Here is a 56636-nt window from a genome sequence, read left to right as displayed (position 1 = left end):
ACCTTGTCGTCGCCCGTGGCGGACACGACGACGTCGGCCTCCTCCAGCTTCGCCTCCCGCAGGGTGCTGATCTCGCAGGCGTCGCCCACGAGCCAGCGGGCGCCGCGCAGCCCGCTCTTGCCAATCACCTCCGGCTTGGGGTCGATCAGCAGCAGTTCATGGCCGTGGGAGAGCAGTTCGCGGGCAATCGAGCAGCCGACGCTGCCGGCCCCGACGATGACAACAAGCACCTTAGATCTCCTTTTCCGGCGCGGCGGACAGGATGCGGGCCACCTCGGCCGAGTCCGTGCCCTGCACCATCGCATGGACGGTGTCGCCCTGCTGGTAACTGGTGTCCGGCCGCGGCAACATGCCTTCGCCAAAGCGGGTCAGGTAGGCCACCCGCAGCGGCGCGGCGGCCTCAAGGTCCACCACGTGGTGTCCGATCCAGCCCGGGTTCAGGGCCAGTTCGGTCAGGATGAGCCGGCCGGAAGGCTCCCGGAAGTCGCCCTTGATGGCGGTTTCGGGCAGGATGCGCCGCAGCACCTGGTCGGCGCTCCAGCGCACGGCGGCCACCGTGGGGATGCCCAGGCGCTGGTAGATTTCGGCCCGGCCGGGGTCGTAGATGCGCGCCACGACGTGTTCCACATGGAAGGTTTCGCGCGCCACGCGCGTGGCGAGGATGTTGGAGTTGTCGCCGCTGGAGACGGCCGCAAAGGCGTAGGCGTTTTCAATGTCGGCCTGGCGCAGGGTGTCCTGGTCGAAGCCGATGCCGGTGACCTTGCGGCCCCCGAAGCCGGTCCTCAGCCGCCGGAAGGCGCGCTCGTCCTGGTCAATGATGGCGACGGAATGGCCGGAGTCCTCCAGCGTGTGCGCCAGGGTGGCGCCCACGCGGCCGCAGCCCATGATCACAAAATGTGCCATCGTTGCTCCTCTTGGTGATGACCGGCACTGCAACACAGTGCGGGTACCAATCTGGCCTGTCGGGCGCCCGCCGGTCAAGTCGGCAGGGTTCGCCGGCGCCGGCCGGATACTTGGCACCGCGTGGGCGGAGTCTGCCACGGCCGCGTCCCGTCATGACTTTAGCCCCGCGAGCGACTAGCGTTACCCGCGTGCTGAACTTCTTCAACGCGTTCAAGCGGGTCCTTGTCGGGCGGCCCTTCCGCAACGACAAACTCGCCCACACGCTGCTGCCCAAACGCATCGCGCTGCCGATTTTCGCCTCGGATGCGCTGTCCTCGGTGGCCTACGCGCCGGATGAAATCCTGCTCACCCTGGCCCTGGCCGGTGTTGCCTCCGTGGCCCTTGCCCCCTGGGTGGGCCTGGCCGTCATGGTGGTGTTGCTCACGGTGGTGGCCTCCTACCGGCAAAACGTGCACGCCTACCCGTCCGGCGGCGGCGACTATGAAATTGCCAACGTCAACCTGGGCAAGACCGCAGGGCTGACGGTGGCGTCGGCACTCATGGTTGACTACGTGCTCACAGTGGCCGTGTCCATGTCCTCGGCAGCAAACTACCTGGCCACCGCCGTGCCCGGCTGGCACGGCACCCAGGCCGTCGTCGCTGTCATCGGTGTCATTGTCCTGGCCCTGGTGAACCTGCGCGGCATCCGCGAGGCCGGCAGCGTCTTTGCCGTGCCCACCTACATCTTCATGTTCTGCATCTTCGCCATGACGGCCGTTGGCCTCTTTCAGGCGGCAACAGGCACGCTGGGCCGGGCGCCGTCGGCCGGCTTTGAGATCATCCCCGAAGCCGCCTTCAGCCAGGGGCTGACCGGCCTGGCCGGCGGTTTCCTGCTGCTGCGGGCGTTCTCTTCCGGTGCCGCGGCCCTGACCGGCGTGGAGGCCATCAGCAACGGCGTGCCCAACTTCCGCAAGCCCAAGAGCAAGAACGCGGCCACCACCTTGCTGCTGCTCGGCGCCGTTGCCGCCGGCATGATGGCTGGAATCCTGTTCCTGGCCAACGCCACCGGGGTGCACATTGTGGCGGACCCGGCCACCGAGTTCCTGCAAAACGGGCATCTGCTGCCCGCCGGCTACGTGCAGAACCCCTCGATCAGCCAGATTGCCGGCACCATCTTCGGTGCCGGGTCCATCCCGTTCTTCATCGTCGTCGCAGCCACCGGCGTGATCCTGGTCTTTGCCTCCAACACGGCCTTCAACGGCTTCCCCGTGCTCGCCTCGATCCTGGCCCGGGACGGCTACCTGCCCCGCCAGCTGCGCACCCGCGGGGACCGGCTGGCCTTCAGCAACGGCGTGATCCTGCTGGCCGTTGGCGCGTTGGTGCTGATCATCTCCTTCGACGCGGACGTCACCAAGTTGATCCAGCTCTACATTGTGGGCGTGTTCATCTCCTTCACGGCCAGCCAGCTGGGCATGGTGCGGCACTGGACCCGCGAACTGCGCGTGGTGAAGGACAAGCGCATCCGATTCCGCATGGTGCGCTCCCGGACCATCAACTCGCTGGGTTTCCTGATGACATTGACGGTGCTGCTGATTGTGCTGGTGACCAAGTTTGAACAGGGTGCCTGGATTGCGCTGCTGGCCATGGGTGTTCTGTTTGCCATCATGTGGAGCATCCGCGCCCACTACGACAACGTGGCCAAGGAGCTTGCCGTGGAGACGGACTCGGCCACCCGCGCCCTGCCGGCCCGCATCCACGCGGTGATCCTGGTCTCCCACGTACGCAAGCCGGTCATGCGCGCGGTCGCGTTTGCCCGCGCGTCGCGCCCGTCCTCGCTGGAAGCCATCACGGTGGACCTGGACGCCGCGGAGACCGAACAGACGATCGCCGATTGGGACCGGCTGGACATCCCGGTACCGTTGACCGTGTTGGCAAGTCCCTACCGGGAGACGCTGACGCCGCTGATCAACCACATCAAGACCATGCGCCGGGATTCCCCGCGCGACCTGATTGTGGTGTACATCCCGGAATACGTGGTGGGCAAGTGGTGGGAGCAGCTGGTGCACAACCAGACGGCCCTGCGCATCAAGACGCGGCTGCACTTTGAACCCGGCGTGGTGGTGGCCAGCGTGCCGTGGCAGCTGAAATCCTCCACCGAAGCCCAGAAGTACCAAGACTGATGTACCAAGACTAGGAACCACACGCCCATGAGTGAGCCCCGCACCATCCCGTCCCCGTCCGGCGACGCCGCCCGGTTGACCGTCACCGTGGGGCCGGTGGCGCACGGCGGCCACTGCGTTGCCCGGCACGAGGGCCGTGTGATCTTTGTCCGCCACGCCATTCCCGGGGAGGTCGTGGAGATTGCCCTGACCGGGCACGACGACGGAGCCAGGTTTTGGCGCGCGGATGTCACCCGGGTGCTCGAGGCGTCCCCCGACAGGGTGCCCCACTTTTGGCCCGAGGCCGACGCCCTGAAGGCTGCCGGGCGCGGCACGGCCCCGCTGGGCGGGGCCGAGTTTGGCCACGTGTCCCGCACCCGCCAGCTGGCGCTGAAGACGGATGTTGTCCGCGAACAGCTCGAACGCCTCGGCGGGCTGCCCGCCGGGGAGATCGACGCCCTGTTCGGCGCCGGCGTGGAGGACGTTGACGCCGACGGCACGGCGGAACAGCGGGCCGGGCTGGGCTGGCGGACCCGCGTGGCCTTCGCCGTCACGCCCGCCGGCCGGTTGGGCATGCACCCCCACCGCTCCCACGACATCCTGCCCGTCCAGGGCATGCCCCTGGCCGTCCCCGCCGTGGACGCGCTGCGCCTGTGGGAGCTTGACTTCACCGGCATTGCCCGGGTGGACGTTGCCGCGCCGGCCAACGGCTCGCCGGCCCTGGTGCTGCTGGCACCTGACCCCGGGCGGGGGGAGAAGGCCGCCGGCCTGGCGCTCAAGCGCATTGCCCGCGCACTGCAGGACGTGCCGGCCCCACCCTCCGTGGCCCGCTGGGACCCGGAGACGGGCGGCACCACCGTCCTGCACGGCCGCGGCTGGGTCCGGGAAACCACCGCCGACCACGAATTCCGCGTCACGGGGGACGGCTTCTGGCAGATCCACCGGAAGGCGCCCCAGGTCCTGACCGACACGGCGCTGAACTTCCTCAACGACGGCGGGCACCTCAACGACGGCGCCGCCGTCGCCGACCTTTACGCCGGGGCGGGCCTGTTCACGGCACCGCTGGCCGACGCCGTGGGGCCGGACGGCTCCGTGCTGTCCGTGGAAGGGTCGCCCGGCACCAGCCGCGACGCGCGCAAAAACCTCCACGCCGCCGGCCAGGTGGAAATTGTCCAGGGCCGCGTGGAACACGTGCTGGGAGGCCCGGGCCGGCGCGGCAGCCGGGCCAGGGCACCGCGGCGCCGCTTTGACGCCGTCGTGCTTGACCCGCCGCGGGCCGGCGCCGGAAAGGCCGTGGTGCATGCCCTGGCGGCCGCCGCCCCGCAGGCGGTCGCCTATGTTTCCTGTGACCCGGCAGCGTTTGCGCGGGACGTGAAGTATTTTGCCGGGGCCGGGTGGCGGCTGGAGAAGCTGCGGGCCTTTGACCTCTACCCGCACACCCACCATGTGGAGACCGTGGCCCTGCTGGTGCCCGTGGACGCGCCCGGCAGGGGCGCCGTTGGGCGCTAAACCCGCTGCTGTCCAGCGGCGGGACCTGACGCGCGGCAAGCCCCGCGGCACGGTCCTGGCGGAGCGGCGCGACGGGCACCGGCGTGCCGCCCTGGCTGCGGCCCGGGCCGGGCTGGCGCCGGTGGACCCGGAGGTCCTGGAGCGCGACGGCCTGGACCCGGTCCAGGTGCTCGAACGGCGGGGTGCCGGGCTGGACAACGCCGCACCGGGCGGGAGCAGCCGCAGCATCTGGGCCATCGTCCGGGCCAATGTGTTCACGCTGTTCAACGCCGTGCTCGGCAGCGCCCTGGTCCTGGTGCTGCTCGTCGGGGACCCGCGCGACGCCCTGTTCGGGTTCATCGTGGTCGCCAACGCCGCCATCGGCGTCGTGCAGGAATACCGTGCCAAGCAGACCCTGGACCGGCTGGCCGTACTGCACACGCCCAAGGCCCTGGTGCGCCGCGGCGGGGCCGAGCTGGCGGTGGCCGTGGCGGACGTCCTGCACGACGACGTGCTGCTGCTGCGCACGGGGGACCAGGTCCCGGCCGACGCCGTCATCTTCCAGGCCGAATCCCTGGAAGTGGACGAATCCCTGCTCACGGGCGAGGCCGACCCCGTGGCCAAGGTTCCGGGGGACACCGCACTGTCCGGTTCCGCGGTGGTGGCCGGCCACGGCGCCGCGCGCGTGCACCGCGTGGGCGCGGAGTCCTATGCCAGTGCCCTGACAGCCGAAGCCCGGCGGTTTTCGCTGGTCAATTCCGAAATCCGCAATTCCATCAACCGGATCATCCTGTACATCGCCTGGGCGCTGGTCCCCATCATCGTGGTGGTGGTCAACGGCCAGATGAACGCCAACGGCGGCTGGGCCGAATCCCTCGCCACCGGCCGCTGGCGCACCGCCGTCATCAGCGCCGTGGCCAGCATCGTGGCCATGATTCCCGAGGGCCTGGTGCTGCTGACCAGCATCTCCTTCGGCATGGCCGCCATCAAGCTGGCACGCCGGCAGGTGCTGGTCCAGGAACTGCCGGCCGTGGAAGGCCTGGCCCGCGTGGACATGGTGTGCCTGGACAAGACCGGCACGCTCACCGAGGGCCGGATGGAACTGGCCGGCACCACCGTCTTCGGACCGGTTCCCGGCTGGGAGGCGGTCCTGGCCTGGTGCGCGGCGCACCCCAACGCCAATGCGACGGCGGCCGCACTCGCGACCGGCTTCACCCGGCCGCCGGCGGCGGCGCCCGACGCGGTGGTCCCGTTCAGCAGCGCCCGCAAATACAGTGCAGTCAGCTTCAGTGCCGGGCCTGTTGCCGGGCCCGGCACGGGGGACGGGGCGGCAGCGGGGCAGCCCTGCGGCAGCTGGGTCCTGGGCGCCCCCGACGTCGTGCTGGCGGCCAGCGGGGGAGCGGAGGTGGAGGCGGCGCTGGCGGCGTCCCACGAGGCGGCGGGGCAGGGGCTGCGCGCCGTCGTACTGGCGCACCGCCCGGCGCCGGGCCTTCCCGCACCGGCACCCGGGGCCGGGCAGGCTGCGGACGGCCTCGACCTGGCCGGGCTCCGGCCCGTTGTCCTGTTGGTGTTCCGGGAAATGGTGCGGCCCGACGCCGCCGCCACGTTGGCGTACTTCCGCGACCAGGGGGTGGCACTGAAGGTCATCTCGGGCGACAACCCGCGCACCGTGGCCGCCGTGGCCCGCAGCGTGGGCATGGAGTTCGACGGCGACGGCTACGACGCCCGCGGGCTGCCGGAGGAGACCGGCGAGCTGGCAGCGGTGCTGGCACGCGAAAGCGTGCTGGGCCGGGTGGCGCCGGAACAAAAGAAGGCCATTGTGCTGGCCCTGCAGGGCGCCGGCCACGTGGTGGCCATGACGGGGGACGGCGTCAATGACGCCCTGGCCCTCAAACACGCCGACATGGGCATCGCCATGGGCAGCGGCGCTGCCGCGACCAAGGCCGTCTCGCGCCTGGTGCTGCTGGACGGGCAGTTTTCCCACCTGCCCTCGGTGGTCGCAGAGGGCCGGCGCGTCATCGCCAACGTGGAGCGCGTGGCCAACCTGTTCCTGAGCAAGACCGCCTACGCCGTCATCATTTCCATCGCCATCGGCATCCTGCTGTGGCGGTACCCGTTCCTGCCGCGGCAGCTTTCCATTGTCAGTTCCATGACGATCGGCATCCCCGCCTTTTTCCTGGCGCTGCTGCCCAACGCCCGGCGGTACCAGCCCGGCTTCCTGCGCCGGGCACTGATGTTTTCCATTCCCGCAGGCACGGTCGTGGCGGCGTGCATCATGGCCGTGTATTCCTTTGCCCGGGCTTTCCCGGACCCCGCGCTGGAGCCGGCCCAGGCCGTCACGTCGGCGCAGACGGCGGCGACCATGACGGTGCTCGTCGTGGCGCTGTGGGTGCTCGGCGCCTTGGCCAGGCCCTTCGACTTTTGGCGCTCACTGCTCGTGGCCGCCCTGGTGGCCGGGCTGGCACTGGTCATGGTGGTGCCCTTCGCCCGGAACTTCTTTGCCCTGGACATCCCCTCCGGGCCGTTGTTGGCGGTTACGATTGGCGTAACGGCAGGCGGGTGCCTTGGCATCGAACTGCTGTACCGCTTCCTGAAGAAGCGCGGAGCGGTTTCCGAACGTGAGTAAGGTCAGCCTAACTGGCATGCGGTCCCTTGCGTGACCAAGATAAAAGCAGTGGCGAGAGGAGTCCATCCATGACTAATGTGGACAGTTTCGGTGCCAAAGGCGTACTTGATGTAGCCGGCACCGAATACGAGATTTTCCGGCTGAACTCGGTTGAAGGCGCGAAGAGCCTTCCGTTCAGCCTCAAGGTATTGCTGGAGAACCTCCTGCGCACCGAAGATGGTGCAAATATTACGGCCGACCACGTGCGGGCCCTGGCCGGTTGGGACCCCAACGCGGAGCCCGACACCGAAATCCAGTTCACCCCCGCGCGCGTCATCATGCAGGACTTCACCGGCGTACCCTGCATTGTTGACCTGGCGACCATGCGTGAAGCGGTCAAGGAACTGGGCGGGGACCCCACCAGGGTCAACCCCCTGGCCCCCGCCGAGATGGTCATTGACCACTCCGTGCAGATTGACGTTTTCGGCAACTCCGGCGCGATCGAGCGCAACATGGAGATTGAGTACCAGCGCAACGGGGAGCGTTACCAGTTCCTGCGCTGGGGCCAGGGCGCCTTTGAGGACTTCAAGGTCGTCCCCCCGGGAATGGGCATTGTCCACCAGGTCAACATCGAATACCTGGCCCGTACCGTCATGACCCGCGAGGTTGACGGCGTGCTGCGCGCCTACCCGGACACCCTCGTCGGCACCGACTCCCACACCACCATGGTCAACGGCCTGGGCGTGCTGGGCTGGGGCGTGGGCGGCATCGAAGCCGAGGCGGCCATGCTGGGCCAGCCCGTCTCCATGCTGATTCCCCGCGTTGTCGGCTTCAAGCTGACCGGCTCCATCCCGGCCGGCGCCACCGCCACCGACGTGGTGCTGACCATCACCGAGAAGCTGCGCAAACACGGCGTGGTGGGCAAGTTCGTCGAATTCTACGGTGAAGGCGTGGCCGCCGTGCCGCTGGCGAACCGTGCCACGATCGGCAACATGAGCCCCGAGTTCGGCTCCACGGCCGCGATCTTCCCGATCGACGACGTCACGCTGGACTACCTGCGCCTGACCGGCCGCTCGGACGAGCAGCTTGCCCTCGTGGAGGCATACGCCAAGGAGCAGGGCCTGTGGCACGACCCCTCCGTGGAGATCAAGTTCTCCGAGTACCTCGAACTGGACCTCTCCACCGTGGTGCCGTCCATCTCCGGACCGAAGCGCCCGCAGGACCGCATCGAGCTGAGCAACTCCAAGGCCCAGTTCCGCTCGGACCTGAAGAACTACGTCTCCGAGGACGGCTTTGCCGAAGGGAACTCCGTCGACGAGTCGCTGGAAGAGTCCTTCCCGGCCTCCGACGCCCCGTCCTTCACGCACCCGGACACGCACCAGCACGACATCATCCGCCAGGTGGTCTCCGCCGCAGCCGGTGCGGACGGCCGCCCGTCCGCACCGATCCACGTGAAGAACGAATCCGGCGTCGAGTTTGAGCTTGACCACGGTGCCGTCTCGATCGCCTCGATCACCTCCTGCACCAACACGTCCAACCCGTCCGTGATGCTGGCCGCCGCCGTACTGGCCCGCAACGCGGTCAACAAGGGCCTGGTCTCCAAGCCCTGGGTCAAGACCTCCGTGGCCCCCGGCTCCAAGGTTGTCACCGACTACTACGAGAAGTCCGGCCTCGTGCCCTACCTGGAGAAGCTCGGCTTCTACACCGTGGGCTACGGCTGCGCCACCTGCATCGGCAACTCCGGCCCGCTGGATTCCGAGATCTCCCAGGCGATCGCGGACAACGACCTCTCGGTCACGGCCGTTCTCTCGGGCAACCGCAACTTCGAGGGCCGCATCAACCCGGACGTGAAGATGAATTACCTGGCCTCCCCGCCGCTGGTCATCGCCTATGCACTGGCCGGTTCCATGGACTTCGACTTTGTCGCCGACGCCCTGGGCAAGGACGCCGACGGCAACGACGTGTTCCTCAAGGACATCTGGCCGAACCCGGTGGAGGTCCAGGAAGTCATGGACGCCTCGATCGACCGCGAGATGTTCACGAACTCCTACGCCACCATCTTCGACGGCGACGACCGCTGGAAGTCGCTGGAAACCCCCGAGGGCAACATCTTCGAATGGGACCCGAAGTCGACCTACGTGCGCAAGCCCCCGTACTTTGACGGCATGAAGGCGGAAGCCGAGCCGGTCAAGGACATCGCCGGTGCGCGCGTGCTGCTCAAGCTGGGCGACTCCGTCACCACCGACCACATCAGCCCCGCAGGGTCCTTCAAGTCGGACACCCCGGCCGGACAGTACCTGCTGGCCAACGGCGTGGAGCGCAAGGACTTCAACTCCTACGGCTCGCGCCGCGGCAACCACGAGGTCATGATCCGCGGCACGTTCGCGAACATCCGCATCCGCAACCAGCTGCTGGACAACGTCGAAGGCGGCTTCACCCGCGACTTCACCGTTGAGGGCGGCCCGCAGGCCTACGTCTACGACGCTTCCGTCAACTACCAGGCGGCCGGCACGCCGCTGGTGGTCCTGGCCGGCAAGGAGTACGGTTCGGGTTCATCCCGCGACTGGGCCGCCAAGGGCACCGCACTGCTGGGCGTCCAGGCCGTCATCGCCGAAAGCTACGAGCGCATCCACCGCTCCAACCTCATCGGCATGGGCGTGCTCCCGCTGCAGTACCCGGCGGGCCAGAACGCCGAGTCGCTGGGCCTGACCGGCACCGAGACGTTCTCCGTGGAGGGTGTGACCGGGCTGAACAACGGCACCACGCCCAAGACGCTGAAGGTCACGGCCACGGCCGGGGACGGCAAGTCCGTCAGCTTCGACGCCGTGCTGCGCATCGACACGCCAGGCGAGGCGGACTACTACCGCAACGGCGGCATCCTGCAGTACGTGCTGCGCCAGATCTCCGCGAACTAGCGCACCGTTCGTCCCACGCAGGGGCGGGCACCCGGACCCCGGGCGCCCGCCCCTGCGGCGTTAAGGCCGCCCGTGTCGGGCCGGGCGTTCATGACGCGATATTGTTAGACGTTGAGAGTTGACCCAGGGAGGTACCAGTGGGACTTTTGGAAACCATCACGCATCCGCGGGATCTGAGCAAGCTCAGCGACACCCAAATGGTGGCGCTGGCACAGGAAATCAGGGATTTCTTGATCAGCAACGTTTCCCAGACCGGCGGACACCTGGGCCCCAACCTGGGCGTGGTGGAACTCACCCTGGCCGTGCACCGCGTCTTTGACTCGCCCCGGGACTCCATCGTCTTTGACACCGGCCACCAGTCCTATGTGCACAAGCTGGTCACCGGACGGCAGGACTTTTCCACGCTCCGCCAGCAGGGCGGCATGTCCGGCTACCCCTCCCGCGCCGAGTCCGGGCACGACATCGTCGAATCCTCCCACGCCTCATCCTCCCTGTCCTGGGCCGACGGGATTTCCCGTGCCCGCAAGCTCAACGGCGAAGGCGACAGGTACGTCGTCGCTGTGGTCGGTGACGGCGCCCTGACCGGTGGCATGACTTGGGAGGCGCTGAACAACATCGCCGCGGACAAGGACCGCCGCGTCGTGATCGTGGTCAACGACAACGGCCGCTCCTATGCACCCACGGTGGGCGGGCTGGCCGACTACCTGGCCTCGCTGCGCCCCGCCATCGACCATGTGCGCACGCACCGCAAGTACGAGGCCGCCATGGACTGGGGCAAGCAGCGGCTGCAGGACGGCAATGCGGCCGGCAAGTTCCTGTACAAGGGGCTGCACGCCGCCAAGAAGGGCCTGAAGGACTGGTGGGCGCCGCAGGGCCTCTTTGACGACCTGGGGCTTAAATATGTGGGTCCCGTGGACGGCCACGATGAAAAGGCCATGGAGGCGGCCCTCACGGCGGCGAAGAACTACGGCGGGCCCGTCATCGTCCACGCGTTCACCGAAAAGGGCCGCGGCTATGCGCCCGCACGCGCCCACGAGGCAGACCAGTTCCATGCCGTGGGTGTCATCGACCCCCAGACCGGCGTGTCCGTGGGGACGCCGGCCGGAAAGTCGTGGACGGGCGTCTTTGGCGACGAGATTGCCGCCATCGCCGATGAACGGGAGGACATCGTCGCCATCACGGGCGCCATGCTGATTCCCGTCGGCCTGGCACAGATGGCGGACAAGCATCCGGCCCGCGTGATTGACGTCGGCATTGCCGAACAGCACGCCCTCACCATGGCGGCGGGCATGGCCTTTGGCGGGCTGCACCCCGTGGTTGCCATGTACGCCACGTTCCTCAACCGCGGCTTTGACCAGCTGCTCATGGACGTGGCGCTGCACAAGGCCGGCGTCACCGTGGTCCTGGACCGGGCCGGCGTGACCGGGCCCGACGGCGCCAGCCACCACGGCATGTGGGACCTGTCCATGCTGCAGATTGTGCCGGGCCTGCACCTGGCCGCGCCGCGGGATGCCGAGCGCCTGCGCGAGGAACTGCGGGAGGCCGTCGCCATCGTGGATGCCCCCACGGTGCTGCGCTATTCCAAGGGCAAGGTGGGTCCCGGGGTCAAGGCGGTTGAACGCCTCTCCGACGGCGTCGACGTGCTGTCCCGGACGGACCACGCCATGCCCGGCAGCGGGGACGACGACGACGACACGGACGTGCTCATTGTCAGCGTCGGCGCCATGAGTGAACTGGCCCTGGACGTTGCCGCCCGCATCAGCGCCCAGGGCATCACCTCCACCGTGGTGGACCCGCGCTGGGTACTGCCGGTCCCGCGCTCCATCCTCAGCCTGGCCTCGCGCCACCGCATCGTCATTGTCATTGAGGACGGCGTGCGCGCCGGCGGCGTGGGCTCGCGCATCCGCCAGGAACTCCGGGCAGCCGGTGTGGACACCGCCCTGAACGAGGTGGGCCTGCCCGTCGAGTTCCTGGACCACGGCACGCGCGCGGAGGTCCTGGAACGCATCGGCCTCACCGCCCAGCGCGTGGCCCAGGACGTTGTTGAGCAGGTGTTGGGCACCAAGGTGCCCTTCGCCCGCCCGCTGCCGGGCCAGCCGGCACCACGCACCGGACAGCTGCCCATCCTGTGACGGCCCTGCAGCCCGGCCCGCAGGCGGACATGCGCCCTGCCGCGGCACCGGCCCCGGGGGACCTCGTGGTGGCCCGCAACCGCAAATACGACGGCACCGCCCACTGGGTGGTGCCCGGGCGCTACCTGGGCAGCGACGTCCACGGCCACTGGATCTTCCAGGGCACGGGGGAGTTCATCTCCCGCCCCGGCGCCGCGCTCTACACGGGCTCCGACGCCGTCCTCCTCGTCCCGCACACGGGGGACTGGGTGGCGACGTTTTACGACGGCGCGCACCCCGACGGCGTCGAACTCTACATCGACCTGGCCTTCGACCTGTCCTGGGAGCGGATCCGGCCCGCCGTGGTGGAATTCCACATGGTGGACATGGACCTGGACGTGGTCCGCACCAGGGACCGCGGGCTGTTCCTGGACGACGAAGACGAATTCGCCGCACACCGCCTTGAGATGCATTACCCGGCCGAACTGTGCACCCGCATGGAATCGGCCGCGGCGGCCCTGATGGACGCCGTTGCGTCCCGCCGGGCGCCCTTCGACGGCCGCGACGCGGCCTGGTTCACCCTGGGAAGGACATTGTCGTGAGCAGCACCGAGGACTTTGTGGAGGCTGCCGCCGACCCCAACATTGTGCGCCTGTACCGGAAGGACGACGGCGGCGCACTCGTTTTCCGTGAAGCCTGGGTTGACGAGGGGGCGACGGGGGAGGACGGTGCCTGGTTCGTCCTCAACCACGGCACCGTGGGGCACCAGAGCGCCACCAGGGAATCCGAAACGGCCACCGCGGAAGAGGCCTTCGGCATGCTTGCCGCGTTCAAGGAACAGTGCCTGGCCGACGGCTACGCGGAATTGGGCCGCGGGGAACAGTTCCTGGTGGTGGCCCAGTTTGCCCTCAAGAACGACCGCGTCACCGACCGGGACAGGTACCTGGAGGAAAAGGCCCGGGAGGCGCTCACCGCGCACCTGGCCTGGCGCGGCAGCGGCATCGTGGAAAAGACCGAGTTCACGGCCGGTCCGCACGGCACCGGCAAGCTGAACATCCACATCCTGGCCCCGGACGCCGCCCGCGCCGTGGCGAACATCAAGGTGTGCATCCGCGAGGAAAAGCTCGACTTCACCAAGCTGTCGATCGGCACGGCCCCCGCCAACGACCCCGGCGCCCTCAAGGCCAGGCATTCCCCGTCCGGCGGCACCGCGTTCACGCTCTGAGTCCATGGGCCGCCGCAGCATTCGCTAGGGTGGATCCATGACTGACTTCCGCCAAGTGGGCGCCTCCGGACTGACCGTTTCCACCGTGGGGCTCGGGTGCAACAACCTGGGCCGCAGCGGCACCGTGACCGAAACGCAGGAGGGGAGCAACGCCGTCGTCCATGCCGCACTGGACGCCGGCATCACCTTTTTTGACGTGGCGGACACCTATGGGAAGGTGCCCGGGCTGAGTGAGACGATCCTCGGCAAGGCGCTGGGCGCCGAGCGGGAAAATGTCATCGTGGCCACGAAGTTCGGCATGGATGCCGCCGGGGCGAACGGCGTGGACTGGGGCTGGCGCGGCTCCAGGAAGTACATCATTGCCGCCGTGGAGGCGTCGCTGCGCCGGCTCGGCACCGACTTCATCGACCTGTACCAGTTCCACACCCCGGACCCGCACACGCCGATTGCGGAGACCCTCAGTGCCCTGGACCGGCTCGTCCAGGACGGGAAGGTGCGCTACATCGGCCACTCCAACATGGCCGGCTGGCAGGTGTCCGAGGCCGAGTTCACGGCCCGCCAGCTGGGCGGGAGCCGTTTCATCTCCAGCCAGAACCACTACAACCTGCTGGACCGCCGCGCCGAACTGGAGGTGGTCCCTGCCGCCGGGGCCTATGGGCTGGGCGTGCTGCCGTACTTCCCGCTGGCCAACGGACTGCTGACGGGCAAGTACAGCTCCGGGAAGGTGCCCGAGGGCAGCCGGCTCTCGCACACGCGCCAAAACATGGTGGCCGACGCCGACTACGGCCAGCTGAAGGCCTTTGGCGCGTTTGCCGCCGGGCGCGGGCTGACCGAGCTGGAGGTGGCCTTTTCCTGGCTGGCGGCGCAGCCTTCCGTGGCCAGTGTCATCGCGGGCGCCACGAAGCCGGAGCAAATCCGCCAAAACGCCGCGGCCGCCGCCTGGCGGCCCACGGCGGCCGACCTGGCTGAACTCGATGAAATCTTCCCGCGGACTCCGAAAGTCGCCCTGTTCTAGGCGGTGTCCCCGTCGGGGGCCGTGCGGCGCATGAGTGCTGCCAGGACGACGGCGCCCAAGGCCATGAGCGTGGCGGCCAGGAACGCCGCCCGCATCCCCGCGACGAGGTCGCCGTGGGCCGACACCAGCGCGTAGATGGAGACCAGCAGGGCGGTCCCGGCGGCACCGGCCACCTGCTGCAGCGTGCTCATGATGGCCGAGCCGTGTGAATACAGGGCCGGCGGCAGCGGGTTGAGCCCCGTTGTGAACGCCGGTGTGAACATGAGCGCCAGGCCCAGGTTGAGTGCCGTCTGGACCGTGATGATCCACCAGAGCGCCGTGTGGTTGTCCAGCTGCGAATACTGCCACAGGCACAGCACCATGAGCACGGCGCCGGATACCGTCAGGGGCAGGGGCCCGATTTTGTCGAACAAGCGCCCGATGAACGGTCCCGAAAGCCCCATGACAAGCCCGCCCGGCAGCAGGATCAGGCCGGTTGTCTGGGCATCGACGTGCAACACGGACTGCAGGTAGATGGGCAGGAGGAGGACACCGCCAAAGAGTGCCATCATCGCCACCACCATGAGCAGCGTGGAAATGGTGAACATGCGGAAGCGGAACGCGCGCAGGTCCAGCAGCGGTGCGCCGGAGCGCTGCAGGCGCAGCTGGCGTGCCACGAACAGGGCCAGGGCGGCCACACCGGCGGCGAGGGCGGCGATGGCCGGGACGTTGGCCCCGCTCCCCGGGGCGGCCGCCCCAATCTCGCTCAGGCCGTATACCAGGCCGCCGAAGGCGGGGACGCTCAGGGCGACCGATCCGGCGTCGAGCCGCTGGCGCCCGGTTTCGCCCACGTTGGTCAGGAACCTGGCACCGACGGCCATGGCAACCAGCGCCACCGGCAGCACAAAGATGAACATGAAGCGCCAGGAAAAATGCTCCAGGATGAAACCGGAGACCGTGGGGCCCAGGGCGGGGGCCACCGAAATGGCGATGGTGACGTTGCCCATGACCATCCCGCGGCGGGCCACGGGCACCAGCGTCAGGATGGTGGTCATCAGCAGCGGGAGCATGATGGCGGTGCCGCAGGCCTGGATGACCCGGGCCAGCAGCAGGACGGGGAAGCCGGGGGCCGCCGCTGCCAGGGCCGTGCCGGCGCTGAAAAAGCCGATCGCCGTCAGGAAGGCCTGCCGGGTGGTGAGCCGTTCGAGGATGAAGCCCGTGGTGGGAATGACCACGGCCATGGTCAGCATGAAGCCGGTGGCCAGCCACTGGACCGTGCTCGAGCTGACGCCCAGGTCCGTCATGAGGCGCGGCAGGGCCACGTTCATGATGGTTTCGTTCAGGATGACGACGAACGTGGCGGCCAGCAGCGTGACGATGACGGTGACGGACTGGCGTGGCAGGCGGTCCGTGGGAGGGGCCACGGCACCGTTGAGTGTTTTGGGGGTGTCCCGGGACATGGCGGGCCTTCGACAACAGGAGTGGGGAGCGGGCAGGGTTCACATCCTAGTGCGTGGCGGTGCCGGCTGTCGAGGCCACGGCTCAGTCGTGCAGCAGCTTCTGGAACAAGGTGTGGTCCTGCCAGGAGCCGTCGATCATGATGTACCGTGGCGCCAGCCCAATTTCCTCGAAGCCGTTGCGCGCCAGGACCTTTTGCGAGCCGGCATTGTGCACCAGCGTCCCGGCCTGCAGCCGGTGCAGCCCCAGGCGGGTGGCAAAGCCAACGACAAACCCCACGGCGGCCGTCGCCAAGCCGCGCCCCTGGAAATCCTGCGCAATCCAATAGCCCACATGCCCGTTCTGGAACGCGCCGTGGACAATGTCGGTGAGGGAAATGCACCCCACCACCTCGGCGCCGTCGAACAGGGCCCAGAAAAAGTTCAGCCCGGCAGCCTGCCCGGCCATCGAGTCGGCCAGGCGCTCCCGCTGGCCCTCCGCCGTGTAAAAGGCGCCAGGCCGGCGGGGCTCCCACGGGTGCAGGTAGGCCCGGTTGCGGGTGTAGGCCCGTGCCAGCGCGGCGGCGTGCGACACCGCCAGGGGGCGGATGGAAACGGAACCTGCCAGCACATCGCTCATGCCTTCCAGCGTACGGGAGCCCGGCGCCCCGGCCCACCGCTATCCGCGCGTGGGCCGCTTCGGCAGCGTGAACGGCTCCGTGACCTGGTGGTAGTAGGGCGCAGCCGCCACCGTCATGCCGCCGTCGACCACCAGGGTCTGCCCGGTCATGTAGGAGGACTTGTCGGAAAGCAGGAACTCCACGGCATTGGCCATGTCGGCCACGGTGCCCGGCCGGCCCAGCGGAATGGTCTCCAGCACCCGCTCCATGGGTGCCATGCCGGGCATGCCGTAAAAGAAGTCCAGGGAGTCGGACTGGATGAGTCCGCCGTTGACGCCGTTGACGTTGATGCCGTAGCCGGCAAACTCCACCGCCATGTACCGGATGAAGGACTCCACCGCCGCCTTGTACGGGCCCAGCGCGGCGTAGCTGGCGAAGCCGTGCGTGCTGCCGTAGCTGGTGATGGCCACGATCCGCCCGCCGTTGTCCATGAGTTTCACGGCTTCCTGGGCACCCAGCACAAAGGGGCGCAGGTTCATGGCGTAGGAGCGGTCCAGGTGGTGGAGCTTCAGGTCCACGATCTTCTTGAAGGCCGCGGCGGCGGCGTTGTTGACAAAGAAGTCCAGCCGGCCGTATTCGGCCGCCACGGCGGTGAACAGCTCCGCGATGCCCTGCGGGTCCTCAACGTCGGCCTTGACCGAGATGGCCCGGCCGCCCAGGCGCCTGGCCTCGGCCACGACGTCGTCGGCCAGGTCAGCGTTCTGGCGGTAGTTGACGACGACGGCCGCCCCCTCCGCGGCGAGCGTCAGCGCCAGGTGTCGGCCGATCCCGCGTGAGGAGCCGGTGATCACGGCAATCTTGCCGTCGTATTTTCCGTTCATGAACCAACCTCTTCCCTTGCTGCCGCCCGGTCAAGGAGGTCCTTCGCAATGACCGTCTTCTGGATCTCGTTGGTGCCTTCCTCGAAGCGCTGCGCCCGCGCATCCCGGTAGACCCGTTCAATGGGCTCGGACTTCCAATAGCCGAGCCCGCCGTGCACCTGCAGGGCCTTGTCCGTGACGCGGGTGAGCATGTCCACCGCGGTCAGCTTGGCCATCGAGGACAGGGCCGGGGCGTCGCCGGCGCCGGCTTCCCACTGGGCTGCGGCGTGCATGACCAGCGCCCTGGCGGCCTGGATGTCGGCCGCGTTTTCGGCCAGCATGAAGGCTATGGCCTGCCGGGAGGCTATGGGCTTGCCGAACGTGACGCGGCGCCGGGCATACGCCACGGCCAGTTCCTGTGCACGCTCGGCGAGCCCCACGCAGCTCATGGCCACGGAAATGCGGCTCGGGGTCAGGAAGCCGCCCAGCGCAATGGCCAGCCCGTCGCCTTCGCGCCCCAGCCGGTTGGCCACGGGCACGGGTGTGTCATGGAAGGACAGCCGGGCGTGGTCGGTGCCGCGCACGCCCATCGTGTTCGAGGTGTCCTCCACGACGGCGCCGGGGGAGTCCCGCGGCACCAGCAGCCCCACGGTCCCGTCCTTGCCGCTGCTGCCTTCCAGCCGGGCGAACAGCAGCCAGTAGTCGCAGTCCACCCCGAAGGTGATCAGGTGCTTGGCGCCGTTGAGCAGGTAGGTGTCCCCCTCCCGGCGCACGGTGGAGGTGATGTCCGCGCCGGTGCCGTTGCCCGGCTCGGTGAGCGTGAACGCCACCGTGATGTCACCGGCCACCGACGGCACCACGAAGCGCCGCCGCTGTTCCTCCGTGGCGTGCGGGTTCATGGAGCGCCACGTGCCGTTGACCACGTGGACAATCATCCGGATCGAGGCGTGCGAGCGTGAAAACACCTCCATCAGCCCCATCCACTGTGTGAAGGAAAGCCCCGCCCCGCCCAGTTCGCGGGGGGCTGCCAGCCCCAGGAAGCCGCGTTCCCGCAGCTCCGTGCGCAGTGTTGCCGGCACGGTGCCGGTGGACTCGATCACGCCGGCCCATTTCTCCCCGGGCCCCTCCACCCAGGCCGTCACCTGTGCGAGCAGCTGGGCGTAGCGTGCGGGGTCGACGGCGGTGCCCCGTCCGTCCAGGCCCTCCAACTGGTCAATGCTCATTGCTGTCCTTTCCTCGTCCTTCAACGTCGTGCGCCGCTGCCCCGCCGGACGGCGTGTGGGGCACGAGCCGGGCGGCACGTTCGCGCAGCATGAATTTTTGCACCTTGCCCACAACGTTGCGCGGGATGGCGTCCACGATCTCCAGCCGTTCGGGCCAGTAGTGCTTGCTGACGCCGTGGGCGTCCAGGAACTCCTGCATCCCGGCGAAGTCAAGGTCCGCGCCGGGGACCAGCGTGGCAAAGAGGCAGGCGCGCTCGCCCAGCCGGGGGTCGGGCATCGCCACGATGGCGGCCTCCCCGATGGCCGGGTGGGTGTGCAGCAACTGCTCGATCTCGTAGACCGGCAGCTTTTCCCCGCCGCGGTTGATGACATCCTTGACGCGCCCGGTGATGCGCAGGTAGCCGTCGTCGTCCAGGGTGGCGACGTCGCCGGTGCGGTACCAGTGGTCCGCGGTGAACGTTTCGGCGGCCAGCTCGGGCCGGTTCAGGTACCCGTCAAAAACGGTGTTGCCAAAGATTTCCAGGTTGCCGTCGGCCCCGGGAGGCAGCGGGCGGCCGTCGTCGTCGATGATGCGCAGCCGCACGCCGGGCAGGGCCCGGCCGTCGGTGCCCCACGCCTTGGCCGGCGGATCGTAGGGGGCCGACAGCGTGGCCAGGCCCGTCTCGGTGGTGCCGAACGCGCCGCAGACCGCCGCACCGAGGACCCGGGTGGCGCGCTCTGCGAGCGCACGGGGGACCGCGGCACCGGTCACCACGAAGGTGTGGAGCCGGGCGGGGGCGGGCGCCCCCTCTTCCACCGCCCGCACCAGGTCGGTCAGGAACGGGGTGGCCGCCTGGACGAAGCTGCCCTCCCAGTCGCGCAGGACGGCCAGGGCCCGTTCCGGATCCCACACGCTTTGGACAATTTGCGGGGCGCCGAGCACAAAGCCCAGCCACATCCCGTACAGGAATCCCGTCTGGTGGGCCAGCGGCGAGGGGATGAACACGGTGTCGGAACCGTCCAGCCCCAGCTGTGCCGCCTGCAGCGCGGCAGCACGGGAGAGCCTGCGGTGGGTGTGGAGCACGCCCTTGGGCGGTCCGGAGGTGCCGGAGGTCAGCAGCAGCTGGGCGTCGTCGTCGGGCCCGGGCGCCCGGGCGTCGATGGCCGCCCGGTCCACGGCCACGGAGGCCCGGGCCTGGTGCCAGGCCCGCCACTGCGCCGGGCCGGGGCCGTCGGTGCCCGGCGGCATTTGCCGTGCCGTGCCCGGGGTGCCGTGGACGACGAACACGTGCTCGACCCTGATCCCCTCCAGGGCCGGATCGCGCCCGGCGGCCACCTCGTCCAGGAGGGCGGCGGTTTCATCCGAGTGCTGGCGCCCGCGGAAGTTGTCGGCCACGATCAGGACCCTGGCCTGGGACTGGCGCAGGGCGTACGCCATTTCGCGTTGGCGGAAGATCGGCATGATGGGGCAGACCACGGCGCCAATCCGCATGGCGGCGGCCGCAATTACCACAAACTGGCGCCAGTTGGGCAGCTGGACGGCAATCCGTTCCCCGTGCCCCACGCCGAGGGAGAGGAACACGGCTGCGGCACGGTCGACGTCGTCGTCCAGGGCCTGCCAGCTCAGGTGCGGGGTCGTGTCCCAGCGGGCGTCGACCACGGCCAGCGCGTGCGGCTTCTCCGCGGCCCACTTGCGGATCCAGTCGGAGGCCGTGAGCGTTCCGGCATCTTCGGCCCGGGCCAGCGAGTCGCTGACGGCGGCCTGCTCGGCCAGGGCGGCGGTGCGGCTTTCGCGCGCCGGCCCCGGTTCCACCTCCATGTCCAGCCCCAGGGTCTGCATGGCATCGAGGAACATGGGGTAGGAGATCCGGTAGGCGTTCGGGTAGGTCAGGAGGGAGCGGCCCTCCGCTGCGGTGGCGGCAATGGCCAGGGACATCAGCACCCGGTGGTCGTTGAAGGAGGACAGGTGGGCGCTGGCCAGCCGCGGCACCCCGCGCACCCGCAGGTCGGTGCCGTCAAAGGTGAGGTCCGCGCCCATGGAGTTCAGCTGCAGCATGGCCACCACCCGGTCGGATTCCTTCAGGCGCACATGCTCCACATGGTGGAACACGCTTTCACCGTCGGCCAGGGCGGCCATCACCGACAGGATGGGCAGCATGTCCGGCACGGTGCGGCAGTCCACCTCCACGGGCTTGAGCCGCACGCCGTTGTGGCGCACCCGCACACAGTCCTCCGCCGCGTCGTAGGCCATGGGCAGGCCCATGGCGGAGACGATGTCCAGGAGCTCGGATTCGGGGTGGTCGGTGCCGGAGGAGCTGGTCTGGCGCAGGCCCTTGAGCAGGATGTCGGCAGGGTGCAGGCCCGCCACGGCCAAACCGAAGGCGGCGGAGCCGATGTCCGGCGGCAGGACCAGGTCCACGGGGCGGGCCTGCTGGTTGGGCGGGATGCGGAAGCGCTGCCAGTCGGGGGCGACGTCCACCTGCAGGCCGAACTGGCGCATCATGCGCACGGTCAGCTCCACATAGGTGCGCTCGTTCAGGGGCCCGTCCACCACCACCGTGGTCTCGTCGACGGCGAACGGGGCGGCCAGGACCAGCCCCGAAACCCACTGGGAAAGCGTGCCGGCAATGTGCACCACGCCGCCGGTGGGCCGGCGGGCCTTGATGTGCAGCGGGGGGCAGTCCGTGGGCGAATGGGCCTCCACGCCCATCTGGCGCAGCCCGGCCAGGAGAGGGCCGACGGGCCGGTGGGCAAAGTATTTTTGGCCCGTGACCGTCACGTCGCGGTCGGCCAGGGCCGCCAGGCCGGCCAGGAAGTACAGGGTGGTGCCGGAGCTGCCGGCCGAGACCGTCCCGGTCCGGGCACGGTACGGCCCGCCGTGGACGATGAAGGTGTCCCCCTCCACCTCGATGCGCGTGCCCAGGGAGCGCAGGGCGGAGACGGTGTACTGCACGTGGCGGGCGTCGCTCAGGCCCTGGATCCGGCTGGTGCCGGGAGCCAGGGACGCGAGGATCAGCGCGCGGTGGGCGTGGTATTTCGAGTTGGGAACAAGCACTGTTCCCCGGACAAGGTCGGTAGTTCCAACGACTGATAAATGCACCATTCGCACCCGATTCCATTGACAAGGTCTCTGTGTCCGCCCTCACAGGGGCTTTGATGCCAGCCTACGCGATGACTGTGGGATTGGGCAGGAATCGGGTGCGGGTGTGCCGTCAGACGCTGACGGTCACCCAGTCGCCATCGATCGCGGCCGCGTAACGGGGCAGCGGTGCCTTGGCCGGGCCGGAAACCACCGTGCCGTCGGCGCCGTTGAACACGGAGCTGTGGCAGGGGCACTTGAAGTCCGTGCCGTCCGGTGCCACGGCGCAGCCGGCATGCGTGCAGACGTCGCTGTAGGCCAGCACCGTGGTGGCGTCAGGCCGGAAAAGGACCACGTTGACGCCGTTGGCCGTCCCCGCGGCCGTAGTGCCGACGGCGAGTTGCGAAAGCTGGCCCACGCGCACCGGCTTGCCCGTCTTGGGGATGGGCAGCGGCACCTTGCCCGCGGACGGGCCGGACGGTGCGGCGGGCACGCACCCAGCCAGGGCCAGGGCACAGGCCCCGCCGGTGACGGCCGTCGTGGCGCGCAAGACGTTGCGGCGGGTCGGTGAAACGGGCGAACCCGCAGCGGGTGCGGGTTCGGCAGGTGCGGTTTCCACGGGGAGGGTCTGAAAGGTCATGGACCCATTGTCCCAGCCCGGCCCGGGCGTTTCCCCCACGGGGCCTGCCAGCAGGCTGGGTGCGGCCCCGCGCCCGACGCCGGCCGCGCACCCGGGTGCGCGGCCGGCGTCGTGCTGGGGGTGTTGGGTGCCGGGGTGGTTCAGGCGGCGTGGAAGGGCCGGCCGTTGACGCGTTGGGAGGCGCCGGTCCGGTCCAGGTACGGGGTGATGCCGCCCAGGTGCATGGGCCAGCCGGCGCCGAGGACCATGCACAGGTCGATGTCCTCCGGCCCGGCCACGACGCCTTCGGCGAGCATGAGCCCGATCTCCTCCGCCAGCGCGTCCTGGGTCCTGCGCAGCACCTCCTCCCCGGTGGAGGGCGTGTTGCCGAACGTGAGCAGCGCGAGGGTGTCGGCCGGGACGGACCGCGAGCCGTCCGCGGCCGTCTCCCACAGCCCCTTTTTGCCGGCGTCGATCAAAGCCTGCAGGTTGGCCGAGACGGCAATGCGGTCGCCAAACGCGGCGTGCATGGATTCGGTCACGTGCTGGGCCACCGGCAGCCCCACCATGGCGAGCAGCGTGAACGGTGTCATGGGAAGGCCCATCGGGCGCAGCGCGGTGTCGGCGGTGTGGGCCTCGGTGCCTTCGTCAAAGGCCCTGGAGACCTCGCCCATGAGCCGCAGCAGGACCCGGTTGACCACAAACGCGGGTGCGTCCTTGACCAGCACGGCCGTCTTGCGCAGCGCCTTGGCGGTGGCGAACGCGGTGGCGAGGACGGCGTCGTCGGTCTTGGGGGCGCGCACAATCTCCAGCAGCGGCATGAGCGCCACGGGGTTGAAGAAGTGGAAGCCCACCAGCCGTTCGGGGTGCTTCAAATCCGCGGCCATGGCGGTCACGGACAGCGAGGAGGTATTCGTGGCCAGGATGCACTCCGGGGAGACCACGGCCTCCACCTCGGCGAAGACCTGCTTTTTGATGTCCAGCTCTTCAAACACGGCCTCGATCACAAAGTCGGCGTCGGCGAAGGCATCCTTGGACACGGACCCGGTGACCAGTGCCTTGGTGCGGTTGGCGGCGTCCGGGCTGATCCTGCCCTTGGCGAGCAGCTTGTCCACCTCGCCGTGGACGTGGGCCACGCCGCGGTCCACGCGCTCCCGGTCGATGTCCGTCAGGACCACCGGGACCTTGAGCTGGCGGGCAAAGAGCAGGGCGAACTGGCCGGCCATGAGGCCCGCGCCCACCACGCCCACCTTGGTGACGGGCCGTGCCAGCGTGGCGTCGGGGGCTCCGGCGGGCCGCTTGCCGCGTTTTTGCACCAGGTCCAGGAACGCGTAGACGGTGTCCCTGAACTGGGGCGTGGTGATCAGCTCCGCCAGGGCGTCGTCCTCCGCGGCGAAGGATTCGGCCTTGGTGAAGTGCTTGCCCTTCTCGAGCAGTTCGATGACGCGGGCCGGGGCCGGTGCGGCGTTGGAGGTCCGTGCCTCCACCACCTCCCGGGCATGGGCGACGGCGGCATCCCAGGCCGCGCTGTCCTCCGCGCTGAGCGGTGCGGCGACGGCGTTGGGCCGGCTGACCGCCTCCGCGCCGGCCAGGACGCGGGCGGCCCAGTCCACCGACTGCTCCACGAAGTCGGCCGGTTCAAAGAGGGCATCGGCGAGGCCGAGCCGGAACGCTGCCGGTCCGCTGAGGGTGCGGTTGTTGGCGAGGGGGTTCTCGATCATGACCTTCACCGCATTGGCGGGGCCGATCAGGCGGGGAAGCAGGTACACGCCGCCCCAGCCGGGCACCAGGCCCAGGAACGCCTCGGGCAGGCCCAGGGCGCCGGCGCCGGAGGACACCGTGCGGTAGGTGGCGTTCAGCGCGAGTTCCAGGCCGCCGCCCAGGGCCATGCCGTTGATGAACACAAAGCTGGGCACGCCCAGGTTGTTCAGCGTGGAATAGACGTCGTGGCCCAGCCGGGCCATGAGGCGGCCGGCGTCCCTGTCCTTGAGGCCCTTGACGGCGGAGAGGTCCGCGCCGGCGGCCAGGAAGAACGGCTTGCCCGTGACGGCGACGCCCGTTATTTCCCCGCGGGCGGCGCGGTCCCGCTGGGCCTCCAGCACGGTGCCCAGCTCCACGAGCGTGTTGGGCCCGAGCGTGGTGGGCCGGCGGTGGTCCAGGCCGTTGTCCAGGGTGATGAGGGCCAGCGTGCCGGCGCCGGGGGCCCCTCCCACGCCGGGCAGCGCGATGTCCTGGACGTAGGAGTGGGTGACCACCTCGTCGGGGAACAGTTCCGTGAGTTGCGTGAAGTCCCGGGCGCTCATGCGGCGCTCCCTTCGGTATTGGGGGCCACGGCCGCAGGGGTCCCCGGGCGGGCTTGCGAGGTTGGGGGGCGGTTGGGGGTGAAGTGCGGGTTTTCCCAAATCACGGTGGCGCCCATGCCCAGGCCGATGCACATGGTGGTCATGCCAAAGCGCACGGACGGGTCCTCGGCGAACTGGCGCGCCAGCTGGGTCATGAGCCTGACGCCGGAGGAGGCCAGGGGGTGGCCGACGGCGATGGCGCCGCCGTAGCGGTTGACGCGCGGGTCGTCGTCGGCGATCCCGAAGTGGTCCAGGAAGGAGAGCACCTGGACGGCGAAGGCCTCGTTGATTTCAATGAGGCCGATGTCATCGATCGTGAGCCCGGCCAGCTTCAACGCCTTTTCGGTGGCGGGGACGGGGCCGATCCCCATGACCGAGGGTTCGACGCCGGCGAAGGCGTACTGCACCAGGCGCATTTTGACCGGCAGGCCAAGCTCCTCCGCGGCCCCGGCAGAGGCCAGCAGTGCCACGGTGGCGCCGTCGTTCAGGCCGGCCGCATTGCCGGCCGTGACCCGGCCGTGGGCGCGGAAGGGGGTGCGCAGGGACGCAAGGTCCGCCAGGGTGGTGCCGGGGCGGGGCGGCTCGTCCACGGTGTTGACGGTCCAGCCGGCACCGGGCCGCAGGGTGGCGACGGGCACCAGGTCCGGCAGGATCCGGCCCCCGGCGCTGGCGGCAGCGAACTTTGCCTGGCTCGCCACGGCGTAGGCGTCCGCGCGGTCCTTCGTGATGGCGGGGAAGCGGTCGTGCAGGTTCTCGGCGGTGTTGCCCATGTTCAGCGCCGCCGGGTCCACGATCCGCTCGCTCAGGAAGCGCGGGTTGGGATCGGCTCCGGCCCCCATGGGGTGGTGGCCCATGTGCTCGACGCCGCCGGCCAGGACCACGTCATAGGAGCCGAAGCCGATGCCGGAGGCCGTGGTGGTGACGGCGGTCATGGCGCCGGCACACATCCGGTCGATGGCGAAGCCGGGGACGGAGTTGGGCAGGCCGGCCAGCAGGGCCGCGGTGCGCCCGATCGTCAGGCCCTGGTCGCCGGTCTGGGTGGTGGCGGCGATGGCCACCTCGTCGATGCGTTCCGGGGGAAGCTGCGGGTTGCGCCGCAGGAGGGCGCGGATGCACTTGACCACGAGGTCGTCGGCCCGCGTCCCGGCGTAAATGCCCTTGTCCCCGGCCCGTCCGAACGGGGTGCGGACGCCGTCGACGAAGACAACGTCCCTGACCTGCCGATTTTGGCTCACCTGTTACTCCTCAGTGCGAAAGACATGCCTGTGCCGCACCCTGCCGAAGGAAGGGCGCGGCTGTGTCACACATCATGTTACTCGTCGGTAACTTAGAGTTCAACACGGTTCGCCGGGGAGAGGGCCGAGGCGGGCGGTGGTTAGTGGTCATCCTTGTTGGCATGCCTGGGGTGCCTGGGCGCCAGCGGCTCCGGGTGGGCCATGGCCTCGGCGAGCAGCGGCGCGGTCTTTTCAATCTGCCACTGCCGGGCGCCGAGTTCGGCCAGGCCGGCCGCCACCGATTCTTCGGTGATGTCCTGCGGCGGACGCCAGCAGATGCGGCGCAGGTGGTCCGGGGTGAGGAGGTTCTCGGCGGGGATGTCCAGCAGTTCGGCCAACGCGGCCAGCCGGGGCCGGACGGTGGCAAGGCGTGCGGCGGCGGCGGCATCGCGTTCGGCCCATACTCGCGGCGGCGGCGGCGCATTGGTGGCAAGCTGCAGTGGCGGCAGGTCCGTGCTGGCCTTGGCGGTCTGCAACGCGTGCAGCCACTTGGGGGCGTCGCGCTTGGCCGTGCGGCCGTGGAACCCGGCCAGGGCCAGCAGTGCCGGCACGGTGGTGGGCATGGCCTTGGCCGCGGCGATGATGGCGGAATCGGGGATCAGCCGGCCGGGGGCGATGTCGCGGTGCTCGGCCAGCTTGTCCCGCGTGTACCAGAGCTCACGGACGGCCGCGAGCTGGACCCGGTTGCGGATGGTGTGCGAGCCCGAGGTGCGCCGCCACGGATCCACGCGCGCGGCCGGGACACCGGCGTCGATGAGGTGCTGGAACTCCTGGGCCGCATAGTCCAGCTTGCCGTCGGCTTCCAGGAGGGCCACCAGTTCCTCCTCCAGCTCGGCCAGGACCTCCACATCCAGGGCCGCATAGCGCAGCCATGGTTCGGGGAGGGGGCGGCGGGACCAATCCGCGGCGGAATGTTCCTTCGCAAGGTGGTAGCCCAGCAGCGATTCGACCACGGCGCCCAGGCCCACGCGGGGCAGCCCGGCCAGGCGGGCGGCGAGTTCCGTGTCAAACAGCTTGTCCGGCCACATGCCCACCTCCGCCAGGCACGGCAGGTCCTGGGCGGCCGCATGCAGGATCCACTCCGTGCCGCGCAGTGCGTCGTTGATGATTTGCAGCCCGTCGAAGGCCTCCGGGTCGATCAGCCAGGTCCCGGCGCCGTCGCGGCGGATCTGGACCAGGAAGGCGCGTTGCCCGTAGCGGAATCCGGAGGCCCGCTCGGTGTCCACTGCCGCCGGGCCGTGGCCGGCGGCCAGGGCGGCCGCGCAGCGCTCGAGCGCCGGTTGGGAGGAGATGACCTCGGGCACGCCCTCGCGCGGCATGTCCAGCTCCACCAGGGCGGGCAGGTCCCCGAGCTCCACGCGCACGCCGTCGATCACGACGGAGGTCAGCGGGGCGGGTGAGGATTCGCCGGGGGCTGGCACCGTGCCGGCTGCAGCTGCCCGGTTGGTGTGGCCCGGGGTGCCTGTTCCGGTGGACTTTTTGATCCGGACGCGGCTGTGTGCTGTGGTGGCAGGTTCACTCATGATGCCTCCAGTCTAACGAACCGCCCCGGCAGCGGCCGGCGGTGGCCCGGCGGCCGCCCTTCAGCCCCGGCGCCGCCGCGGCAGGAGGGTCACGCCGTCGGGCATGGGCGGCAGGCCCGCGAAGGTGCACACCATGGTGGACCAGGCCTCCAGGTGGCCCCCTACGGCTGCGCTGGTGGGGGTCCAGGAGGCACGCAGTTCCAGGTCCACCGCGTCCGGGCGTCCGGCCAGGGTGCCGTAGCTTTCGGAGAGGATGCGGGTGGCAGTGCCCCCGGCGGCACGGTGCCCGGCGCCGTGCTCGTCCAAGGCCTCGGCCAGCCAGGCCCAGGCCACGTTCCCCAGCAGGGCGTCGTTGCCGATGTCCGGTTCCAGTTCGGCCCGGATGTAGGTGACAACGCGGAAGGTGCCCTCCCACAGGGACGAGCCGCTGGGGTCGTACAGCAGGATGAAGCGCCCCGTGGCGATTTCCTCGCCGCCGGACATGACCTCGGCGCCGAGGGCCACCCCGTAGGGGGCCAGCCGGGAAGGGGCGGGTATTTCCGCAAGCTTAAGCTCGGGACGGGTGCCTGCGGCACGCAACGACGCCAGGGCGGCCTGGAAGTCGGCGGGAAGCTGCGGTTCTGCGCTCACGTACGCAGGTTATGGCGTCCCTGCCCCGATTTGCCGGAGGCGCGCCGCACGGCAGCTAGGCGCCAACCTCGCTGCGGATGGCCGCCACGAAGGCGTCGATGTCCTCGGCCGTGGTGTCGAAGGAGCACATCCACCGCACCTCCCGGGCGGCCTCGTTCCAGTCGTAAAAACGGAAACGGGTGCGCAGGCGGTCCGCCACGCCTTCGGGCAGCACGGCGAAGATGCCATTGGACTCGGTGGCCTGGGTCGGCCGGACGCCGGGGATGGCGTCAACGGCGGCACGCAGCCTGGCAGCCATGGCATTGGCGTGCGCGGCGGACTTCAGCCACAGGCCGTCCTCCAGCAGGGCCAGCAGCTGGGCCGAGATGAAGCGCATCTTGGAGGCCAGCTGCATGTTCATCTTGCGCAGGAAGACCAGCCCGTCCGCGGCCTCCGGGTTGAGCGCCACCACGGCCTCGCCGAACATGATGCCGTTCTTGGTGCCGCCAAAGGAGAGGATGTCCACGCCGGCGTCGGAGGTGAACTCGCGCACCGGCACGTCAAGGAAGGCGGCGGCGTTCGCCAGCCGGGCGCCGTCCATGTGGACCTTCATGCCCAGGGAATGGGCGTGGTCGCAGATGGCCCTGACCTCGGCGGGCGTGTAGCAGGTGCCCAGCTCCGTGGTCTGGGTGATGGAGACGGCCAGTGGCTGGGCACGGTGTTCGTCGCCAAAGCCCCACGCCTCCTTGTCGATCAGCTCCGGGGTCAGCTTGCCGTCCGGGGCGGGCACGGCCAGCAGCTTCATGCCGCCCACCCGCTCCGGGGCCCCGTTTTCATCGCAGTTGATGTGGGCGGTGGCGGCGCAGACCACGGCCCCCCACCGCGGCAGCAGGGACTGCAGGGCCGTGACGTTGGCTCCCGTGCCGTTGAACACCGGGAACACCTCCACGGCCGTGCCGAACAATTCCGACATCCGCTCCTGCAGCCGTGCCGTGTACACGTCCTCGCCGTAGGAGACCTGGTGCCCCCCGTTGGCGGCGGCCAGGGCGGCCAGCACCTCCGGGTGGACCCCGGAATAGTTGTCCGAGGCAAAGCTGCGCACGGCCGGGTCGTGGAGGCGGGCCGGGGTGGAAACGGTGTCAGTGGTCACTGGAAGCCTTCTGGTTGAGTACGATGCGGGCGCCGTTGAGCTGCGCCGCAGGGGTGGAAAAGAGTCCCGACACGGCCTGGCCCAGGTCGGCGACGTCGGTGAAGCCGGGGAATTTGCGGTTGGGGGCGGCGGCACGCATGGCGTCGTCCACCAGGGCCTTGACCACCAGCACGACGGCGGCCGGCCCGGCGTCAGGGTCCAGCCCCGCAGCCAGCGCGCGGACCCAGGTTTCGGCCGCGGCCTTGATGGTGGCGTAGTTCGCGTCGCCGGGGGTGGGCGCCGTGACCGCGGTGGAGGAGACGATCGCGATGCGGCCGGCGGGGGAGGCGGCCACGTCGTCATAAAAGGCGCGCGTGGTGTTGCGCAGGGTGGTGAGCACGGAGCGGTGCAGGAAGTCCCAGTCGGCGTCGGTCTGCGCGGCCAGGTCCCTGCCGCCGCGCCAGCCGCCCACCAGGTGGATGAGCCCGCTGACGGCGCCGTGGTCGCGGTGCACCGTCTCCGCCAGGGCGGAGACGGCCGCGGGGTCGGCGAGGTCGCAGACGAGGGGGACGGCACCGCCGGTGCGGGCGGCCGCCGCCCCGATCCGTCCGGCGTCGGAACCCACGGTGACGACCCGGAGGCCGGCGGAGACGAGGGCTGCGGCAACGGCGGTGCCGGCGGCGCTGCTGCCGCCGGCGACGAGGGCCAGGGGGGCGGTGTTGGTAGTCATGCCTCCTACAGTACCCACCTAGGCCTTGCTGGCGCCGGTGATGCCGGAGGTGGATTCGATGGTGGCGCGCATCTTCTTGGAGAGGGCCTCGTAGAACATGGAGAGCGGGAATTCGTCGTCCATGACCTGGTCGGTGACCTCGCGCAGCGGCGCCGTCAGCGGCAGGGCATCCGCTCCCTTGGCCCAGGTGGAGGCCGGGTTCGGCGCCAGCGTGCCGGAGACCAGCTCGTAGGCGGCCAGCCAATGGGCCAGCTTGGGCCGGTCGATCGAGCGCCAGTACAGCTCCTCGATCTCGTGTCCCAGGGCGATCACCGTGTCCGGGACCTCGGCCCAGTCGATGGAAAGCTTCGTGTCGGTCCAGTGCAGCACGTGGTGCTGGTGCAGCCAGGCGAACAACAGCTGCCCGCCCAGCCCGTCGTAGTTGCGCACGCGGGTGCCGGTGATCGCGAAGCGGAAGATCCGGTCAAAGATCACCGCGTACTGGACCAGCCGGGCATGCCGGCGCGCCTCGGGGGAGGCCTGGTCATTGCGCTCCACAGCCACGGACTCGCGGTAGGCGGTCAGGTCGCAGCGCAGTTCCTCCAGCGAATACAGGAAGTACGGCATGCGCTGCTTGATCATGAACGGGTCAAACGGCAGGTCCCCGCGCATGTGCGTGCGGTCGTGGATCAAGTCCCACATCACGAACGTTTCCTGCGTGAGCGCCTGGCTGTCCAAAAGTTCGACGGCGTCCGCCGGGACCTCCAGCCGGGTCACCGCGGCTGCCTCCCGGACCACGCGGCGGAAGCGCGCGGCCTCGCGGTCCTGGAAGATGGCGCCCCAGGTGAAGGTGGGGGTTTCGCGGACGGCCACGCTTTCCGGGAACAGCACGGCCGAGTTGCTGTCGTAGCCGGGGGTGAAGTCGATGAAGCGCAGTGGCACGAACAGCTTGTTGGAGTAGCTGCCCGCTTCCAGCTCGCCGATGAACTCCGGCCAGATGACCTCCACCAGGACGGCCTCGACGAAGCGGGAGGTGGAGCCGTTTTGCGTGTACATGGGGAACACCACCAAGTGGCCCAGGCCGTCGACGCGGTGCTCCTGCGGCTGGAAGGCCAGCAGGGAGTCCAGGAAGTCGGGCACGCCGAGGCCGGCGGCCACCCACTTGTTGAAGTCCTCCACGGCAAGGCGCAGGTACCCGGCGTCGTGCGGGAAGTACGGGGCAAGTGCCTGGATGGAGCCGGTGACGGCGGCGATGAGGTCCCTGGCCCGGGCGTGGTCCTCCGGGTTGGGCACGGAGCCGTCCTTGGCCTGGAGTTCCTGCAGGGAGGTCGCGGCGTGCTTGAGCGCCAGCCACGCGGGATCGGTGGCGGGTGCCTGGGGGTTGGTTCCGGGGGCGGTGCCCCGTGCTTCCGCGGTGATGCTCATGTCCGAACATCCTTTCCTGATCGTGTGGCGTGCCGTCCTGGACGGTTTTTGAAGCCTACCAATGGAACAGAAAAACTTATGTTGGATATTCCTCAGCGACAGCAATAGTAACGCTTAGCGGCACAAAAAAGCGGCGCGGGCCAAGCGTTGGAAATGCTTGGCCCGCGCCGCCGCGGTGGCCCGTGCTACGCCCTCGCCGGCTTCAGCGTCAACGAGACCGAATTGATGCAGAAGCGCTCGTCGGTGGGGGTGTCATAGCCTTCGCCCTTGAACAGGTGGCCCAGGTGCGAATCGCAGGCGGCGCAGCGGACCTCGATCCGTTCCATGCCCAGGGAGTTGTCATGCAGGTACCGCACGGTCCCGTCGGCCAGGGGGGCAAAGAAGGACGGCCAGCCGCAGTGTGAGGAAAACTTTTCACGGGACGTGAACAGTTCCGCGCCGCAAGCCCGGCAGGCATACACCCCTTCCTGGGTGGAGTCCCAGTACTCGCCGGTGAACGGCCGCTCCGTGCCGGCCCGGCGCAGCACGGCAAACTCTTCCGGCGTCAGCTCCTGCTGCCACTGCTCGTCGGACTTGACCACTGTAGGTGCCACAAAATCATTCATACTGTGCTCAACGTTCACGAGTCGCCAATAAATCCCGAACCGGCATACAGATGCAGCACGGGCAGCCCCAGCTTGCGCTGTGCCTGGTGTGCCCAGTCCTGCCGGAAGGTGTCGGCCACGGCGTGCGGGCGGGTCACCACCACGGCCTGGCGGGCGCCGGACTCGGTGACCTGGGCAACCAGGGAGGCCACGGCGTCGCCCTCGGCAACACGCCCGGTGGCCTTGGCGCCGGCGGCCAGCAGCACGGCCAGCGACGTCTGGAGCGTCTCCTCGGCGGTGGCGCGCACGGCCTGTGCATCCGGCTTTTCCCTGAACTCCCGCAACGCGGCCGGCAGGTCCAGCATGGTCAGCTGGTCAATGACGTCCACCAGCAGGTGCCGCTTGGTGTCGGCCGGAACCAGCAGCACCAGTTCCACGTCGTCCCCGGGACTGTACAGGTCGGTGATGTTTGCGGCATCGCCGGGGCCCAGTGGCTCTTCCGTCAGGATAATGATCGCGTCGCTCATGGCACCAGCTTAGGCGGGTGCCGGGGCAAAACCGCGTCCGTGGCCAAAATGTTGCCCGGGAAAGGTCGGCAGGGCCGGTGCGCCGCTCGACGGGCCCGCCGCGGCATGGGCAGAATGGGTTCATGGCATCTTCAACGCAGCAGTCCGGTCCAATGCAGCAGTCCCGGCATTGGGCGAAGTGGGGCATGCTCGCGGCCGGGGCCGCAGGGGCGGCAGGCTTCTCCGTGGTCACCGCCACCTCGGCGCTGGCGGCCTATTTTGCCCGCCGCGTGGTCACGCCGGAAAAGGCCCGGGCGGACGACGTGTCCATCCTGGCCGTGATCGCCAACGGCCCCGAGCAGCAGGTGGTCCTGGGGGCCACCGTGGACACCATCATCGAGGGCCGCTACGCGATTTACTTCGACGGCGGCCGGGCCCATGCCGTGGTGGGCCGGATCATCTCCTATGTGCCACGCGAAGGCAGCGTGACCCGCGAAGTGCTCGAGGTCGTGGGGGGCGACCTGCGCACCGCCACCCGGGGCTGGTGGTCCGGGAGCATTTATGCCCACCCGCAGGAGATGGGGCTGGACAGCGAGGACGTCATGATCGAGCTGCCGGACGGGCCCGCCCCCGCGTGGCTGGTCCGGGCACCCAACGCGTTGCCGACCTGGGCCGTCATGGTCCACGGCCGCGGTGCCACCCGCAGCCAGGGCCTGCCGTCGGTGCCGGCCGCCCACCGGCTGGGCATGAATGCCCTCCTCATCTCCTACCGGAACGACGGCGACGCCCCCTACGCGGCGGACCGGCGGTACGGCCTGGGCGTCACCGAGTGGCGTGACGTCGAGGCGGCCATCGACTACGCCGTGCAGCACGGCGCCAAGGACGTTGTCCTGTTCGGCTATTCCATGGGGGGTGCCATCTGCCTGCAGGCTGCCGATCTGGCGCGCAACCGCCGGCACATCCTGGCCATGGTCCTGGACGGGCCGGTCATCAACTGGGTCAATGTCCTGGCGCACCAGGCACAGCTCAACCGGATCCCCGACTATGTGGGACGCTATGGCCAGCTCATGCTCAGCCACCCCGTGGGCCGGCGCATTACCGGCCTGGCCGCCCCGGTGGACCTCAAGAGCATGGACTGGGTGGCCCGCGCCGTCGAACTGCGCACCCCCGTGCTGGTCCTGCACAGCGTTGACGACGACTTTGTCCCGTATGAGCCCACGGCCGAACTGGCCCGGCGCAACCCCGAAATGGTCACCTTCGAGCCGTTCAGCAAGGCCCGGCACACGAAGGAATGGAACATGGACCCGGAGCGGTGGGAGAACGCCGTCGAAACCTGGCTGCGCCCCCGTCTGGGCCGGTACACGCTGCCCCGGGGCTGAGCCCGGGTGGCTGGCCGGCGGGCTACGCCGGGTGGCCGATCGGGGCGGTCATTGCCTGGGTCAGGGCGATGAGGTCCGCCGGGGCAAGCTCGACGTCGAAGCCGCGGCGGCCGCCGGAGACGTAAATGGTCTCGAAGTGGAGGGCGGAGACGTCCACGACAGTGGGGGAGTGTTGGCGCTGGCCCAGGGGCGAGATGCCGCCCAGGACGTACCCGGTGCGGCGCTGGGCACGGGCCGGGTCCGCCATGGCTGCCCGCTTCAGGCCCAGGGCATGCGCCAGGGCCTTCAGGTCCAGGGTGCCGTTGACCGGCACCACTGCCACCGTGAGGGAGCCGTCGACGTCGGCCATCAGGGTCTTGAACACCCGCGCCGGCGGCACGCCCAGCACGGCGGCGGCTTCCAGCCCATAGCTGGCTGCGGTGGGATCGTGCGTGTAGGCGTGCGCGGTGAAGGGCACCCCTGCCGCAGCCAGGGCGGCTGTGGCAGGGGTGCCTGTGCTTCCGGCACTTTTCTTCCTGGCCATGCCGGTGGCGTCCGGTGCGGCCGTCAGGCTGCCGGGCGCAGTCCGCCGGCAATCTTGCGCTTGACCCGGCCCAGCATGGCGGACATGCCGCGCATGCGCAGCGGCGAAATGGCGCGCGTGAGGCCCAGCTGTTCGGGCATGTCGTCCGGCACGGCCAGGATTTCCTCCGCCGTCAGCCCGTCCAGCCCTTCGAAAAGGACGGAGGCGAAACCACGCGTGGTGGGAGCCTCCGGAGGGGCCTGGAAGAACAGCCGCACCACGTCGCCGTGGTCGGTCTTTTCTGCCTCGACGGTCAGGAACAGCGGCGACTGGCATTCCACCACCTGTTCGAGCAGTTCGGGGTGGGACGTTAGGCGTTCCGGCAGGGCCGGCAGGGACCGGGAGAATTCCAGGAGGAGCGTCAGGCGGTCGCTTTCCTCAAGTTCCTGGAAGTCGTTCACGATCTCGGCCAGCGCCTGCGGGAGGGCTTGTGAAGTAGTCATCAACTAAAGCGTACGTTTCTTTCCGCTGGAAGGGACAACCGGGACGCAGGCTAGTTCGCCGAGGGCAGTTCGCCGCGCTCGGTGCCCTTGGTGATCGGGACACGGACGCTGTTGCCCCACTCGGTCCAGGAGCCGTCGTAGTTGCGGACGGTCTCGAAGCCCAGCAGGTACTTCAGCGCGAACCAGGTGTGGCTGGAACGCTCGCCGATGCGGCAGTAGGCCACCACGTCGTCGCCGGCCTTCAGGCCCGCTTCGCCCAGGTACAGGGCCTCAAGCTCCTCGCGGCTGCGGTAGGTGCCGTCGGTGTCCGCGGCGCGGCCCCAGGGGATGGAGGCGGCGGTGGGGATGTGCCCGCCGCGCAGGGTGCCTTCCTGGGGGTAGGCGGCCATGTGGGTGCGCTCGCCCGAGTACTCCTCGGGGGAGCGGACGTCGATCAGCGGCTTGCCCAGGTGTGCTAGCACGTCTTCCTTGTAGGCACGGATGGGGGCGTCATTGCGCTCCACGACGGGGTAGCCGGCGGCCGGGGTGACGGCCGTGCGCTCGGTGGTCAATTCGCGGCCCTCGGCAATCCACTTGTCACGGCCGCCGTCGAGGAGGCGGACGTCCTGGTGGCCGAACAGGGTGAAGACCCACAGTGCGTAGGCGGCCCACCAGTTGGACTTGTCGCCGTACACCACCACGGTGGTGTCGCGGGAGATGCCCTTGGCCGCGGCCAGCCTGGCAAACGCCGCGCCGTCGATGTAGTCGCGGGCCACGTCGTCGTTCAGGTCGGTGTGCCAGTCGACCTTGACCGAGCCGGGGATGTGGCCGGTCTCGTACAGGAGCACGTCTTCATCGGATTCGACGACGACCAGGCTGCCGTCCTTCGTGGCGCCGTCGGCCAGGGCCTTGGCCAGCCATTCGGTGGAAACCAGGCGCTCCGGGTGGGCGTAGCTGGCAAACTTCTCATTTTTTTCAACTGCAACGGGCATGGTGCCCCTTCCCTAGACGGCCCGCACCGGGCGGTACCGGGAATTTCCGGTGCCATCCATGGGGCGGGGCGGTATTTACCGGCTGCAGCTTCCAAAAAAGCGGCCGGACTTCCTTTTTACAGTAACCACGGGGATCCGGGGATTAGTCCCTGAAGTTAACGTGGCGCAATATCGGAGTGGGTATTCTTGAAGGGGCCCCCGCCGGGGCCCTGAAGCATGCATAGAATTCCTGCGATGAACGGATCAACCCTTGGTACACGTTGAGCAACTTTCCACCCGCCGGCCGGCCGTGTCGGTGGAGGAACTGCTGAAGGGATTTGTTCCCTCGCCACGCTTTGGCGAAGTTTCCTTCGCCAGCTACCGCCCGGATCCGTCGCAGCCCTCACAGGCCGAGGCGGTGCGCGTGCTGGAGGGCTTCGGCTCCCAGGTGGCCGCCAAGCCGGCCGGCGGGCTCCGCAGGCTCTTCGGCGGCAAGTCCAGGAAGGCCGAGTCGCGCGCCGGAATCTACCTCGACGGCGGTTTTGGCGTCGGCAAGACGCACCTGCTCTCCTCCTTGTGGCACCAGGTGGACGGCCCCAAGGCCATCGGCACCTTCGTGGAGTACACCAACCTGGTCGGTGCCCTGTCCTTCCGCAAGACAGTGGAGGCGCTGAGCAGCTACAAGCTGGTGTGCATCGACGAATTTGAACTGGACGATCCCGGTGACACCGTGCTGATGTCCCGGCTTATGCGTGAACTGGCCGACGCCGGTGTCAAGCTGACGGCCACGTCCAACACCCTGCCCGGTTCCCTGGGTGACGGCCGTTTCGCTGCGGTTGACTTCCAGCGCGAGATCCAGGTGCTGGCGGACCAGTTCGAGATCCTGCACATTGACGGTGAGGACTTCCGCCACCGCGGCCTGCCCACCCCGCCGGAGCCGCTGCCCAACAGCGACCTTGACACCACCATGCGCCGGGAGTTTGCCGGCAAGACCGTGGCCGTGGATGACTTCGGCACGCTCGTGGAGCACCTGGCCGGCGTCCACCCGTCCCGTTACCGGCAGCTGATCGACGGGATCGACGCCGTCGTCTGGCGCAATGTGCACACCATTACCGAGCAGTCGGTGGCCCTGCGCTTCGTGGTCCTCGCCGACCGCCTGTATGACAAGGACGTGCCGATCCTGGGCAGCGGAGCACCCCTGGACACCCTGTTCACGCCGGAAATGATGGCCGGCGGCTACCAGAAAAAGTACTTCCGGGCCGTGTCCAGGCTGACCGCCCTTGCCCGCGAGGCCCAGGAGGCGCCGGCTGCCGGCGATGCCGGTACGGCCGGCGCTGCCGACAGCGAATCCGGGGCTGTGCCGCAGCCGGCACGCCAGGGCGCATAGGAGCGGGCGCCCAACGCAGCGGCTCCACGCGCCAGCGAGCAGCCCGCGGCCAAAAAAGCGAAAGGCGCCGGTGCCGTCTCTCGACGGGACCGGCGCCTCCTTTGACGCCAATTCAGGGGCGAAGGGTCGGTGTTACTGACCGTTTTGGGCTTGCCCGTCCACGTAGTCCGAACCCGCCTGCTGCAGGCCGTCAACCTGGTCCTGGAACCTGCCATCGGTCTTTTCGTCGACGAAGTCGCCGGCCTTCTCGATGCCGTCCTTGACCTGGTCGCCATGGCTGCCGATCAGTTCTTCTGCCTTGCCCTTGATGTTGTCAAATACAGACACAAGGCACCTCCCTTCACTCACGGGGCCATTGCCGCCCCAACTTCCTCAAGACTAATGCCGCCGGCCGTGGTGTCAAACACTTTTGCCGTGGCGTTTCCCGGCGGCCCCCGGCCACCAAATACGGGCGCCAAGGTCATAGGAGAGTGCGGGGACCAGCAGCGAACGGACAAGGGTGGTGTCCAGCAGCACGCCAAAGGCGACGATGAAGGCCAGCTGGGCCAGGAACAGCAGCGGAATGACGCCCAGCGCGGCGAAGGTGGCGGCCAGCACCACGCCGGCCGAGGTGATTACGCCGCCGGTCTTGCCGAGCCCGCGCAACACGCCGGCACGGGTTCCGAGGAGCTGGGCCTCCTCCCGGACCCGCGTCATGAGGAAGATGTTGTAGTCAACGCCCAGGGCCACCAGGAACACAAAGCCAAACAGCGGGACGGTGGCGTCGGCCCCGGGAAAACCAAAGATGTGGTTGAAGACCACGGCGGATACGCCCATGGTCGCGGTGTAGGACAGGACCACCGAGCCGATCAGCACCAGCGGGGCCAGGATGGAGCGCAGCAGCACCATGAGGACCACCAGGATGACGGCCAGGACCAGGGGAATGATCGTGGCCAGGTCGTGTTGTGCCGTGACGTTGGTGTCCAGGGCAATGGCGGACACCCCGCCCACCAGCACGCCTGCGTCGACGGCGGGCAGGTCCCGCCGCAGGGCCACCACCACACGTTCGGCGGCATCGGAGTCCGCCTGGTCCTTCAGCGTGGCGTTGACCATCACCCGGCCGTCCCTGGCCACCGGGACGGAATCCGGACCGGGACGCGAATTTCCCGTGTAGACCGCGGCGTCGGCAATGCCCCCCGAGCTTTCGACGGCGGAAACCACCTGGGCCGCCTTGGCCTGGTCCGCAATGACCACCACGGGGCTTCCGCTGCCGGCGTTGAAGTGCTGCGCCAGTGCGGCCTGCCCGTCCACCGCGTTGCTCGGGCCCAGGATGACCTGGGTCTGCGACACACCGTGGGCCTGCAGCTGGAGGATGCCGCCGCTGGCAACCACCAGCAGGGCAAGCGAAAGAACCCACGTCACGCGGGGCCGGCGTGCAATGACGAGGCTGATGCGCCGCCACAGCCCGGTGACTCCGTCAAGGCCCCGGCCCGCAGTGGCGTCGCCCGGACCGGGGACGCCGGGGATGCCCGGCGCAATGCTGTGGGCGGTCGCCGTGTCCAGCCTGGGCCGGAACGGCCAAAAGGCGGCCCGGCCAAAGACGGCCAGCAGGGCGGGCAGGCAGGTCAGGGCGGCCACAAGGGAGAAGAAGATGCCGATCGCGGCGATGGGGCCCAGGCTGCGGTTGGAATTCAGCTCGGAAAACAACAGGCAGAGCAGGGCGAGGATCACGGTGGTGGCGGAGGCGGTGATCGGCTCCCACGCCCCGCGGAGGGCACGGCCCAGGGCAGCCCGGGCCGACTCCACGTGGTGCAGGGCTTCCCGAAAGCGGGCCACCAGCAGCAGCGAATAATCCGTGGCTGCCCCGATGACGAGGATGGACAGGATACCCTGGCTCTGCCCGCTGAGCTTGATCCAACCCCAGCGGGCCATGTAATACACCACCACAATGGCCGCACACAGGGCCGCGACGGAGGTGAAGAGCACCAGGACCGGCAGGACCACGGAGCGGTAGACCAGCAGCAGGATCACAAAGACGACGAGCAGGGCCACCAGCAGAAGCACGCCGTCGATCCCGGCGAACGCGCCCACCAGGTCCGCGCCGAGCCCCGCCGGCCCCGTGACGTAGTAGCTCATGCCGTCCGGGACATTCGCGGCCAGGACCTTGCGCAGCCCGTCCACGACCGTCTTCAGGTCCCCGGCGTCCGCCACCGGGACAATGTATTCGACGGCAAGACCGTCCTGGGACGGGATGGGCCCGGCGATGCCGGTTGTTGCACCCGCTGCGCCCTGGGGGACACCGGCGACGGCGCCCATCGTGCGGGGGAGGGCTGCCAGGACCTCCAGTTCGCCGTCCGTGGGCCTGCTTTTCGCGGTGACCAGCACCACGGCCGGCACGGTGCTGCTGTCCACAAACCGGTGCTGCCATTCCTGGACCGCGGTGGATTCGGCGCTGGCGGGCAGGAAGGCGGCCTGGTCGTTGCTGGACACCTGGGAGATTTTTCCGAACGTCGGCCCACCCACCCCGGCCGCTGCCAGCCACAGCAGGATCAGCAGGGCCGGCAGCGCCGGCCGCACCCATTTCCTTGAAGTCCTCATGAAACTGTTCATGGCCCCCATATTACTTCCACGATGGAGATATTTGTTCATGAAGAGACAAAATTCAGCAAAGTAGTAAGGAAAGGCGGAGTATTGATTCCATGATGTCGACCGACCCCTACGGAGAACTCCTGACTGCAATGCGGGAGTTTTCTCTCGAATCAGACCGCTATGTGGAGCGGGTTGCCGCCCTCTACGGCCTGCACCGCACTGACCTGAATGCGCTGGGGTATCTTGTGCGCCCGGGTGTGGGGGAGAAGCCGCTGACACCGGGGAAGCTCGGGGCGGCCCTTAACCTGAGCTCGCCGGCCACGACGGCACTGGTGGACAGGCTGGAACGCTCGGGCCATGTGACGCGCCAGCGGAGCCGCACGGACCGCCGCCAGGTGGACCTGGCCATGACGGACCATGCCGGGGAGGTGGGGCGCGCCATGTTCGGCCCGCTGGCCGCCGTCATGCGCGGGGCACTGGGGAAGTACACCCCGGGCGAGGTGGAACTGCTGACGCGGTTCCTGCATGAGATGACGGCCGCCACCGAAGCGGCCGGGGACGCTGTGGCTGCACCTGCCGGGGGAGCGGCGCACGGGGCCGGCCGGGACGGTACGGTGCCCTGAAGCCGGTGCCGGTGTGCCACAATGGCAGGGCCATCAGGCACCCGGACGAGGTGCGCCGTACCCGGCCAGCGACAAGACGGCGTTTGGGAGGATTGTGCCATGGCCTGGATTGTCTTGATTGTCTCCGGAACGCTTGAAGCCGTGTGGGCCACTGCCCTGGGCAGGAGCGAGGGTTTCAGCAAGCCGCTGCCGAGCATCATTTTCGTTGCGGCCCTCGCGGCCAGCATGGGGGGCCTGGCCTGGGCCATGCGGACACTGCCCGTCGGCACGTCCTATGCGGTGTGGGTGGGCATTGGCGCGGCCCTGACGGTCGCCTACGCCATGGCGACCGGCACCGAATCGGTGTCGCTGCTGAAGGTCCTGTTGCTTCTGGGACTCGTGTGCTGCATCGTGGGGCTGAAGCTGGCGCACTAGCTTAAACGTACGACGGCGACGCAAGGCTTGCGTCGCCGTCGTACGTTGCTGGTGGTGGGCGATACTGGGATCGAACCAGTGACCTCTTCCGTGTCAGGGAAGCGCGCTACCGCTGCGCCAATCGCCCCAGGGGGCCGGATTGGAAAAACTGCCGGAACCTTTGAGGTTCCGGCAGTTTCTTCTCCGAGTGGTCGACGAGATTCGAACTCGCGACATCCACCTTGGCAAGGTGGTGCTCTACCAACTGAGCTACGACCACATTTACTGCTTGCCGAAGCATTGCTTCAGCCAAATGAACGCGTGACGTTCATTCGTGGGCGATACTGGGATCGAACCAGTGACCTCTTCCGTGTCAGGGAAGCGCGCTACCGCTGCGCCAATCGCCCAATGCATCCCGCTGAACTATACAGCAAAATACCTTGGATCAGCCAAATGGAGGTGGGAACGGGATTCGAACCCGTGTACACGGCTTTGCAGGCCGTTGCCTCGCCTCTCGGCCACCCCACCGTGAGTACGTACGGTGTCCTGCGAGTGGTCGACGAGATTCGAACTCGCGACATCCACCTTGGCAAGGTGGTGCTCTACCAACTGAGCTACGACCACATCAGCGTTTCTTCCTGGCCTGTGGCGTCTCCGCTTCGGCAGTCCGTGTTGCTGCGGTGAAAACATTACCTGAGCTTTTTCCCAAACGCCAAATCGGCGCGCTGCGGCGTTCGGGGCTCGGACGGGTGACGGCCCTGGATCGCAGCAATCGCGCGGAAGTTGCCCGTCCGCCGTGAATTACAGGCGTGTGATTCGGGGGCCCATTTGGGGTGGTTTGACCCGTTTTTGGGAGGCTCGGGCGAAAATACGTGCTGTGTGCGTGGTCACACTGCCTGGCTGGAGGCGGCCCGTGCCGGGGGGTGGCGGACCCGATTATGCACTCGCGCGGGTTTGGGCTATTGTTTTGAACGCACCAAGGAACACCGCGGAAGCGGACAACGGTCCACTCGGTCCGACTTGGGCGATTGGCGCAGTGGTAGCGCGCTTCGTTCACACCGAAGAGGTCACTGGTTCGAACCCAGTATCGCCCACCAACACAAAAGCCCCTCTGACCAGCACAAACACTGGTCAGAGGGGCTTTTTCGTTGCCGTGGCCCTTCCCTGCGCCGACCCGGCGTTATCCGCCGGCCCCGTCTTATCCACAGCCGGGCGTTGGCGGCCTGCAAAGTGTCGGCGGGTAGTGAAATAGTGGAACCATGACGGCACCAGCATTGGCACACACCACCGACCTTGGGCGCATGTACGCCCGTTCCCTGTCGGAACCGCCCAAGGTTCCATCGATCACCACGGTGATCGGCCAGCAGGCGGCGAGCCTGGACGGCTGGATCGGTTACATGGCGGCCAATGCCGTGGCCAGGCACCCCGACCTGGGCGACGCCGTGGGCAATCCGGGCCGCCTGCGCACCGTGGTGCGGGACAGCTCCAACGCCGCCGAACAGTACCGGGATGCTGCCGCCTCCCGCGGGGACCGGGTCCACCACTACTGCGAACAGGTCGCGTTGCGCGCCCTGGGCCGGCCCCACCAAATGCCGGAGGCGCGCGCCGCACTGGCGGACAAGGGTGAGGAAAACTTTGCCGTGCGTTTCGACGCCTGGTGGGATGAGTACAAGGTCCAGCCGCTGGCGCCGGAAATCACCGTATGGAATGAAACGCTTGGCTATGCCGGCACGCTGGACCTGGTGGCCACCATCGGCGGCAAGCTGTGCATCATCGACTACAAGACGAAGGGCACCGACCGCAATGGCCAGGTCAAGGGCCTGGACGCCAAGGTGGTCATGCAGCTCGTGGCGGGCATGAAGGCCGAGGAATCCATAGTGGACGAATCCGCCGGCACCTGGGAGGCCTGGAAATACGGGACGGACCCCGTCCTGCTGGGGGTGGCCATCGGCGAGACCGAGGTCCGCACCCTGCGTGCCAATCCGGCCGTGCTCAAACAGCACTGGTTCAAGTTCGCCTCCCTGCGCCGCGTCTGGCAGACCTCGCTCGAGGCCGCCCAGGCCGGAGCGCCGCTGCTGCCCATCGCAGCTCCTGCCGGCTGAGCCCTGCGGGCAGGGCTCAGCCGGCAGGATCGCGGCCCGGGCACTGCCGGCCTGTCCTGCTGGCGGAATCATGGGTGGCCGGAACGGCCAACTAGACTGGATGCCTGGGCGCTCCCGCGGCCCGAACAGGCACGCACCGACACCAAAGTGAGGTCCCCACCATGGCCATTTTGAGCATTCGCATCATCGGCGACCCCGTCCTGCGCACCCCTGCCGAAGAAGTGACCGAGTTTGGCCCCGAACTGGCCAAGCTGATCGAGGACATGGCCGAGACCATGGCGGACGTCCGCGGCGCCGGGCTCGCCGCGCCCCAGGTCGGCATCAGCAAGCGCATCTTCACGTATTCGGTGGACGGTGCCGAGGGGCATGTCATCAACCCCGTCATTGCCGCCAGCGACGATTTCGCCCCCGACGAGCCCGAAGGCTGCCTGTCGGTTCCGGGCCTGGGCTTCAGCGTCCGACGCCACCGGTGGGTGCGGATCACCGGTGTGGATAAAAACGGCGGGCCGCTGGACATGGAAGCCACCGGCCTGCTGGCCAAGTGCTTCCAGCACGAGACCGACCACCTGGACGGGAAACTCTATGTGGACCGGCTCGAGGGCGAGGACCGCAAAACCGCCCTGCGTGCCATCCGCACGGCGAACTACCACAACGTCACGGCGGAGACACTCACCAAGCGTGCCCGCACGGTCGGCTCCGCGTTCGGCGCAGGCGCCGCCGGATGAGGGTCCTCTTTGCCGGCACCCCCGCCGTCGCCCTGCCGTCGCTGGAGGCGTTGCGTGCCGCCGGGCACCAGGTCGTCGCGGTCCTGACCCGCCCGGACGCGCCGCTGGGACGCAAACGGGTGCTCACGCCGTCGCCCGTCGCCGCCCGCGCCGCCGAACTGGGCCTGCCTGTCATCAAGGCGGACAAGGTCGACGCCGCCGCCCGGGAAGCCATCGCGGCCGCCCGCCCCGACGTGGCCGCCATCGTCGCCTACGGGGCCCTGGTGCCGGAATCGGCCCTGGCCATCCCGGCGCACGGCTGGATCAACCTGCACTTTTCCCTGCTGCCGGCCTGGCGCGGCGCCGCCCCCGTCCAGCACGCCGTCATCCACGGCGATGAGCTCATTGGCGCTTCCACCTTTTTGCTGGAGAAGGGCCTGGACACGGGGGACGTGTACGGGACCATGACCGAACCCATCCGCTCCACGGACACCAGTGCGGCACTGCTGGAGCGCCTCTCGCACAGCGGCGCGGCACTCCTGGCACAGACCATCGACGGGCTGGCTGCCGGGAGGCTGACCGCCGTGCCGCAGCGGGGGGAGGTCTCCCTCGCCCCCAAACTGGGGCTGGAGGACGGCCACGTGAACTGGCACGACCCTGCCCTGGCCATCGACCGCAGGGTCCGCGGCGTCACCGCCGAGCCCGGGGCCTGGACCACGCTGCAGGGCCAGCGCTTCAAGCTCGGCCCCGTCACGCAGCGTCCGGACGTCACGCAGCTGGCCCCGGGGCAGCTGCAGGTGGACGCCAAGGCGGTGCTGGTGGGGACGGGCTCACATGCGGTGGAACTGGCCATGGTGCAGCCGGGCGGCAAGAAGATGATGAAGGCAAATGACTGGGCCCGCGGCCTGGCGAACAAGGAAGACGTGGTGTTTGAATGACCAGCGAACAAGGCGGTCCGGCAGGCCGGTCCGGACACCCCCGGGACCAGGGGCGCCCGGGCGGCCACGCCGGGGTGCGGCGCCGCGACGACGCCGGGCGTGAACGCAACCGGCGCACGGGGCGCAACCGCACGGAATCGGCCCCGTCGCAGCGCACCCGCGCCGCGGACCCCGCCCGGCTGGTCGCCTTCGAGGTGCTCCGGGCCGTCTCCGGCGACGATGCCTACGCCAACCTGGTGCTGCCGGCCCGGATCCGCAACCACCACCTGGACCGCCGCGACGCTGGGTTTGCCACCGAACTCGCCTACGGCGCACTGCGCGCCCAGGGCACCTACGACGCCATCCTGGCCCGCTGCGTGGACCGCCCGCTGGCGGAGCTGGACCCGGCCGTCCTGGACGCGCTGCGCATCGGCGTCCACCAGCTGCTTGCCATGCGGGTCCCGGCGCATGCGGCGCTCGACCAGACCGTCGGCCTGGCACGCGCCGTCATTGGCGCCGGCCCGGCCGGACTGATCAACGCCGTGCTGCGCAAGGTATCCGCCAAGGACCTGCCGGCATGGCTGGCGGATCTGACCGACGGGCTGGGCGACGACGTCAAGGTCGCCGCCGTCGAGCACTCCCACCCCGAATGGATCGTCCGCGCCCTGCGCCAGGCCCTCGTGGCCCACGGCCGCGACGCCGCCGAAATCACGGCACTGCTCGAGGCCGACAACGCCGCCCCCGTCGTCAACCTGGTGGCCCTGCCCGGGATCGGCAGCCTGGCGGAGGCGTTCGACGCCGGGTTCACGCCCGGCCCGCTCGTCACCGGCTCCGCACTGTCCTCCGGCGGCGACCTGGGCCGGCTCTCCAGCGTCCGCGACGGCACCGTCCGCGTCCAGGACGTCGGCTCCCAGCTGGTGGCCCGCGCCCTGGCCGGGGTGGAGCTGAAATCGGAGCTCGACGGCGGCGAGGAACGCTGGCTTGACCTGTGCGCCGGGCCCGGCGGCAAGGCCGCGCTGCTGGCCGCCCTTGCGGCGGAAAAGGGTGCCTGGATCCTGGCCAACGAGCCTGCCCCGCACCGGGCCAAACTGGTGGGCCAGGCCATGGCCGCCATCCCGGAAGACACCTGGACGGTGCGCACCGGCGACGGCCGCGACGTGGGACGGGACCATCCGGCGTCGTTCGACAGGATCCTGGTGGACGCCCCGTGCACCGGGCTGGGCGCCCTGCGCCGCCGGCCCGAATCCCGCTGGCGCCGGAAGCTCTCCGACGTCTCCGAACTTGGCCCGCTGCAACGCGAACTGCTCGGATCGGCGCTGGCCGCCGTCAAGCCCGGGGGAGTGGTGGCCTATGTGACGTGCTCGCCGCACACGGCGGAGACACTTGCCGTGGTCGAGGACGCCCTGCACGGGCGCGCTGACCTTGAGCTGCTCGACGCCGGGGCCGCCCTGGATGCCGCCAGCCTGACCGGGGACCTTGGCGCCGGGAACGCGCGGTCGCCGCTGCCCGTCAGCCGCATGACGGCCCAGCTGTGGCCGCACCTGCACCAGACCGACGCCATGTTCCTCGCCCTCTTCCGCAAGCTCTGACCCCTCCCGAAAGGCAGGCATCATGCCCTCCACCACGCCCCGGTGCTGCATCAACCCCAGCATCCTCTCGGCGGATTTCGTCAACCTCGAGGCCGAGCTGGCCCGCATCGCCAACGCCGACGCCGTGCACGTGGATGTCATGGACAACCACTTCGTGCCGAACCTGACCATCGGGCTGCCGGTGGTGGAACGGATCCAACAGGTCAGCCCGGTCCCGCTGGATGCGCACCTGATGATTTCCGAGGTGGACCGCTGGGCGCCGAAGTTCGCCGACGCCGGGCTCGCGTCCGTGACCTTCCATGTGGAGGCCTCCGACGCGCCGGTGAAGCTTGCCCGGGAACTGCGCGCCCGCGGGGCCAGGGCGGGCATGGCGTTGCGCCCGGCCACCCCGGTGGAGCCGTACCTGGACCTGCTTCCGGAGCTGGACATGCTGCTGGTGATGACGGTGGAGCCGGGCTTCGGCGGGCAGGCGTTCCTGGATGTGATGCTGCCCAAGATCCGGCGTGCCCGGGCCGCCATTGACGGGGCCGGGGTGGATGTTGCCATCCAGGTCGACGGGGGCATCACGGAGGAAACCATCACGCGTGCCGCCGAGGCCGGGGCCAACGTCTTTGTGGCGGGCTCGGCCGTGTACGGCAGGCCGTCGCCCGCGGAGGCCATCGACTCGCTGCGCGCGAAGGGCCGGCTCGCCTTCGGCTAGGCGGGAATTCAGCTAGGCAGAAATTTGGTTGGCCGGGAATTTGGTTGGCTGGGAATGCCGGCGGCCCGGCGTGCGTTGGGACAAATATGGTAACAATGTCCGGCCAATTTGGCGACAGGGGCAAAAGTGCCATAATGAAGTAGGCGCCCGCCACAGCGGGCGCCAAACAGTGCCAAGGGCTTTTAGCAATTGGAACCAAGCATTTAGCATTGCCAAAAACATAGCAACATCAACGTGCTCCGGGGTCGGTGTAATTCCGAACCGGCGGTTATAGTCCGCGACCCGAGCGCAGCAGGCTGGAAACAGCAGGCGGCGCACGGCTGATCTGGTGAAATTCCAGTACCGACAGTTAAAGTCTGGATGGGAGAAGCACGAACACTTTTGGCCTTCGCGCCAGGTGCCGCAGCCCGCGGCAGCCTGTGCCGGACCGAAACTGTACGTTACCCCCGGAGCCATCGCGGTTCGAAAGGGAGGTAACAGTGGACTTTCTGCGATGGCTCTTTGACGCCAAGCTTGAATTCGCCGGCGGCGGATTCCTCCTGTGGCGTGAAGTCATGGGCAATCTTTTCGGGCTCGCCAGCGCCCTCGGCGGCATGCGCCGCAAAACCTGGGCCTGGCCGGTCGGCATCATCGGCAACGCACTCCTCTTCACGGTCTTCATGGGTTCCGTCTTCGGCTCGCCGGTCTACGCGAACCTGCTGGGCCAGGCCGGGCGCCAAATCGTGTTCATCGCCGTCTCCGTGTACGGCTGGCAGCGCTGGCGGGCCACACGGGCGCCGAAGAACGACGACGGCTCCGCCCCGGGTGCCGCCGTCGCCCCCCGCTGGGCCGGGGGCCGGACGCGCTGGTCCCTGGCCGCGGCCATGGTGCTGGGCACCGCCGTCCTGACCCCGGTGTTCCGGGCCCTGGGTTCCTACGAACCCGTGTGGGCTGATGCCTGGATCTTCATGGGCTCCCTGCTGGCCACCTACGGCATGGCCAAGGGGTGGGTGGAATTCTGGCTCATCTGGGTGGCCGTTGACATTGTGGGCGTGCCGCTGCTGTTCAGTGCCGGCTACTATGCCTCGGCCTTCATGTACATCTTCTACGGGGCGTTCACCCTGGCCGGCTTCTTTGTCTGGTGGCGTGTAGGCCGCCGGGCCGGGCACGCCGCCCCCTCCACAACAACAGTCCCGGGCCGCCCCACCGCGGTGGGCGCGGGCATGAGCGCCATGGGCAGAAATGAGGCCGGGAAGTGACTCCCAGGGCAGAGCGCCACCTTGATCCAGAATCCTTCAGCAACCCCGTCGTCGTCGCCATGGAGACGGCCCTGGCCGTGGCACGGCAGGGTGTGCGCGGTGCCAACCCGCTGGTGGGCGCCGTCATCATTGATGCCGACGGCACGGTCCTGGCCATTGGCAGGCACCTGGGCGCCGGCACGCCCCACGCCGAGGCGGACGCCATCAACTCACTGCGCGGCACGCGGCGGGAACTGTCCGCCGCCACCATGGTGGTCACGCTGGAACCCTGCAACCACCAGGGCCGCACGCCGGCCTGTTCCCAGGCCATCATTGACGCCGGCATCGGCAACGTGGTCTATGCCGTGGACGATCCGCACTCCCCGGCCGCAGGCGGCGCGGACAGGCTCCGCCGCGAAGGCATCAACGTCCGCTCCGGCCTCATGGCGGAAGCGGCCCGGGAGCTGAACCGGCAATGGTTCGCAGCGGTGAAGGCCGGGCGGCCCTTTGTCACGGCCCGGCTGGCCCAGACCCTGGACAGCAGGATCGCGGCGGCCGACGGCACCAGCCAGTGGATCACCTCGCCGGAATCCCGGCTGGACTCGCACAAGCTGCGGGCGCGCGTCGATGCCATCGTGGTCGGCACCGAAACCATTTTTGTGGACAACCCGCGCCTGACGGCCCGGGACGCCGACGACGGCGACGCCGGGCACCAGCCGTTGCGCGTCGTCATGGGGATGCGTGAGATCCCCGAAGACGCGGCGGTGCGGCAGCGGAGCGCCCCCGGCTTCCTGCAGCTGCGCACCCACGATCCGGCCGACGTCGTACGCGTCCTGCACGACCGCGGCGTGGACCACCTCATGGTCGAGGGCGGGTCCAAGATCAGCGCCGCGTTCCTGGCTGCCGGGCTGGTGGACGAACTCGTCGTCTACCTGGCGCCCACACTCCTGGGCTCCGGCATCCCGGCGCTGAACGACCTCGGCATCGGCACCCTGGCGCAGGCCCAGCAATGGGAATGGGACGCCACCACCTCCGGCCCGGTCGAGCGGCTCGGCCCGGACCTGAAACTCACACTCATGCCGGCAAGGGTGCCGGAAACCACCACTGAAGAAGGACTGCACTAAATGTTCACCGGAATCATTGAGGGCCGCGGCACCGTGGTCCGACTCGAGAACCACCAGGATTCGGACAGCGCCACTCTGGTCTTGGACACCGGTGCCGCCGGCAACACCGCCGCCGGCCTGCCCCTGGGCGGATCCATCGCGGTCAACGGCGTGTGCCTGACGGCCGTGCGCATCGACGGCGCCACGGTGGAGGTCGACGTCATGGGCGAAACACTGCAGCGCACCACCACCGGTTCCCTGGCCGCGGGCGGCACGGTCAACCTCGAACGCTGCGTGCCGGCCGGCGGACGCCTGGACGGGCACGTGGTCCAGGGCCACGTGGACGGCGTGGGCGCCCTCCTGGAACGCGAAAACCAGGGCAACTGGGACCGGCTGCGCTTCTCGGTGCCCACCGCCCTGTCGCGCTACATCGCCGAAAAGGGCTCCATCGCCGTCGACGGCGTCTCGCTCACCGTGACCGCAGTGAGCCTGCCACAGGAGCCGCAGCAGTGGTTTGAGGTGGGGCTGATCCCGGTCACACTCGCCAACACCGGCCTGGGCGGCAAGGAGGTGGGCGGGCAGGTGAACCTCGAGGTTGACGTGCTGGCCAAATACGCCGAACGTCTGCTCCAGTTCGCGGTCCCCGCCACCGGCACCGCCGCCCATGTGGCCACCGATTCGGACACCGAAGGGGCACGGCAATGAGCGCCCTGACCAACCCGGCCACGCTGCTGGACCCCGTTGCCGCAGCCGTCGAAGCCATCGCCAACGGCCAGGCCGTGCTGGTCGTGGACGACGAGAACCGCGAAAACGAGGGCGACATCATCTTCGCCGCCCAGCACAGCACCCCCGCCCTGATGGGCTGGACCATCAGGCACAGCTCCGGCGTCATCTGCGTCCCCATGGAAGACGTCCGGGCGGACGCCCTGGCGCTGCCGCCCATGGTGGCGCACAACCAGGACGCCAAGGGCACGGCGTACACCGTCAGCTGCGACGCCGCCGTCGGTGTCAGCACCGGCATCAGTGCCACCGACAGATCGCTCACCGCCAATGTCCTGGCCGCCCCGGCCTCCGGGCCCGACGCCGTCACCCGCCCCGGCCACATGTTCCCCCTGCGCGCCGTGCCCGGCGGAGTGCGCCAGCGGCCCGGCCATACCGAAGCCTCCGTTGAACTGTGCAAGCTGGCCGGCTGCGAACCGGTGGCCGTCATTGCAGAGGTGGTGGACGACGCCGGGCAAATGGTCAGGCTCGAGGGCCTGCGGGACTTTGCCGACGCTAACTCCCTCGTGCTGATTTCCATCGCCGACCTCGTGGCGCACCTCAACGCCCCGGCCACGGCCGGTGCCACGGCCGGAGCGGCAGGAACCCGCCATGAGTGAGGCTGTCGTGGCACGCCCCGAGGGGGTGGCCCCCGACGCAATTGTTACGGGCGGACCGGTCGTGAAATTGCCCACACCCTTTGGATCCTTTCAGGCCCAGGCCTGGGTGGATTCGGCCACCGGCGCCGAACACCTGAGCCTGAGCGCGCCAGGCGTGGAGCCGGTACCGTCCGGGGCCGCGCCGTTGGTCCGGCTGCACTCCGAATGCCTCACCGGCGACGTCTTTGGTTCGTTCCGCTGCGACTGCGGCGAACAGCTTGACTACGCGCTGGAACTGATCCACCGGCAGGGCGGCACGCTGGTCTACCTGCGCGGCCACGAGGGCCGCGGGATCGGCCTGGCCAACAAGATGCGGGCCTACAGCCTGCAGGAGGCCGGCGCGGACACCGTGGAAGCCAACGAACAGCTGGGCCTGCCCGTGGACGGGCGCGACTACGCCGCGGCCGCCGGCATCCTCCACGCCCTGGGCCTGACCAGCCTGCGGCTGCTGAGCAACAATCCGCTGAAATCCGCGGACCTCTCCCGCCACGGCATCAATGTCACGGAGATTGTCCCCACCCACGTGCCGGCCCGCGCCGAAAACCTCCGCTACCTGGAAACCAAGCGCGACCGCATGCACCACACCCTGGACGTCACCACACCCACACCCACGGAAGGACCCACCACATGAGCGGCCACGGAGCACCCACGATCGGATTCAGCGGCCAGGAAAAGTCGCAGGCAGCCCACCTGAAACTGGCCATCGTTGCCGCCAGCTGGCACACCGAAATCATGGACGGCCTGGTGGCAGGGGCCCTGCGCGGCGCCGCCGACGCCGGCATCGCCGAGCCCACCCTCATCCGGGTCCCCGGCAGCTTTGAACTGCCCGTTGCCGCAGCGCGCCTGGCCCCGGCCTACGACGCCGTCGTCGCCCTGGGCGTGGTGATCCGCGGCGGCACCCCCCACTTTGACTATGTGTGCCAGGCGGCCACGATGGGCCTGACCGATGTCAGCGTCCGCACCGGAAAGCCCGTCGGCTTCGGCGTCCTGACCTGCGACACCGAACAGCAGGCCCTGGACCGCGCCGGCCTGCCGGGCTCCATGGAGGACAAGGGCCATGAGGCCGTGACGGCGGCCCTCGCCACCGCCCTGACCCTCGCCGAAGTGGGCCAGATGACCTCACAGTTGTCCGATTCCATTTCCCCGACCCAGTAGGCTGGAGACCGTGAAGACCTTCGAATCCCTTTTTGACGAGCTGAGTGAGAAAGCCGCAGCCCGGCCCGCCGGCTCCCGTACCGTGGCCGAACTGGAGTCGGGCATCCACGGTATCGGCAAGAAAGTGGTTGAGGAAGCCGCCGAGGTGTGGATGGCCGCCGAATATGAATCGGATGAGGCCTGCGCGGAGGAGATTTCCCAGCTGTTCTACCACCTTCAGGTCATGATGATCGCCAAGGGCCTGACGCTTCAGGACGTTTACAAGCATCTCTAGCCACACGCCGTGGCTTGCCAAACCCCTGAACGTGCGCCGGGTGCCGGCGCCGATCCTTGCCGTTCCGACCTGAAAGACGTTTCCCATGCTGAGAGTTGCCGTGCCCAACAAGGGCGCCCTGTCCGAATCCGCCTCCGCCATGCTGGCCGAAGCCGGCTACCGCCAACGCCGCGACAGCCGCGAGCTGGTCATGGTGGACCCGGAGAACAACGTTGAATTCTTCTTCCTGCGCCCCCGCGACATTGCGGTGTACGTGGGCGCCGGCACGCTCGACGTCGGCATCACCGGCCGCGACCTTTTGCTGGACGCACAGGTGGAGGCCGACGAACTGCTGCCGCTGGGGTTCGCCGTGTCCACCTTCCGCTTTGCCGGTCCGGTGGGGCAGTTCACCACGGCCGCGGAGCTTGACGGCAAGCGCCTGGCCACCAGCTACGACGGCCTGCTGCGCGAATACCTGGCCGAGCTGGGCATCAAGGCCAAGGTGGTCCGGCTCGACGGCGCCGTGGAATCCTCGGTGCGCCTGGGCGTGGCGGACGCCATCGCCGACGTCGTGGAAACCGGCAGCACGCTCAAGGCTGCCGGCATGGAGATCTTCGGCGAACCGATCCTCAACTCCGAGGCCCTGCTGATCGGGCGCCGCGGCGTCACCCCGCCCCCCGGCGTCGAGGTGCTGATCCGCCGCCTGCACAGCGTCCTCGTGGCGCGCCAGTACGTGCTCCTGGACTACGACGTGCCCAAGGCACTGATGGAAAAGGCCACGGCGCTGACCCCCGGCCTCGAATCGCCGACCGTGTCCCCGCTGCGCGACTCCGACTGGGTGGCGGTGCGGTCCATGGTGCCCACCAAGGACACGAACCGGGTCATGGACGAGCTGTACGACCTGGGCGCCCGCGCCATCCTCGTCAGCAGCATCCACGCCTGCCGCATCTAAGGGGAACCGCCATGAGTGTTGCCATCCGCGTCATCCCGTGCCTGGACGTGGACGCCGGCCGCGTGGTCAAGGGCGTGAAGTTCCAGAACCTGCGCGACGCCGGCGACCCCGTTGAGCTGGCCCAGCGCTACGACCGCGCCGGCGCCGACGAGCTGACGTTCCTGGACGTCACGGCATCCTCCGGCAACCGGGACACCACCTTTGACGTGGTGTCCCGCACCGCCGAGCAGGTCTTCATTCCGCTCACCGTGGGCGGGGGAGTGCGCGAGGTCGCCGACGTCGACAAGCTCCTGCGCTGCGGGGCGGACAAGGCCTCCATCAACACCGCGGCGATCGCCCGTCCGCAGGTGATTGACGAGATCACCCGGCGATTCGGCTCCCAGGTCCTGGTGCTCAGCGTCGACGCGCGCCGCACCCGCGACGGGCACACGCCGTCGGGCTTTGAGGTGACCACGCACGGCGGGCGCAAGGGCACCGGCATTGACGCGATCGACTGGGCCAGGGAGGCCGCCGACCGCGGCGTCGGGGAAATCCTGCTCAACTCGATTGACGCCGACGGCACCAAGGAAGGCTTTGACCTCGAGCTCATCCGCCTGGTCCGCGCCGCCGTGCACGTGCCGATCATCGCCTCCGGCGGCGCCGGCGCACCGGAACACTTCCCGCCGGCCGTCGCGGCAGGCGCCAACGCCGTGCTCGCAGCCTCGATCTTCCACTTCGGCCCGGACAACGCGATCGCCGACGTGAAAAGGGCCATCCGCGAAGCCGGCTACGAAGTCCGCTGACCCCACAGACCCTCGGTTGCAACCGGGGGTCTTTTGGGCAACGCTCCCGCGCGAATGGGGGTGTTTTTCCCGACGCCCCCGCAGCCGCCGCGCACATGCCTGCGAACGCTGCGGGAGCGTTTGGGTTTTAACCCCCGTTTGCGCGGGAGCGTCGGTGGAAAACGCCCCGGTTGCAACCGAGCGTCGGTGGGGGTGGGGGCTAGAGTCCTACGGGGGCCGTGCGCAGGAGCGCCACTGCGTCGGCCTGGCCCTCGAAGGACACCAGGGCCTGGCCGGTGCGGCCGTTGGCGTGCATCAGCAGCTCGCCGGGTTCGCCAATGATCGCGACGGACACCGGGGCGCGCTTGGCCACGTGGCGGGGGCCGTCGGGATTGACCAGCACCACGCCGAGGTCCACGCTGCGGTACAGGATGGCCGCGCGCTTGACGAGTTCGGTCCACAGGTCCTCGGAGTAGCCGGCGTCCAGGGCGCGCGGGGCCCAGCGGTCGGTGGCCCGGCGGATGTCCTCCGTGTGGACGAAGAATTCGACGAGGTTGGCGCTGCGGTCAACCGCGTGCAGGGCAAACGGGGACAGCTTCGGGGGGCCGCTGCGGAACCTTTCCACCAGGGCGGCGTAGGCCGTGGGCGTGGAGGAAGCCTCGGCCAGCTTGGCCGTCGCCTTCTCGGAAACCTTGTTCCATGGCTTGATCACCAGCCCCACGCCCACCTTGGCGCTGTGCTCGCGAAGGAACAGGTGGGCGGCCAATTCCTGGGTCCGCCATCCGGCACAGAGTGTAGGCGCTCCCGGACCGGCGGCCAGCAGGGTCTCGGCAAGGACTTCACGGGATGGCTCTACGTATTGCATCACTTGTGAAATTAGCATGTATTCGCCCTCAACGGCACCTGGAACCGCCGTAACCGGCACCACTTTTGCAATGTGCCGGCCCCGGGCGGCGGCCGGGCCCGCAGGAAAACTTTTGTGGCACTAGAATTGGCCTTGATGCCGCACCTGCCAGAACCCCAGACCGTCCCCGCCACGCCGTCCATGGAAGCCCTCCCGGAGGAGGTGTCGGCGCTGCTCAAACGTGACGGCGCCGGCCTGGTGGCCGCCGTCGTCCAGCAGTTCGACACGCACGAGGTGCTCATGCTTGGCTGGATGGACGATGAAGCCCTGCGCCGCACGCTGACCTCCGGCCGGGTGACGTTCTGGTCGCGCTCCCGCGGCGAGTACTGGCGCAAGGGGGACACCTCCGGCCACTTCCAATACGTCAAGGCCGTGGCCATCGACTGCGACGGCGACGCGCTGCTCGTCACCGTGGACCAGGTGGGGGCCGCCTGCCACACCGGCACCCGGACCTGCTTTGAGGGCCGGGAGCTGGCCGCAACCGTCGGCAGCCGCGGATAACGGCGCCACCGTCCATCAGCCCGCCTGATACGAAAGTACATTCACTTCATGCAAGATCTTGGTGTCATCAGCCCCACGCTCGCGGAATTCCGTGAACTCGCCCGGACCCGCAGGGTGGTTCCCGTCCACCTCAAGGTGCTGGCGGACGCGCAGACCCCGATCGGCCTGTACCGCACCCTGGCCGCGGAGGCCCCGGGCACCTTCCTGATGGAGTCGGCGGCGGCCGGCGGCGTCTGGTCCCGCTATTCGTTCATCGGGGTGAAGTCCGGTGCCACCCTGACCACGGACGACGGCGGCGCCCACTGGCAGGGCGAGCCGCCCGTGGGCGTGCCCCTGGAAGGAAACCCCGTGGAGGCCGTGGCGGCCACCCTGAAGCTGCTGGCCACCGAGCGCTTCGAAGGGCTGCCGCCGTTCACGTCGGGACTCGTGGGCTTCGTGGGCTGGGAATCGGTGCGGCACTGGGAAAGGCTTCCCTCGCCGCCGGAAGACGACCTCCACCTGCCCGAGCTTGCCCTGAACCTCATTTCCGACATGGCCGTGCACGACAACGCCGAAGGCACGGTGCTGCTGATCGCCAACGCGATCAACGTCAACGGCACGGACGAAAACGTCGACGCCGCCTGGCACGACGCCGTGGCGCGCGTGCGGCGCATGGTGGACCAGCTGCGCACCCCTGTGGCCCAGCCGATGTCCGTCATGGATGTCTCCGGAGCCCCTTTCGCCGAGAGCGTCCGGGAGCGCTGGGAACGCAACGAATACCTGAAGGCGGTGGACCGGGGCAAGGAAGCCATTGTGGACGGCGAGGTCTTCCAGGTGGTGATTTCGCGCCGCTTTGAAATGGAGTGCAAGGCCTCGGCACTGGACGTGTACCGCGTGCTGCGCAACACCAACCCCAGCCCGTACATGTACCTATACAGCTTTCAGGATGCCCACGGCACGCCGTACTCCATCGTCGGCTCGTCGCCGGAAGCACTGGTGAGCGTGAGCGGGAGCGAGGTCATCACGCACCCGATCGCAGGATCACGGCCCCGGGGCGGTTCGGTGGAGGAGGACAAATTCCTCGCCAGGGACCTCCTCGCCGATGCCAAGGAACGCTCGGAGCACCTCATGCTCGTGGACCTTTCCCGCAACGACCTCTCCAAGGTCTGCGAACCCGGCACGGTGGACGTCACCCAGTTCATGGAAGTGGAGCGCTTCAGCCACATCATGCACCTGGTCTCCACCGTGGTGGGCACCCTGGCCGCGGACAAGACCGCCTATGATGTGCTGGCCGCCACCTTCCCGGCAGGGACGCTGTCCGGTGCGCCCAAGCCGCGCGCCCTGCGCCTGCTCGACGAGCTTGAGCCGCACCGCCGCGGCATTTACGGCGGCGTGGTGGGCTACCTGGACTTTGCCGGCGACATGGACATGGCCATCGCCATCCGCTCCGCCCTGCTGCTGGGCGGCAAGGCGTACGTGCAGGCCGGCGGCGGCATCGTGGCCGATTCCGTCAACGAAACCGAGGCCCAGGAAACCGTGAACAAGGCCGCGGCGCCGCTGCGTGCCGTTCATGCCGCCGCCTCGCTGCGGGCCCTGCGGGAAGATCCCGTCGCAGACGCCGGGGCCGGTCCCGGGGACGCCCCGGCGCACGATGCCACCGAACCCAACGCTGCCAGGGCCGGGAGGCTGTCATGAGTGCCACATCGTCCGTGCCCGCCTGGAAGCGCAAGTCCACACTGGTCATGCTGGCCATCCTGGCGGCGCTGGCCGTCTTCGGCAC

52 protein-coding genes, 6 tRNA genes and 2 riboswitches (2 of these 60 cut by a window edge) are annotated in these 56636 nt (G+C 69.0%); of the genes, 30 read left to right on the top strand and 28 right to left on the bottom strand.

Going from position 1 to position 56636, the window contains the following annotated elements; translation table 11 throughout:
* Both MMF96_RS08470 and MMF96_RS08465 read right to left on the bottom strand, forming a co-directional pair.
* Positions 1-230: the 5' end (the start) of a TrkA family potassium uptake protein gene (locus MMF96_RS08470; RefSeq protein ID WP_176615828.1), read on the bottom strand. Its footprint begins 466 nt before the window's first position; only the first 230 of its 696 coding nucleotides appear in the window; the start codon lies at positions 228-230; the stop codon falls past the left edge of the window.
* A gap of 1 nt (position 231) precedes the next feature.
* Positions 232-903 carry a TrkA family potassium uptake protein gene (locus MMF96_RS08465; protein WP_176615827.1) on the bottom strand — a complete coding sequence of 224 codons (672 nt, stop codon included), beginning with the start codon at positions 901-903 and terminating at the stop codon, positions 232-234.
* Positions 904-1055: 152 nt separating this feature from the next.
* On the opposite strand from MMF96_RS08465, the gene MMF96_RS08460 reads away from it, so the two are divergent.
* From MMF96_RS08460 to MMF96_RS08425, 8 genes are all read left to right on the top strand, one after another.
* Complete coding sequence (locus MMF96_RS08460) at positions 1056-3062, top strand: APC family permease (protein WP_176615826.1); 2007 nt, start codon at positions 1056-1058, stop codon at positions 3060-3062.
* 27 nt (positions 3063-3089) lie between these two features.
* Positions 3090-4550, top strand: a complete 1461-nt coding sequence (locus MMF96_RS08455; protein WP_176615825.1) for a class I SAM-dependent RNA methyltransferase — start codon at positions 3090-3092, stop codon at positions 4548-4550.
* Positions 4540-7155, top strand: coding sequence for an HAD-IC family P-type ATPase (locus tag MMF96_RS08450; protein ID WP_256883233.1), 2616 nt, complete (start codon positions 4540-4542; stop codon positions 7153-7155). Before MMF96_RS08455 ends, MMF96_RS08450 begins: the two co-directional genes overlap by 11 nt.
* 68 nt (positions 7156-7223) lie before the next feature.
* Positions 7224-10049 carry an aconitate hydratase gene (locus tag MMF96_RS08445; protein ID WP_176615823.1) on the top strand — a complete coding sequence of 942 codons (2826 nt, stop codon included), beginning with the start codon at positions 7224-7226 and terminating at the stop codon, positions 10047-10049.
* Between the two features lie 137 nt (positions 10050-10186).
* Positions 10187-12181 carry a 1-deoxy-D-xylulose-5-phosphate synthase gene (gene dxs / locus MMF96_RS08440; protein ID WP_176615822.1) on the top strand — a complete coding sequence of 665 codons (1995 nt, stop codon included), beginning with the start codon at positions 10187-10189 and terminating at the stop codon, positions 12179-12181.
* Between the two features lie 29 nt (positions 12182-12210).
* On the top strand, positions 12211-12762 hold the full coding sequence (locus MMF96_RS08435; RefSeq protein WP_256883256.1) for a DUF402 domain-containing protein: 552 nt from the start codon (positions 12211-12213) through the stop codon (positions 12760-12762).
* Positions 12759-13385, top strand: coding sequence for a hypothetical protein (locus MMF96_RS08430; RefSeq protein WP_256883232.1), 627 nt, complete (start codon positions 12759-12761; stop codon positions 13383-13385). Before MMF96_RS08435 ends, MMF96_RS08430 begins: the two co-directional genes overlap by 4 nt.
* Before the next feature lie 37 nt (positions 13386-13422).
* Positions 13423-14400, top strand: a complete 978-nt coding sequence (locus tag MMF96_RS08425; protein WP_256883231.1) for an aldo/keto reductase — start codon at positions 13423-13425, stop codon at positions 14398-14400.
* On the opposite strand, the gene MMF96_RS08420 is transcribed toward MMF96_RS08425, so the two are convergent.
* The 15 genes from MMF96_RS08420 to MMF96_RS08350 form a co-directional block, all read right to left on the bottom strand.
* Positions 14397-15839 (bottom strand): MDR family MFS transporter, encoded by a 1443-nt coding sequence (locus tag MMF96_RS08420; protein ID WP_256883230.1) that lies wholly within the window; start codon positions 15837-15839, stop codon positions 14397-14399. The two genes, MMF96_RS08425 and MMF96_RS08420, sit on opposite strands and share 4 nt — an antisense overlap.
* 82 nt (positions 15840-15921) lie before the next feature.
* Positions 15922-16455 (bottom strand): GNAT family N-acetyltransferase, encoded by a 534-nt coding sequence (locus MMF96_RS08415; RefSeq protein ID WP_256883229.1) that lies wholly within the window; start codon positions 16453-16455, stop codon positions 15922-15924.
* Between the two features lie 39 nt (positions 16456-16494).
* Entirely contained in the window at positions 16495-17316 is an 822-nt protein-coding gene (locus MMF96_RS08410; protein ID WP_256883228.1) for an SDR family oxidoreductase, read from the bottom strand.
* The gene (locus tag MMF96_RS08405) at positions 17313-18518 is read right to left on the bottom strand and encodes an acyl-CoA dehydrogenase family protein (RefSeq protein WP_256883227.1); all 1206 of its coding nucleotides are present in this window, start codon (positions 18516-18518) and stop codon (positions 17313-17315) included. Before MMF96_RS08405 ends, MMF96_RS08410 begins: the two co-directional genes overlap by 4 nt.
* Positions 18508-21600, bottom strand: a complete 3093-nt coding sequence (aroA, locus tag MMF96_RS08400) for a 3-phosphoshikimate 1-carboxyvinyltransferase (RefSeq protein WP_256883226.1) — start codon at positions 21598-21600, stop codon at positions 18508-18510. Before aroA ends, MMF96_RS08405 begins: the two co-directional genes overlap by 11 nt.
* Positions 21601-21709: 109 nt before the next feature.
* On the bottom strand, positions 21710-22216 hold the full coding sequence (locus tag MMF96_RS08395; protein ID WP_256883225.1) for a Rieske (2Fe-2S) protein: 507 nt from the start codon (positions 22214-22216) through the stop codon (positions 21710-21712).
* 140 nt (positions 22217-22356) lie between these two features.
* Positions 22357-24498, bottom strand: a complete 2142-nt coding sequence (locus tag MMF96_RS08390; protein WP_256883224.1) for a 3-hydroxyacyl-CoA dehydrogenase NAD-binding domain-containing protein — start codon at positions 24496-24498, stop codon at positions 22357-22359.
* On the bottom strand, positions 24495-25772 hold the full coding sequence (locus MMF96_RS08385) for a thiolase family protein (RefSeq protein ID WP_256883223.1): 1278 nt from the start codon (positions 25770-25772) through the stop codon (positions 24495-24497). The genes MMF96_RS08390 and MMF96_RS08385 overlap by 4 nt, the downstream gene beginning before the upstream one ends.
* 140 nt (positions 25773-25912) lie before the next feature.
* Positions 25913-27334, bottom strand: coding sequence for an HRDC domain-containing protein (locus MMF96_RS08380; RefSeq protein WP_176615811.1), 1422 nt, complete (start codon positions 27332-27334; stop codon positions 25913-25915).
* 60 nt (positions 27335-27394) lie between these two features.
* Positions 27395-27964: a DUF3000 domain-containing protein gene (locus MMF96_RS08375; protein WP_176615810.1), complete on the bottom strand. Its 570-nt coding sequence runs from the start codon at positions 27962-27964 to the stop codon at positions 27395-27397.
* A gap of 55 nt (positions 27965-28019) precedes the next feature.
* A complete protein-coding gene (locus MMF96_RS08370; RefSeq protein WP_256883222.1) occupies positions 28020-29093 on the bottom strand; it encodes a low specificity L-threonine aldolase in 1074 nt (357 codons plus the stop codon).
* On the bottom strand, positions 29083-29802 hold the full coding sequence (locus tag MMF96_RS08365; protein ID WP_256883221.1) for an SDR family oxidoreductase: 720 nt from the start codon (positions 29800-29802) through the stop codon (positions 29083-29085). The genes MMF96_RS08370 and MMF96_RS08365 overlap by 11 nt, the downstream gene beginning before the upstream one ends.
* Positions 29803-29820: 18 nt before the next feature.
* Positions 29821-31206, bottom strand: a complete 1386-nt coding sequence (locus MMF96_RS08360) for a DUF6421 family protein (protein ID WP_256883220.1) — start codon at positions 31204-31206, stop codon at positions 29821-29823.
* 185 nt (positions 31207-31391) lie between these two features.
* On the bottom strand, positions 31392-31811 hold the full coding sequence (gene msrB / locus MMF96_RS08355) for a peptide-methionine (R)-S-oxide reductase MsrB (protein ID WP_176615807.1): 420 nt from the start codon (positions 31809-31811) through the stop codon (positions 31392-31394).
* Positions 31812-31825: 14 nt separating this feature from the next.
* The gene (locus MMF96_RS08350) at positions 31826-32317 is read right to left on the bottom strand and encodes a hypothetical protein (RefSeq protein WP_256883219.1); all 492 of its coding nucleotides are present in this window, start codon (positions 32315-32317) and stop codon (positions 31826-31828) included.
* Positions 32318-32439: 122 nt separating this feature from the next.
* On the opposite strand from MMF96_RS08350, the gene MMF96_RS08345 reads away from it, so the two are divergent.
* Positions 32440-33675, top strand: a complete 1236-nt coding sequence (locus tag MMF96_RS08345) for a S9 family peptidase (RefSeq protein ID WP_176615805.1) — start codon at positions 32440-32442, stop codon at positions 33673-33675.
* Between the two features lie 22 nt (positions 33676-33697).
* On the opposite strand, the gene ybaK is transcribed toward MMF96_RS08345, so the two are convergent.
* From ybaK to MMF96_RS08330, 3 genes are read right to left on the bottom strand one after another with little or no spacing between them, the layout of a single operon-like run.
* Positions 33698-34198, bottom strand: a complete 501-nt coding sequence (gene ybaK / locus MMF96_RS08340; protein WP_176615804.1) for a Cys-tRNA(Pro) deacylase — start codon at positions 34196-34198, stop codon at positions 33698-33700.
* A gap of 23 nt (positions 34199-34221) precedes the next feature.
* The gene (locus tag MMF96_RS08335) at positions 34222-34680 is read right to left on the bottom strand and encodes a SufE family protein (RefSeq protein WP_176615803.1); all 459 of its coding nucleotides are present in this window, start codon (positions 34678-34680) and stop codon (positions 34222-34224) included.
* Positions 34681-34730: 50 nt separating this feature from the next.
* Positions 34731-35651, bottom strand: coding sequence for a sulfurtransferase (locus MMF96_RS08330; RefSeq protein ID WP_176615802.1), 921 nt, complete (start codon positions 35649-35651; stop codon positions 34731-34733).
* Positions 35652-35901: 250 nt separating this feature from the next.
* Here MMF96_RS08330 and zapE point away from each other — a divergent pair, with 250 nt between their 5' ends.
* Positions 35902-37017, top strand: a complete 1116-nt coding sequence (zapE, locus tag MMF96_RS08325) for a cell division protein ZapE (RefSeq protein ID WP_176615801.1) — start codon at positions 35902-35904, stop codon at positions 37015-37017.
* A gap of 132 nt (positions 37018-37149) precedes the next feature.
* Here zapE and MMF96_RS08320 read toward each other — a convergent pair whose 3' ends face one another.
* Positions 37150-37344, bottom strand: a complete 195-nt coding sequence (locus MMF96_RS08320; protein ID WP_176615800.1) for an antitoxin — start codon at positions 37342-37344, stop codon at positions 37150-37152.
* A gap of 72 nt (positions 37345-37416) precedes the next feature.
* Positions 37417-39606: an MMPL family transporter gene (locus MMF96_RS08315; protein WP_256883218.1), complete on the bottom strand. Its 2190-nt coding sequence runs from the start codon at positions 39604-39606 to the stop codon at positions 37417-37419.
* Positions 39607-39695: 89 nt separating this feature from the next.
* Here MMF96_RS08315 and MMF96_RS08310 point away from each other — a divergent pair, with 89 nt between their 5' ends.
* On the top strand, positions 39696-40208 hold the full coding sequence (locus MMF96_RS08310) for a MarR family winged helix-turn-helix transcriptional regulator (RefSeq protein ID WP_176615798.1): 513 nt from the start codon (positions 39696-39698) through the stop codon (positions 40206-40208).
* Positions 40209-40232: 24 nt separating this feature from the next.
* Positions 40233-40294, top strand: a riboswitch (guanidine-III (ykkC-III) riboswitch).
* 13 nt (positions 40295-40307) lie between these two features.
* Positions 40308-40622, top strand: coding sequence for a multidrug efflux SMR transporter (locus tag MMF96_RS08305; RefSeq protein WP_176615797.1), 315 nt, complete (start codon positions 40308-40310; stop codon positions 40620-40622).
* A gap of 52 nt (positions 40623-40674) precedes the next feature.
* Here MMF96_RS08305 and MMF96_RS08300 read toward each other — a convergent pair.
* From MMF96_RS08300 to MMF96_RS08280, 5 genes are all read right to left on the bottom strand, one after another.
* Positions 40675-40749 (bottom strand) — tRNA-Val (locus MMF96_RS08300).
* 59 nt (positions 40750-40808) lie between these two features.
* Positions 40809-40881: transfer RNA gene (locus tag MMF96_RS08295), tRNA-Gly, on the bottom strand.
* Between the two features lie 55 nt (positions 40882-40936).
* A tRNA-Val gene (locus tag MMF96_RS08290) sits at positions 40937-41008 on the bottom strand.
* A gap of 47 nt (positions 41009-41055) precedes the next feature.
* Positions 41056-41129 (bottom strand) — tRNA-Cys (locus tag MMF96_RS08285).
* 23 nt (positions 41130-41152) lie between these two features.
* Positions 41153-41225: transfer RNA gene (locus MMF96_RS08280), tRNA-Gly, on the bottom strand.
* Positions 41226-41623: 398 nt separating this feature from the next.
* On the opposite strand from MMF96_RS08280, the gene MMF96_RS08275 reads away from it, so the two are divergent.
* The 15 genes from MMF96_RS08275 (at position 41624) to hisF (ending at position 53493) form a co-directional block, all read left to right on the top strand.
* Positions 41624-41698, top strand: a tRNA-Val gene (locus MMF96_RS08275).
* A gap of 162 nt (positions 41699-41860) precedes the next feature.
* On the top strand, positions 41861-42703 hold the full coding sequence (locus MMF96_RS08270) for a cytochrome (RefSeq protein WP_176615753.1): 843 nt from the start codon (positions 41861-41863) through the stop codon (positions 42701-42703).
* Between the two features lie 161 nt (positions 42704-42864).
* Positions 42865-43428 (top strand): peptide deformylase, encoded by a 564-nt coding sequence (gene def / locus MMF96_RS08265; RefSeq protein ID WP_176615752.1) that lies wholly within the window; start codon positions 42865-42867, stop codon positions 43426-43428.
* Positions 43425-44345, top strand: a complete 921-nt coding sequence (gene fmt, locus MMF96_RS08260) for a methionyl-tRNA formyltransferase (RefSeq protein ID WP_176615751.1) — start codon at positions 43425-43427, stop codon at positions 44343-44345. The genes def and fmt overlap by 4 nt, the downstream gene beginning before the upstream one ends.
* Complete coding sequence (locus MMF96_RS08255; protein WP_176615750.1) at positions 44342-45913, top strand: RsmB/NOP family class I SAM-dependent RNA methyltransferase; 1572 nt, start codon at positions 44342-44344, stop codon at positions 45911-45913. Before fmt ends, MMF96_RS08255 begins: the two co-directional genes overlap by 4 nt.
* Positions 45914-45935: 22 nt before the next feature.
* Positions 45936-46613, top strand: a complete 678-nt coding sequence (gene rpe / locus MMF96_RS08250) for a ribulose-phosphate 3-epimerase (RefSeq protein ID WP_176615749.1) — start codon at positions 45936-45938, stop codon at positions 46611-46613.
* A gap of 231 nt (positions 46614-46844) precedes the next feature.
* A riboswitch (FMN riboswitch) is annotated at positions 46845-46989 on the top strand.
* A gap of 103 nt (positions 46990-47092) precedes the next feature.
* Positions 47093-47851 (top strand): nicotinamide riboside transporter PnuC, encoded by a 759-nt coding sequence (pnuC, locus tag MMF96_RS08245; RefSeq protein ID WP_176615748.1) that lies wholly within the window; start codon positions 47093-47095, stop codon positions 47849-47851.
* Entirely contained in the window at positions 47848-48954 is a 1107-nt protein-coding gene (gene ribD, locus MMF96_RS08240) for a bifunctional diaminohydroxyphosphoribosylaminopyrimidine deaminase/5-amino-6-(5-phosphoribosylamino)uracil reductase RibD (RefSeq protein ID WP_371130828.1), read from the top strand. The genes pnuC and ribD overlap by 4 nt, the downstream gene beginning before the upstream one ends.
* Entirely contained in the window at positions 48955-49638 is a 684-nt protein-coding gene (locus tag MMF96_RS08235; RefSeq protein WP_256883217.1) for a riboflavin synthase, read from the top strand.
* Positions 49635-50312 carry a 3,4-dihydroxy-2-butanone-4-phosphate synthase gene (gene ribB / locus MMF96_RS08230; protein ID WP_256883216.1) on the top strand — a complete coding sequence of 226 codons (678 nt, stop codon included), beginning with the start codon at positions 49635-49637 and terminating at the stop codon, positions 50310-50312. Before MMF96_RS08235 ends, ribB begins: the two co-directional genes overlap by 4 nt.
* On the top strand, positions 50305-50982 hold the full coding sequence (gene ribA / locus MMF96_RS08225; protein WP_256883215.1) for a GTP cyclohydrolase II: 678 nt from the start codon (positions 50305-50307) through the stop codon (positions 50980-50982). The genes ribB and ribA overlap by 8 nt, the downstream gene beginning before the upstream one ends.
* Complete coding sequence (gene ribH, locus MMF96_RS08220) at positions 50979-51506, top strand: 6,7-dimethyl-8-ribityllumazine synthase (RefSeq protein WP_176615744.1); 528 nt, start codon at positions 50979-50981, stop codon at positions 51504-51506. Before ribA ends, ribH begins: the two co-directional genes overlap by 4 nt.
* 10 nt (positions 51507-51516) lie before the next feature.
* A complete protein-coding gene (locus MMF96_RS08215; RefSeq protein ID WP_176615743.1) occupies positions 51517-51780 on the top strand; it encodes a phosphoribosyl-ATP diphosphatase in 264 nt (87 codons plus the stop codon).
* An 85-nt stretch (positions 51781-51865) separates the two neighbouring features.
* A complete protein-coding gene (hisG, locus tag MMF96_RS08210) occupies positions 51866-52711 on the top strand; it encodes an ATP phosphoribosyltransferase (RefSeq protein ID WP_176615742.1) in 846 nt (281 codons plus the stop codon).
* 11 nt (positions 52712-52722) lie between these two features.
* On the top strand, positions 52723-53493 hold the full coding sequence (hisF, locus tag MMF96_RS08205; protein WP_256883214.1) for an imidazole glycerol phosphate synthase subunit HisF: 771 nt from the start codon (positions 52723-52725) through the stop codon (positions 53491-53493).
* 199 nt (positions 53494-53692) lie between these two features.
* Here hisF and MMF96_RS08200 read toward each other — a convergent pair whose 3' ends face one another.
* Complete coding sequence (locus tag MMF96_RS08200) at positions 53693-54337, bottom strand: TIGR03085 family metal-binding protein (protein WP_176615842.1); 645 nt, start codon at positions 54335-54337, stop codon at positions 53693-53695.
* 135 nt (positions 54338-54472) lie between these two features.
* Between MMF96_RS08200 and hisI the strand changes: the two genes are divergently transcribed.
* The 3 genes in view from hisI to MMF96_RS08185 are tightly spaced (at most 48 nt apart) and all read left to right on the top strand, a layout consistent with a single transcriptional unit that may run on beyond the window.
* On the top strand, positions 54473-54877 hold the full coding sequence (hisI, locus tag MMF96_RS08195; protein ID WP_176615740.1) for a phosphoribosyl-AMP cyclohydrolase: 405 nt from the start codon (positions 54473-54475) through the stop codon (positions 54875-54877).
* A 48-nt stretch (positions 54878-54925) separates the two neighbouring features.
* Positions 54926-56551 (top strand): anthranilate synthase component I, encoded by a 1626-nt coding sequence (locus tag MMF96_RS08190; protein ID WP_256883213.1) that lies wholly within the window; start codon positions 54926-54928, stop codon positions 56549-56551.
* Positions 56548-56636: the 5' end (the start) of a Trp biosynthesis-associated membrane protein gene (locus tag MMF96_RS08185; protein ID WP_256883212.1), read on the top strand. It continues 508 nt past the right edge of the window; the window shows 89 of its 597 coding nt (coding positions 1-89); the start codon lies at positions 56548-56550; its stop codon lies beyond the right edge, outside the window. The genes MMF96_RS08190 and MMF96_RS08185 overlap by 4 nt, the downstream gene beginning before the upstream one ends.

Origin of the sequence: Arthrobacter sp. STN4, assembly GCF_024539665.1 — a bacterium.
GTDB lineage: Bacteria > Actinomycetota > Actinomycetes > Actinomycetales > Micrococcaceae > Specibacter.
This window is presented reverse-complemented; position numbering and strand designations above follow the sequence as displayed.

Bases quoted from the DNA above. Each gene is read 5' to 3' on its own strand.
- MMF96_RS08420 (WP_256883230.1), bottom strand. From the start codon at position 15,839: ATGTCCCGGGACACCCCCAAAACACTCAACGGTGCCGTGGCCCCTCCC.
- ribB (WP_256883216.1), top strand. From the start codon at position 49,635: ATGAGCGCCCTGACCAACCCGGCCACGCTGCTGGACCCCGTTGCCGCA.
- MMF96_RS08255 (WP_176615750.1), top strand. From the start codon at position 44,342: ATGACCAGCGAACAAGGCGGTCCGGCAGGCCGGTCCGGACACCCCCGG.
- hisG (WP_176615742.1), top strand. From the start codon at position 51,866: ATGCTGAGAGTTGCCGTGCCCAACAAGGGCGCCCTGTCCGAATCCGCC.
- MMF96_RS08425 (WP_256883231.1), top strand. From the start codon at position 13,423: ATGACTGACTTCCGCCAAGTGGGCGCCTCCGGACTGACCGTTTCCACC.
- MMF96_RS08305 (WP_176615797.1), top strand. From the start codon at position 40,308: ATGGCCTGGATTGTCTTGATTGTCTCCGGAACGCTTGAAGCCGTGTGG.
- MMF96_RS08360 (WP_256883220.1), bottom strand. From the start codon at position 31,206: ATGAGCATCACCGCGGAAGCACGGGGCACCGCCCCCGGAACCAACCCC.
- MMF96_RS08350 (WP_256883219.1), bottom strand. From the start codon at position 32,317: ATGAGCGACGCGATCATTATCCTGACGGAAGAGCCACTGGGCCCCGGC.
- MMF96_RS08415 (WP_256883229.1), bottom strand. From the start codon at position 16,455: ATGAGCGATGTGCTGGCAGGTTCCGTTTCCATCCGCCCCCTGGCGGTG.
- MMF96_RS08270 (WP_176615753.1), top strand. From the start codon at position 41,861: ATGACGGCACCAGCATTGGCACACACCACCGACCTTGGGCGCATGTAC.
- MMF96_RS08460 (WP_176615826.1), top strand. From the start codon at position 1,056: ATGACTTTAGCCCCGCGAGCGACTAGCGTTACCCGCGTGCTGAACTTC.
- MMF96_RS08445 (WP_176615823.1), top strand. From the start codon at position 7,224: ATGACTAATGTGGACAGTTTCGGTGCCAAAGGCGTACTTGATGTAGCC.
- MMF96_RS08395 (WP_256883225.1), bottom strand. From the start codon at position 22,216: ATGACCTTTCAGACCCTCCCCGTGGAAACCGCACCTGCCGAACCCGCA.
- MMF96_RS08310 (WP_176615798.1), top strand. From the start codon at position 39,696: ATGATGTCGACCGACCCCTACGGAGAACTCCTGACTGCAATGCGGGAG.
- ribA (WP_256883215.1), top strand. From the start codon at position 50,305: ATGAGTGAGGCTGTCGTGGCACGCCCCGAGGGGGTGGCCCCCGACGCA.
- def (WP_176615752.1), top strand. From the start codon at position 42,865: ATGGCCATTTTGAGCATTCGCATCATCGGCGACCCCGTCCTGCGCACC.
- hisF (WP_256883214.1), top strand. From the start codon at position 52,723: ATGAGTGTTGCCATCCGCGTCATCCCGTGCCTGGACGTGGACGCCGGC.
- MMF96_RS08235 (WP_256883217.1), top strand. From the start codon at position 48,955: ATGTTCACCGGAATCATTGAGGGCCGCGGCACCGTGGTCCGACTCGAG.
- hisI (WP_176615740.1), top strand. From the start codon at position 54,473: ATGCCGCACCTGCCAGAACCCCAGACCGTCCCCGCCACGCCGTCCATG.
- MMF96_RS08435 (WP_256883256.1), top strand. From the start codon at position 12,211: ATGCGCCCTGCCGCGGCACCGGCCCCGGGGGACCTCGTGGTGGCCCGC.
- MMF96_RS08405 (WP_256883227.1), bottom strand. From the start codon at position 18,518: ATGAGCATTGACCAGTTGGAGGGCCTGGACGGACGGGGCACCGCCGTC.
- MMF96_RS08345 (WP_176615805.1), top strand. From the start codon at position 32,440: ATGGCATCTTCAACGCAGCAGTCCGGTCCAATGCAGCAGTCCCGGCAT.
- ribH (WP_176615744.1), top strand. From the start codon at position 50,979: ATGAGCGGCCACGGAGCACCCACGATCGGATTCAGCGGCCAGGAAAAG.
- MMF96_RS08465 (WP_176615827.1), bottom strand. From the start codon at position 903: ATGGCACATTTTGTGATCATGGGCTGCGGCCGCGTGGGCGCCACCCTG.
- MMF96_RS08330 (WP_176615802.1), bottom strand. From the start codon at position 35,651: ATGCCCGTTGCAGTTGAAAAAAATGAGAAGTTTGCCAGCTACGCCCAC.
- msrB (WP_176615807.1), bottom strand. From the start codon at position 31,811: ATGAATGATTTTGTGGCACCTACAGTGGTCAAGTCCGACGAGCAGTGG.
- rpe (WP_176615749.1), top strand. From the start codon at position 45,936: ATGCCCTCCACCACGCCCCGGTGCTGCATCAACCCCAGCATCCTCTCG.
- MMF96_RS08410 (WP_256883228.1), bottom strand. From the start codon at position 17,316: ATGAACGGAAAATACGACGGCAAGATTGCCGTGATCACCGGCTCCTCA.
- MMF96_RS08390 (WP_256883224.1), bottom strand. From the start codon at position 24,498: ATGAGCGCCCGGGACTTCACGCAACTCACGGAACTGTTCCCCGACGAG.
- MMF96_RS08335 (WP_176615803.1), bottom strand. From the start codon at position 34,680: ATGACTACTTCACAAGCCCTCCCGCAGGCGCTGGCCGAGATCGTGAAC.
- MMF96_RS08315 (WP_256883218.1), bottom strand. From the start codon at position 39,606: ATGAACAGTTTCATGAGGACTTCAAGGAAATGGGTGCGGCCGGCGCTG.
- ybaK (WP_176615804.1), bottom strand. From the start codon at position 34,198: ATGGCCAGGAAGAAAAGTGCCGGAAGCACAGGCACCCCTGCCACAGCC.
- MMF96_RS08365 (WP_256883221.1), bottom strand. From the start codon at position 29,802: ATGACTACCAACACCGCCCCCCTGGCCCTCGTCGCCGGCGGCAGCAGC.
- MMF96_RS08380 (WP_176615811.1), bottom strand. From the start codon at position 27,334: ATGAGTGAACCTGCCACCACAGCACACAGCCGCGTCCGGATCAAAAAG.
- MMF96_RS08455 (WP_176615825.1), top strand. From the start codon at position 3,090: ATGAGTGAGCCCCGCACCATCCCGTCCCCGTCCGGCGACGCCGCCCGG.
- MMF96_RS08190 (WP_256883213.1), top strand. From the start codon at position 54,926: ATGCAAGATCTTGGTGTCATCAGCCCCACGCTCGCGGAATTCCGTGAA.
- aroA (WP_256883226.1), bottom strand. From the start codon at position 21,600: ATGGTGCATTTATCAGTCGTTGGAACTACCGACCTTGTCCGGGGAACA.
- MMF96_RS08200 (WP_176615842.1), bottom strand. From the start codon at position 54,337: ATGCAATACGTAGAGCCATCCCGTGAAGTCCTTGCCGAGACCCTGCTG.
- fmt (WP_176615751.1), top strand. From the start codon at position 43,425: ATGAGGGTCCTCTTTGCCGGCACCCCCGCCGTCGCCCTGCCGTCGCTG.